This is a genomic window from Oceanivirga salmonicida, from assembly GCF_001517915.1.
Taxonomy (GTDB): Bacteria; Fusobacteriota; Fusobacteriia; order Fusobacteriales; family Leptotrichiaceae; genus Oceanivirga; species Oceanivirga salmonicida.
In genome coordinates this window covers 1-54497 of record NZ_LOQI01000001.1, presented here as the reverse complement: position 1 = coordinate 54497, position 54497 = coordinate 1, and the positions used below count along the sequence as shown (strand labels likewise).

Here is a 54497-nt window from a genome sequence, read left to right as displayed (position 1 = left end):
TAAGAAATTAGAACAAGCTAAAATAGATGCAACAACTGAAATATCAGAATTAGAAGGTTTAACTGAAGCAGAAGGATTAAAAGCACAAGAAGAAATAGAAAAAGCAACAACAGTTGAAGAAGTAACTAAAGCATTAGAAGCTGCAAGATTACTTAGCGAAAGTAATTTAGCAAAAGATGAAGCTAAGAAATTAGAACAAGCTAAAATAGATGCAACAACTGAAATATCAGAATTAGAAGGTTTAACTGAAGCAGAAGGATTAAAAGCACAAGAAGAAATAGAAAAAGCTACAACAGTTGAAGAAGTAACTAAAGCATTAGAAGCTGCAAGATTACTTAGTGAAAAGAATAAACAAGAACAAGAAAAAGAAGAAGCAGAAAATCTTGACGAATTAAAAAGAGATGCTATAAGCCAAATAACAGATTTAGATAGTTTAACTGAAAAACAAGGAATAGAAGTGCAAGAAAAAATATCTAAAGCTAAAACTGTTGAAGAAGTAGCTAAAGTATTAGAAGATGCAATAGCACTTAATGAAAAGAATAAACAAGAACAAGAAAAAGAAGAAGCAGAAAATCTAGAAGAGTTAAAAAGAGATGCAATAAGTCAAATAACAGATTTAGATAGTTTAACAGAAGAACAAGGAATAGAAGTACAAGAAAAAATCACTAAAGCTAAAACTGTTGAAGAAGTTGCAAAAGTATTAGAAGAAGCAATAACACTTAATGAAAAAAATAAACAAGAACAAGAAAAAGAAGAAGCAGAAAATCTAGAAGAGTTAAAAAGAGATGCTATAAGTCAAATAACAGATTTAGAAGGTTTAACTGAAGCAGAAGGAGAAAAAGCACTAGAAGAAATAGAAAAAGCAAAAACAGTTGATGAAGTGGTTAAAGCTTTAGAGGCAGCAAGATTACTTAGTGAAAATAATTTAGCAAAAGATAATGCTAAGAAATTACAAGATGCTAAATCAACTGCTAAAACTGAAATATCAAAATTATCAGGTTTAACAGAAAATGAAGTAACAAAAGCACAAGAAGAAATAGAAAAAGCTACAACAGTTGAAGAAGTAACTAAAGCATTAGAATCTGCAAAAGAACTTAGTGCAAATAATATAGCAAAAGATAATGCTAAGAAATTACAAGATACTAAAGCAAATGCTAAAACTGAAATATCAAAATTAGTAGGTTTAACAGAAGATGAAATAACAAAAGCACAAGCAGAAGTTGAAAAAGCTACAACAGTTGAAGAAGTTACAAAAGCATTAGAAGCTGCAAAAGAACTTAGTGAAAAGAATATAGAAAAAAATAACAAAATAAAATTTGAAGATTATAAAAAATATGCAGATGCATTCTATTATAAAGATTATGATGTTATAAATAGAACTAATGATAGATTCTTTATAAATGTAAATGGTTCTAAAGAATTAATAGGTAAAAATGGTGTTAATTTCATTACAGGAGTATCTTTAGGAGGAAATCATAAATTTAAAAATTCAGATTTAAGTATAGGTGCTTTTGCTGAATATCAAAATAGAATTTCACATAATGTTGGAATAGGTGCTTCACTTAAATATAAAGAATTTGATTCATTTATAAGATATAGATTAGCAGAGTATGATAAAAAATTAAATCATAATGTTGATATTTATGCTAGATATTCTAAAAACTTTAACTTTGGAAAATTAAATATTAAACCTATTATTGGAACTTATTTAACATATTCAAGTAAAGTAGAATTAGATGACAAAGTTTACTTAAAAGATAGAGTAGGATTCGATGTAAATTTAGGTACTAATATTTCATATGAAGTTTTACCTAAACTTAATATATATGCAGAACCTAATGTTTCAGGAGGATATAATAATCAAGTATTATCAACTTTTGATTCAAAAGAAACAAATAAGGTTGTTAGAAGTTACTTTGATTATAACTTGAAATTAGGTACAAAATATGAAGTTAATGGTTTTGTTTTAAATCCAGAATTTAAACTTAATGGAGATTTGAAAAAGAATATTCAAGTTGGAGCTAATTTAAATATAGGGTATAATTGGTAATACAATTTATTGATAAAATTAATTAAAACATAGTAAAAAAGATGACATTCTAAGAACATATACCTTAAATTAGATATAAAATAGAAAATATAAGGTATATGTTTTCTAATAATTCTAAATGTCATCTTTTTAAATTAAAAAATCAGTTTAAATAATATAGTAAAACTTTTTTGTTAATAACATTTTAATATAAATTATTAAAATTTTTAATTTTATGTGATATAATAACTGAGATAAATACAATAAAGTAGGGAGTAATATGCGATTTAATAATAAAGATAATAATATTTTAGCAATAATGTATGTAATATTTATGGGATTTAATTACCCTATGTTGAGATTTTTAAGTACAAGATTTAGTGTGTATAGTAACAATGGATTAAGATTTTTAGCAGGGGGATTATTTTTACTACTTATATCATATATGAAATATAGAGAGTATTTAAAAATAGTTTTCAAAGATAAAAAAATGTTTTTAAGCATTATGTCTATATCTATTTTAGCATCAATATATATGTACTTTTTAATGGAAGGTCTAAAATATACTTCTTCATTGTCAGCTAGTATATTTGGTATTTTAGGTATGCCTATATCACTTATAATGGCTTCATTTGTTTTTAAAGATGAAAGAAAAAAAGTGAAAAATATAAGATTTATAATAGGGTCTATAATAGCAATATTAGGTTCTTTTGTATTTATATTTTACTCAAAAAATGCAAATGCACAGAGCTCAAACTATATTTTAGGGTATGTATTTTTAATGATATCTATACTAGCAAATTCAATACAGAATATATTCTTTAAAATTATGAGTAAAAAATTACCTAGCATAATAATAGCAACTATGATAAGTCTTGTAATGGGAATTGTTTTCATATTATTATCATATTTTACAAACAATATATACGAATTACTAAATGCTAGTCATATTTTAATATTATTTATTATGTTATCAGGTATTTATGGAATAGTTACAGGCTTACTATTATCATTAAAGATATTGCATCAATATGGAATAGTAGTATTTAATATATTACAATTACTAGTGCCTATTTCAACAGCAGTAGTAGCCTATATTTTATTAAATGAAAGTATTAATGTTATGCAAATATTAAGTTCATTACTTATAGTTATATCTTGTACAGTAGCATTAAGAATAAAAAAATAGGAGGATATCATGGTTTATATTATAACTTATAATGAATTTACTTTATTTGAAACAATATTTTTATCATATTTTTTAAAAGATAAAGTTAAATATGTTAGTTTAGAAAATAAAGAAATTAAATCTTTTGAAAACATACAAATATTAGCAGATACTAATATATCTAATGTTAAAATATCAAAAGATGATTTACTTATAATACCAGGTGGAAATATATCAAATATATTAGATAATAAAGAATTAGAAAATTTAGTAAAAAATACTTTAATAGAAGGAATTAAGGTTGGGGCTATATGTGCAGGAGTAGATTATTTAAATAATATAAAATGTTTAGAAAATTATAAAAATGTAAAAATTAATGCACAAAAAGATTTAATTTTTGATAAAAATTTAATAACAGCAAATGCAAATGCATATCTTGAATTTGCAATAGAAATAAGTAAAATAATGGGTGTTTTTAAAGATGAAAATGATTATAACGAAACTTATGACTTTTTCAAAAATAAGAAATTGTATTCAGAATTTAAGTAGAAAAATAAAAGGAGAGTGTGTAAGGAAATGTTAAAAATAGAGAATTTAATTAACAGTAAGAAAAATTTAATATTGGGAGTAATAATCCCATTTTTAATAACTAGTAATTTATCAATTTCTGCTAATGAACCACAAGGAACGCAACTAGGAGACGTAGGAAGATTAAGTTTTATAGGTGATAATGGGAAAGAAGAAAGTATAATTTTAGAACAAGATAAGTTAAGAATTTTAGGAGATGGAAATATTGAAACTGAAACAGGTACAAATGGAAAAATTAATATAAATCTTAAAAATGTAATAACTCTTGGGAAAAAAATAAAAATTGATGGAGAAAAAGGTGAAATAACAGGATTAACAAACTTAAGATGGGATGGAAATGCGATTCGTGGAAGAGCAGCAACAGAAGACCAACTTAAAATAGTTTATGATAGAATAAAAATAAATGAAGAGAGAATAGATAAACTTAAACCAGGAGCAAAGGCTTCAATAAAAATTGAAAGTGCTAATAATGATGAGATAGTAGTAGAAGAAAATTCGAATACATATAAAATAGGATTATCAGATAAGATTAAAACAAAGTTATCTGAAATAGGTAAAGGTGAAATAAATGCACAAGATATGAAAACCATATCTGGAAAAACTTTACGTGAATATTTAAAAGGTAATTACTATAATAAAGAAGAATTAGATAAAAAAGTATCTGAAAAAATATTAAATAATGATGAATTAAAAAAAGATTTAGAAAAAAGTTTTGTTAAAATAGATGCAAGTAATATAAATATAAATGAGTGGACCAAAAAATTAAGTGAAAAATCGAATTTAGAAAAGCCTGAAAATTCATTAGTAACTGATACAAAAGTAAAAAAATACTTAGAGAATAATTATTATAATAAAAAATCTATAGATGAAAAAGTTGCTAATGTTAAACAATTATCAGATAAAGTAAATGAAACAGAAGGAAAATTAAGTGGGGGTATAGCAACTGCTATTGCCATAGGAAATATTCCACAAGTAAGTGGAAATCATTTAGTATCATTAGGATTTGGGGCATCATATTATAATAAAACAGGTGGATTTGCATTAGGACTAAGTGGGACTACACCTTCAAATATTATAGTATATAAATTAAGTGCAGGAGTAGATACTAAAAAAACTTTTGGAGTGTCAGCAGGTGTAAATATTAATTTCGTTAAAAATAAAGTAATTTCTAGAAATATAACTAGCGTAAAAAATGAAGAAATGTTAAATGCGAAAATATCAGATTTAGAAAATAAACATAGACAAGAAGTTGAAAAATATAGAAGAGAATTAGACAAAAATAAAAAAGAAATAGATGAATTAAAAGGAACTATAAAAGAGTTAATAGAAAAATTAAAATCAGATTCAAAAATATTAGAAAATAATGTAATTTAAGCCAAATAAGTAAGGAGAACATTAATGAATAGAAATAAAAAAATAAAATGGCTGAAAATATTATTTAATATAAGAACTGTATGGTTAATATTAATATTTTTGGCTAATGGATTAATATATGGTGAAGATTCTAGAATAGAATATGAAGGAGATACAGGAGGTTCTAAAAAAACTAGATTACTTAATTTTGCAGGAAGTGAAAATATTCGTACAAGATCAAGATCAGATGGTATAAGAATACAACTTGAACAAAATGTATTAATATCTAATTTAACATTAAATGGAGGAGAAGGTCAAATAACAGGACTTAAAAATCTAACATGGAATGGAGCTAGTAGTGGGAAAATAGCTACAGAAAAACAACTTGAAATTATAGATAAAAGAATAGATGATTTGAATGTAAAAATTGCCAATATATCTTCTTCAACTGTTATGGGTGATGAAAAAACAACTATAAAAATAGAAAATAAAGATGATAATATAGTAATAAAAGAAAGTGATAACCCTAAAAAATATTTAATAGGATTTAATAATGAAAATTTAAAAAATTTAGGAAATGGCGAAGTAAATAAAAATGATGAAAAAACTTTAATTGGTAAAACTATTTTTGACTACTTAGAAAAAAATTATGCAGTTAGTAAAAAAGAAAATAACCAATTTAAATTAAATTTTGATAAAAAACTATTAGAAGATAATTTATCAAATACTTTCTTACAAAATGATGGTAGTAATATAGAAATAGATAAATTTACTCAAAAAATAAGCAGTGATGCTGATATTGCAAATCCAAAAGGGAAAATAGTAACTGATAAATTAGTTAAAGAACATTTGGAAAAAGAATATTATACAAAATCTGAAGTTGAAAAAAGATTAGGTAACATAATAGGAATTGACACATTAGAAAAAAGATTTAGTGGTGGAGTAGCGACTTCAATAGCGATAAACAATTTACCGCAAGTAACAGGATACAATTTATTATCAATAGGAGCAAGTACTTCTTATTATAACAAAACAGGTGGATTTGCATTAGGAGTAAGTGGAACTATTCCTTCAAATAAAATAGTATATAAATTAAGTGCAGGTATAGATACACAAAAAACATTTGGAATAGGTACAGGTATAAATGTAAACTTTATAAAAAATAGAAAAATTGAAACTTTAGATGAAAAGGTAACTAATTTTGAAAAAGTATTAAATGATAATAGTTTAGATGAAGAAATATTAAAATCAAATAAAAATATAGATGAGTTAAAACAATTGTTGTTTGAGTTAAAAACGGTTATTAATGAAAAATAATAAAAAAATAGATTGTAATAGAAATTTAAATAAATAAAAAATATGTGTTAAGGTGGAACAAAAGTTCCGCTTTTTATATTTGAAAGTTTTTGAGTTTCAAGTTAAAAACTTGTTAAAAAGAAAAAGTTTCTGAGTTTGAATTCAAAAACTTTTGACTTTTGCTATTTTTAAGTATATAATACTAAAAAGGAGGTTACTATGCAAAAGTTAATAAAAAGACCTAATTATTTAGAACAATTAATAGAAAATAAAGATATAGATTTAGTAAAAATTATCACTGGAATAAGAAGATGCGGAAAATCAACATTATTAGATTTATTTCATAATTATTTGCTAGAAATGAGGATTAATGAAGAAAATATAATTCATATAAATTTTGAATCACTAAAATATAAAGATATAAAGACATATATAGACTTATATGATTATATTTCAAGTAAAATTAAAAATTCTAATAAAACCTACCTTATATTTGATGAATTACAAGTTGTAGAACACTGGGAAAAAGCAGTAGAATCATTTAGATTAGATTTTAACTGTGATATATATATTACAGGTTCTAATGCATATATGTTATCTTCGGAGTTTTCTACTTTGATTTCTGGTAGATATATAGAAATAAAAATGCTACCTTTATCATTTAAAGAATTTTTAGATTTTTATAATTTTGATAAGATGATAAGTATAGAAGAAAAATTTCAAAAATATATACAAATAGGGGGAATGCCAGTATTACATGAATTTCAAAATATTGAAAATAATATACCTAGAATAAATCAAGCATTGGAGGGTATTTATTCTACTATAATATTAAAAGATATTGTACAAAGAAATAGACAAATTGATCAAGTAATATTAAATAAAATTATAATGTTTGTATGTTCAAATATTGGGAATATTACTTCTACGAATAATATTGCTAATGTACTGTCAAATGAAAAAGAACTTGATGAGGCTAAAAATAATGTGGCCAATAGTACAATAAATAAATATATTAAAATGTTACAAGATACCTTTTTTGTATATTCAGTATCAAGGTATGATATAAAGGGGAAAGCATTATTAAAAACACTTGAAAAAAATTATATTATAGATATGGGATTTAGACATTTATTATTAGGATACAGAAATATTGATAGGGGTAATATTTTGGAAAACATAGTATTTTTAGAACTATTAAGAAGAGACTATAATGTATACATAGGTAAATGGAAACAAACAGAAATAGATTTTATAGCAGAAAAACCTAACGAAAAAATATATATACAGGTAACAGAAAGTTTAATGAATGAAAATACTAGAAATAGAGAATTACAATCATTAATTAAAATAGAAGATAATTATGAAAAAATAGTTTTATCTATGGATAGGGATTTTGAAAAATCATATGATGGAATAAAAGTGATTAATATAATAGATTGGCTTTTAGAATTTAAGTAATAAAAAAATATTGAGATATTTAATCAAAAGAGAGTGTGGTAAAAAGTCTGTAATTTCTCAAAAACGAAAAGTTTCTGAGTTTGAATTCGAAAACTTTTTACCTTTACTATATACTCTTATTATATTTTTAATATTTATTAAATCTATCATTTCTTTTAAATTTGTTTAAATTCATCCCCATTATTATTTTAAGATAATTCTAAACTGTTAGGATTTAATAAAAATTCTTTTAATCCCATAGTTATTATTCCATTATCATCTTTTTGGATTAATATATTATCTTTAACAATTATTATTTTTTTGAATGAATCGGCAATATTTAAAAATGGTCTTTTTTCTTGTTTTTCTTTTTCGCTTGTTGGTAAATTAAATGCAGACTGTATATAGTATTTTTGGATTCCTTGATTAGCAATAAAATCAATTTCAATTTGCTTTCTTTCATATTTTCCAAGAGAATTTTTTTCATCTATTTTAATCATGCCAATGTCTACTAAATAACCCCTATATCTTAATTCATTAAATATTATGTTTTCCATAATATGTGTTTTCTCAATTTGTCTAAAATTAAGTCTTGCATTTCTTAAACCAATATCTTCAAAATAGTATTTCATAGGTGTATTTATATATTTTTTTCCTTTAATATCATATCTTTTTATGCCACATACCATAAATGCTTCTTCTAAATAATCTATATATTTTTTTATGGTAGGCATTGAAATATCAATCTTTACTTCACTTTTAAAAGTATTAGATAATTTTTGCGGATTAGTTAATGACCCAATATTTGAAGCTATAATGTCAACTAGTATAGATAAATTCATATCATTTTTAATGTTATATCTATCAACAATATCTCTTAAATAAGTATGCTCAAATAAATTTTTTAAATAATATATTTTTTCTTTTTCATCATCTATGGTTAAGATATAAGGTAATCCCCCATAAGTATAGTATTTTTCCCATGCAGTTTCAAAATTCTCGTTTTGTGAATTATAAAATTCAGAAAAACTTAAAGGGAACATTCTTATTTCATCGCCACGACCCCTAAAAACTGTTGCAATATCTTTTGATAAAAATTTAGAGTTGCTTCCAGTAACATAAACGTCTATATTATCTAAATGTAAAAATCCGTTTAATACATCTTCAAAATCAGTCATTAATTGGACTTCATCTAATAATAGATAGTATTTTTCTTTATTATTTTCATCAATTAAATCAGTAACATATTTATAGCATTTTTCAGGATTTCTTAATTCTTTATATTTTATATCATCAAGTGATATTTCAATTATATTGCTTAATTTAACACCTTCATATAATAAATGTTTTTTAAATAGATTACTTAGTAAAAAAGATTTACCGCATCTACGGATACCAGTTATTATTTTTATTCTACCATTGTGTTTATGTGCTATTAATTTATTCAAATATAAGTCTCTTTTTATAATCATTTTATCACCTCATTTTAGATTTAGTCAAAAATTTGACTTTTTCTAAACTGATTTTATCATTTTTTTGGTGTTTTTTCAAGTTATATTTTAGATTTAGTCAAAAATTTGACAAATTCTAAAATAAAACCACATTATTTAATGTGGCTTATTTTTTCTATTTTAGTTTCAAAATTTTTATCTAGAATAATATCTTTTAAAGTTTGTCTATCTATATTTTTAAAATATTCTTTTAAAAATTTATTTATTTCTATACTTGCTTTTTGCTCACCTTTATCTTCACTTAGATAATTTAGGTGTTCTATTACTAGTTTTTTGGTTTGTTCTAGTGTAACTTCAATTTTTCTATTTTCTTTAATTTCTTTAATTAAATGTGGGTTTCCAACTACACCTCTTGCAAGCATGACACCATCTATATTAAGTTTAGAGATTTTTTGATAATCTTCTAAACTATGAATATTTCCATTTGCAATAAATTTAAAGTTTCTATCTAAGTTTGAAAGTTTTTCAGTTATTTCATGATTAGCATTTCCTTTAAAAAGTTGTTCTTTTGTTCTAGTATGTATGCATAGATAAGGTATTTCATACTTGTTAGCCATTTCAAAATATTTGGCTGTATATTCAGAAAGCCTTATTTTTAAAGAAATTTTAATATTTTTTTCTTTAAGACTAGATAATAAATGGTTTATTTCATCTATTCTATGTAACATATTAGCACCAGCACCATTTTTAAGTATTTTTGGCTGTGGACAACCTAAATTAAGAAGTAAATCTTTGTAACCAAGTTCATTTAATTTTATAAAATTATTGTATAAATCCTGTATATCACTACCAAATAATTGTACTCCAGTATTTTCATCATCACTTATACGCATAATACTATTTAAAGTATTATAGTTTTCTTGAATTAATAAATTTGAATTTATCATTTCGCAATACATAAGATCAGGATTAAATTTTTTCATTATTTGCCTATATGCAAAGTCAGTATAACCTGACATAGGCGAAATATACACTAACATTACATATTTTTAGCTATTTTACAAGCTAATTTAACATTATTAAATACTAATTGTATATTTGATTCTAATGAATTACCATCAGTTACTTTTTGGATTTCATCTAATAAAAATGGTGTAGTATCTTTACCTTTAATATCTAATTCGTTTGCTTTTATAACGGCTTTTGAAATTACACTTTCAATTAAGTCTGCATCCATTTCATATTCTGTTGGTATAGGATTAGCAATTACTACTCCACCATTTAAACCTAAATCCCATTTAGTATTAAGCAAATCTGCGATTTCTTTTGAACTATTCATTTTATAATCTAAGTTAAATCCTGATTTTGAAGTATAAAATGCAGGTAATTCTTTTGTCTTATAACCTAATACAGGAACTCCCTTAGTTTCAAGGTATTCAAGTGTTAATCTTAAATCAAGTATTGATTTAGCACCTGCACAAACAACAGCCACATTAGTCTGTCCTAATTCATCAAGGTCAGCAGATACGTCCATAGTAGTTTCTGCCCCTCTATGAACTCCACCTATGCCCCCTGTTGCAAATATTTTAATACCTGCTAAGTTTGCGCCTATCATAGTAGAAGCGACCGTTGTAGCCCCATTTAACTTGTTTGAAATTATGTATGGAATATCTCTTCTACTAACCTTAGGTACATTTATACCCTCTTTTGCTAATAATTTTATATCTTCGTGAGATAAACCTATTTTTATTTTACCATTTATTATACCTATAGTTGCAGGCACACACCCATTATCTTTAACTAACTTTTCAACTTCTAATGCAGTTTCCATATTTTTAGGATACGGCATACCGTGAGAAATTATTGTTGATTCTAGTGCTATTATTGGTGCTTTTTTCTCTATGGCATTTTTTACATGCTCTCCTAATTCTATGTGCTTATTAAAGTTCATTTAAAAATTCTCCTTTTATATCTAAATCTTTATAATATGTATTGATTGTTTCCTTAATTTTTTCTAATGAAAAACATTTAGGTGAAGGACCTAATTTTGATATCTTATATATAGCGGCACATTGTGCAAATTTAGTCATATGTTCCATGTTGAATTTTGATAATTCAGCATATATTAATGCAGCTGTGAATGTATCTCCTGCTCCATTTACATCAACAACTTTTATATTTTTAGGATTAGAAATTTTTACAATTTTCTTACTATTTGCATAAATAACTCCATTTTCACCTAAAGTTACAAATATTTTCTTTACATTTTTATCTATTAAAGTTTTACAAGCACTTTTAATGCTCTTTATATTTTTTAAAGGTGTTCCCATAATGGCTTCTAATTCTATTTTATTTGTTTTAAGAACATCAATTTTATCTAATATAGGTGTTATTTTTTTAGCTTTTTCTGCTGAAACAGTATCTAATATTATTTTTTGATCCTCTTTTTTATTATTTGCTGCATAAATTAAAGTTTCTTGTGGCAAATTAGTATCTAGTGCTATAATTTCAGCATCTTCAAAAAGACCATCTTTATTCATTAAAAACTCAGGAGTTAGTTCATTTACTAATTCCATATCTGAAATAGCTGATACCATTTCTCTTTTATTATCAAATATTGATAAGTACATAGACATTGGTTTATCTGAAAATAGTATATCAGAAACATCAACATTTTCTTTTTTTAAATCCTCTAATATGTCCATACCATCTTTACTATTACTTAAAACAGTTACTAATTTAGTGTTTTCTACTAATCTATTTGAATTTACTGCTATTGTTCTTCCAACACCGCCGTAAGTTCTATTTATTTCTCCTATATTAGAATTATGTAGTTCAAAATTATTTGTTGGAAAACCTTGTATATCTATGTTAGATCCCCCAATTACTAAAATTAGAGGTTTTTTACGTATAACATACTGTCTCCCTAAAATATACCCCTTTTCCATAATATGGGTAATATGTACAGCAACAGAAGTTCTTGTCATATTTAATCGTTTAGCAATTTCTTTTTGTGTTATCTCAGGATGTTTTTTTATCAGTGTGAAAATTTTTCTTTCTTTATTAGTCATAGTTTATTCCTTTCTATCTATTCTACAACATAGTATACAGTTTTAAAACTTAAATGTCAATTTTTGTAAACAAATATTAAAAAAATTTTAACAATTGATATATAATTGTAAAAATAGTATAATATTAATTAAAGAGGTGAAAAGATGAGAAAATATGATATAAAAAGATATATATTCCCTTTTTTACTTATATTAATAATGATAATTATAAACGTATATTTTTCTAGTGAAATTCCAAAAGGATTGGCTAAAAATATAGATATAGGTATAGTAAAAAATGATTTTGAATTTATTAAATATAACTCATTAAAAATGTTAGGTATGGCTTTTTTAGCGACTATATTTTCTATATTATATATATTTTTAATAGCAAAAGTAACAGCAACAATTGCTAAGGAATTAAGAGTTAAATTATTTAATAAGGTACAGTATTTTTCTACTAAAAATTTGTCCAAGTTTGGTATATCAAGTTTGCTTACAAGAACAACAAACGATATTACAAAATTTCAAGAATCATTAGGAATGATACTTAGAATTTCAATATTAGCCCCTATAACATTAGTTATAACAATTATTCAAGCATATAAGATAGCACCACATATGTTATCAGTATTGGCTGTATTAATAGGAATATTAACAATTGGTATAATAATAGCAGTATTTCTTTTACTTAAAAAATTTAGTGTATTACAAAAATTAACAGATAAAATGAATGCAATTTTAAGGGAAATATTGAGTGGTAAAAGAGTAATTAGAGCATTTAATAAGCAAGAATACGAAAGTCAAAAATTTAATGATGTAAATTTAGATATAAAAGTAGTTTATAACTTTATAAATATAATTATATCATTAATAAATCCATTCGCAGAATTTATGATAAATATTTCAGTTGCAGTTGTGGTATATTTTATTGCAAAATTTATCCCTATATATAATACACAAATTGGGGTAATATTTGCATTTATACAATATAGTGTAATGATAATGATATCATTTTTAATGTTAACTTCTATACTTTTTGTAATACCTAGAGCCTATGTTTCATTTAAAAGAATAGATGAAGTATTAAGTGAAAAAATTGAGATAGTTAATGATGAAAGCAAAGAAAAATTAGAAAGAATTGAAAGTATAGAATTTAAAAATGTAAGTTTTTCATATGATAAGGCAGAATCAACCGTTATAGAAAATTTAAGTTTTGAAATAAAAAGCAATGAAACATTAGGAATAATAGGTAGTATTGGTTCAGGTAAAAGTACCATAGCCAAATTATTATTAAGATTTTTAGATAATACTGGCGGTAAAATATTAATAAATGGCAAAGAAATTAAAGAATATACTCTTAATTCATTAAGAGATAGAATTTCATATGTACCACAAATAAGTAAATTATTTAATTTAAGTATATTAAAAAATGTAGCCTATGCAGATAGTAATCCTAATATAGATAGAGTAAATATGGCTATAAATTATGCCAAAGCAACTGATTTTGCTGATTTAGATATAGAATTAAATGAAGGAGCAGCTAATTTATCAGGTGGACAGAAACAAAGAATACAAATTGCAAGAGGGATTTACAAAGATGCTGATTTAATAATATTTGATGATAGTTTTTCTGCACTAGATAATAGAACAGATAGACAAATAAGAGAAAATTTAGATAAGTTAGATTTAATGAAAATAATAATATCACAAAAATTACTTACTATAAAAAATGCAAATAAAATAATAGTATTAGATGATGGTATAATGGTTGGATTTGGTACACATGATGAATTAATTAAAAACTGTGAGATTTATAAAGAAATATATAATATACAAGTAGGTGATATAGATGAAAGTATTTAATACAATAAAAAAAATATTATCTTTATCTGATAAAAAAGCATATTTATTAATTATAGCCACAGTTATAATCTCCATTACTACATTTTTTTCATTACAAGGTCCATATTTAATAGGTAAAATGACTAATTTAGTAGTAGAAGGTATAAATACAGGTATAGATTATACTAGTTTAAAATCTATGTTTTATTTGATAATAGCTATATATTTAATAGTTATGATATTAAATGCTATTCAAAATTTACTTGTTTTCCGTATTACGACTAATATTAATTATGAAATAAGAAAAAAAATAAATGATAAGGTAAATAAATTAGGTATATCACATTTAGATAAAACAAAAGATGGAGATATAATATCATTAATAGTAAATGATGTAGATAAATTAATAACTGCTCTTTGGGGTATCATATATTCTACATTACCAGTAATAATTAGTGTTGTAGGTATAATAGTATTTATGATGATAATCTCAATTAAATTAACATTAATTGTTCTTGTTTTCATACCAATGACGATACTAACTATATCTATGGTAGTAAAAAAATCACAAAAATACTTTAAAAGTTTGCAGTCTAAATTAGCAAGTTTGAATGCATATATTGAAGAAATGTATACTAATCAAGAGATAGTGTTAGCATTTAATTCTCAAAAAGAAAGCATAGAAAATTTTGAAAAAATAAATGATAAAATATATAAATCACTATTTTTATCACAAGCACTATCAAGTCTTGTAATGCCCCTTATATCAGCATTAAATACTATAAATTATGTGGTTATTTCTCTAGTAGGATCTATATTAGTGTTTAATAAAACTCTAAGTTTAGGAGGTTTTCAAGCATTTATACATTACCTAAATCTTTTTCATAGACCATTATCTATGTCATCGCAAGTTTCTGTATATTTTCAACAATTAAGTGCAACATCAGAAAGAATTTTTAAATTTTTGGAATTAGAAGAAATGGAAGATGAAAGTAAGTTTAAAAAGTTAAATATAGATAATATTGAAGGAAATATAGATTTTGAAAATGTAGTATTTTCATATAATGAAGATAAAACTATAATAAATTCTATTAATTTTTCTGTTAAAAAAGGAGAAAAAATAGGTATAATAGGTCATACAGGAAGTGGTAAAACAACTATAATAAATTTACTTATGAAATTTTATGATATAAATAGTGGAGATATTAAAATTGATGGTATAAGTATAAAAGATATAAGAAAAGATGATATAGCAAAAGCATTTACTATGGTATTGCAAGATACTTGGCTATTTAATGGAACTATATCAAAAAATATAGAATTTGGTGCAAGTAATGAAGTTAGTTTTAATGATATAGAAAGAGCTAGTAAAAATGCTAATTCACACCATTTTATTAAAACATTAAATGATGGTTATAAGACTATGATAAATGAAGAAGCAGATAATATTTCTGCAGGACAAAAGCAACAATTAACTATAGCAAGAGCATTTTTAAAAAATAGTAAAATTATAATATTAGATGAAGCAACAAGTTCAATAGATTCAAGAACAGAGTTGTTAATACAAGACGCTATTAAAAATCTTATGAAAGATAAAACAACCTTTATAATCGCTCATAGATTATCTACAATAAAAAATTGTGATAAAATAATATTATTAGATGATGGTAATATAGTAGAAATGGGTAGTCATAAAGAATTAATGAATAAAGATGGAGAATATAAGAAATTATATCAAGCACAATTTTAGAAAGTAGGTAAAAAGATGGAAATATTAGGAGCAATAATTCTATTTATTCTTTTTGTATTTATATATACAATAATTGCAGAAGTTTTTGTTACACTTTTTAGAATAACAGGTCTTACTGAGGAAAAGGCGAGATTTCAAGTAATATCAATGTTAACTAATAGTGGATATACAACAAGGGAGGCAGAAATTGTAGTAAATAGTAAAATTAGACGAAAATTGGCAAGATATGTTATGATGTTTGGTTATGCATTCACGGTTACTATTGTATCTACAGTAGTAAATATATTTTTACAATTTAGAAATACTATTACATGGAGTGTTATTGCTTTCATTCCTATGATAGTAGGTATAATAATTACAACTTGGTTTGTAAAAAAAAGTAGATGGCTTAATAATTTGGTAGATAAATTTATTTTAAAAATAACAAGTAAATATTTATATAATCAATATTCAAACCCTATAATTATTATAGATGATTATGGAGATATGGTAATGGCTAGAGTAATACTTAAAATAATGCCGAAAGAATTAAAAGATATAGAACTTAGTAAAAGTAATATTAAAAGTGAACATGGGTTAAATATTCTACTTAGAAAAACTAGTACTGGAGAATCATTACCAGATGCAAACACTGTGTTTAATGTAGGAGATAGTATAGTTGTTGTAGGAGATGAAAAGAAAATAAGGGAAATATTTAATATTAAGGAGTAAAAAATTTAAATGCATCATATTTTAAAAATCAATAAATAAAATTTTAGTCATATAGAACATATAGTAATTTTTGTGAATGTGTTCTATATGGCTATTTTTTTTATTTTATGATATTATAAAGTTGATTAAATATATAGAAAAGAGTGATTTTATGAGAGCTTATTTAGAAGTTGATTTAGATAAATTAGAAGAAAATATAAAAAAAATAAGTGAAAAAGTAGATAAAAATAAGATAATGGCAGTAATAAAAGCAAATGCTTATGGGCATGGTTTGGAAAAAGTATTTGAAAAATTAAAATCTATAGGTATAGACTATTTTGCAGTAGCAACTTTAAATGAGGCTATGAGACTATATAATATTGATAAATTTGCTAATATTTTGATACTTGGTATTGTAGAAAAAGAAAAATATAAAGATATTGAAAATACAAATATAAGAATAAGTGTATCTAATGAAAAAGAATTAGAGTATATTTTAAAAAATAAATTAAAAAATAAGATACATATTAAATTTAATACAGGAATGAATAGATTAGGATTTACTGAAAATACTTTAGAAATTATTGATAAATATTTAAAAACTTTAAATATAGAAGGTATATTTACACATTTATCATCTATTTACAGTAATACTGAATATACTGAAAATCAAATAAATATTTTTAAAGAATATACTAAAAAATATGATTTGAAAAAACATATATTAAGTAGTGCTGGATTACAAAAATATTATAAAGAAAAAGATATTGTATTAGATTATGTTAGAGTTGGAATAGACTTATATACTAATGTATTAGGTTTTTATGCTAGAGTTTGTAATGTATATAGATTAGAAAAAGATGAATATATAGGTTATGATATGACATATAAGGCTCAAAAAAACTCATATATAGCAACAATTAGTATAGGTTATGCAGATGGATACAAAAGAGATTTTAGCAACAAAGGTATAGTGTTTATAAAAGGAAAAGAATATAAAGTAGTGGGAAATGTCTGTATGGATTTAATTATGGTTGAAGTAGATGAAAATGTTAATGTTGGAGATATTGCAGAACTATACGGAAATAATATCTCTATTAAAAAAATGGCTGAATTAATAGGAACTATTGATTATGAATTAATGAGCACCATAGGAGACAGAGTTCCTAGAATATATAAGGGTAAATGATGAATACCCATATAGAAATTAATTTAGATATTTTAGAAAAAAATACACTAGAAATTATTAATAAAGTAGGTAAAGATAAAATAATAGCAGTTTTAAAGGCTAATGCTTATGGCTTAGGTTATAAGATAATTTTTGAAAGACTAAAAAAATTGGGCATAAATTATTTCGCAGTAGGAACTTTTAATGAAGCAATTAAACTATATGAATTAGATAAGAAAACTAATATTTTAATACTTTGTCCTATTGAAAAAAACGAATATGAGAAAATAAAAAAGACTAATATTGAAATTACAATAACTAATGAAAAAGATTTGGAATATATAGAAAGTATAGGGTTAAAAAATAAGATTCATATAAAGTTTGATACTGGCATGAATAGATTAGGTTTTAGAAATGATGAAATATATCTAATTGATAAATATTTAGATAATAAAAAATTAAATATTTATGCTATTTTTACTCATTTATCATCAGCAATTTCAAATGATGAATATACAAAAAAACAAATAGAAATGTTCAATAAGTATACTAAAAAATATGATTTGAAAAAACATATATTAAATAGTGATGGGTTTACAAAATACTATAATAAAAAAGAAATAGTATTAGATTATGTAAGATTAGGTATAGCACTTTTTGAAAATGTTATGAGTCTTTATTCAAAAATTTTGCAGATAGATAATAATGTAGGTATAATAGAAGTAGGCTATGTAGATGGTTATGCAAGAAAAAATGAAGTGGTATATATAAAAAACAAAAAATATATGATAAAAGAAGTACACATGAATTATACAACTATTTTAATAGATGAAAATGTAAAAGTAGGAGATAAGGTAGAGTTATATGGTCAAAACTTAAAAATAAGTGAGGAATATATGACTGGATTATCAAATAGAATTGAAAAAATTTATATTGAAAGAAAGTGAATAAAATGAAAAAAATTAAAGTTCTAATATTAATTATGATTGTTTCTATTTTAGGTTATAGTAAATTTGAAAAAAATAGACAACTACAATTTTTATACTTTTCTAATGGGGGTTTAATTGGCTATTTTGATGATGGAACAATAACAGGATGTCCAAAATGTGATTTAACAAATGAAAGCATTAATTCATTAAAAAATAGAAAGCCACATTCAAAATTTAAAATTGTTGAAAATGAGTTAATCAGTGAACAAGGTGGGTCTATTCCAATTAATTCAATGAAAAGTAATGAATGGGCAATAGTTAATTATAGAAAAATTAAAGAAATTAAATCAATTAAAGAACTTGATATAATAAAAGAAACACAAAAATTGTTTGACCAGTATGCACCTAAGATTAAGAAAATAAATGATGCAGAAATTGGTTCAACAGAAATATTTGTTGGAGATTTAAATAATGATGGACTTGATGATGCTATAGTTTTTTTCGTTCTTAATCCAGCTGGTGGGGGAAACCTGATTGTAAGTACAGAAATGGCAGTTTATCTTAATAAAGGTAATAAAATGAAAGTGGTTGCTGGTTATAGCCCTAAAACTATATTTTCTCCAACTGAAATTAAGAATAATAAGATACATATAATTGAATATGAATATGCTGAAGGGGACAATTATCACTTTCCTTCAATAGAAAAACATAAATACTTAATTTTAAAAGGAAATAAACTTATTGAAACTAATATAGATTAATAAGATTAGTGATTGTATTATTTTTATATTTAAAAATGGGGGTATATTATGAAAAAAATATTTTTTATGAATGCTATAGTATTTGCATTATTATCATTGTTTATTGTAAGTTGTTTTAAAAAAACATCCACTGAAACTCAAACTACATGCTCACAATGTTATTCTGTTGAAAAATTTATAAAACTTGATAAAAAAAATGTTGCTGGTGGTAAAGGAACACTTTATGGAGAATTTTCTTTTACTAGAGATATGGCATTAGAACAAGATGCAATAAAAGAAATAGGTTGGATGACTTTAAAATCTGGAGATTCTATTGGAACTCATCAACATAAAGATAATGAAGATGCTTATTTAATAATTTCTGGTAAAGGAATTTTTACTGATGGAAATGGTAATTCTTGGGAAGTTGGACCTGGTGATATGACTATAGCTAGACCTGGTCAATCACACGGCTTGGCCAACCCTTATAAAGAAGACCTTGTCTTTCTAGATATTATTGCTAAAAATAATAGTGCTAATCTTGAAACTATAATAAATAATCCAACAGAACAATATTTCCCATTAAATAAACTTTTTGATAAAAATGTAGAAAAAGCAGGTAAAACAGGTGTTGGAATACTTTATGGTAAATTTGCATTTCGTAGAGAAAGTGCAACCGAAGATCAAGCCATAAAAGAAATAGGGCTTATGACTTTGAAAAAAGGAGATAGCATTGGTATACACCCTCATACGAATAACGAAGATACTTATATTATTATTTCAGGTACAGGAATTTTCACAGATGGTAATGGAAATGAAACTGTAGTAGGACCTAAAACTATAACTATAGCTAGACCTGGTGAATCTCATGGACTTAGAAATGAAGGAGAAGAAGACCTTGTTTTTATAGATTTGATTGCACAAAATCATGCTTTGAAATAGAGTAGTTCTAGTTTTAATTTTGTAAGTTAGTAATATATACTTTTTATTGTTGTTTTAATAATGGTATTTTACAATTAGAAATAAAATGAGTTATAAACATGTTATTAAATAAAACGAAATCATGTTATATCAATGCATGGTTTACAATTGAAATAAAGTCCTTGACAAAAGGGCTTAAAAATTTGTATAATATCGTGTAATTACAAATGACATGAAAGGAGCTCAAACATGGCAGTACCAAAAAAGAGAACCTCTAAAGCTAAAAGAAATATGAGAAGGGCACATGATGGGATATCAGCACCAACATTCGTAAAGGAAGCTGATGGAACAATAAGAAGACCCCATAGAGTCAATTTAGAAACAGGGCTATATAGAGGAAAACAAATAATTTCAACAGAAACAAAAACTGAAGAAGAATAAAAATAGAAGTATAGAATACTTCTTTTTTTTATTTTTAAATTATGGTAAAATACTATTATCATAAAAGGAGGAACAAAAATGTTATTTTGGATAATTTTTTACATAATTACAGCAGGAATTATAATATTATTTTTTATAAATGAAAAATTTTTAACTTTGAAAATTAATAATGTAGCAGACAGTCTAACTAATAGGTTAGGATTTTTAGCATATAATAATAAAAATGTAATGTACGGTATAAACATATTAGGAGCAATCACAGTATTAGGAATGTATATATTTTTTATGGACAAGAGTGTAAGTAGAATAATACCGATTAAAATATATGCACTAAATATTACTATTATATTAAATTTATTTTTATTATTAACTAATAAATTTAGAAAATCATATTTATTTATAATAGATTTTATAATGTATTTTGCATCAACTGCTATATTTGGTATAGATGATAAATATTTTGATTATACTATGTTAATTATAATGGTATTAACTTTAATTCATATATTAATTGATAATGAAAAACTAAAAGAGAATATGCAAAGTATTTTTAATGGAATATTTGTAATTTTCTTAATATTTATAGTTCAAAATCATTATTTAGGAAATTATGTTATACCAACTCAATCAATGGAACCAACTATATTAGTAGGAGATAGAATTTTTTCAAATAATATAATATATAAATTTAAAGATATAGAATTAAATGATATGATTTCATTTAATGAACCATTAGAAGACAAAGTTTTATATACTAAGAGAATTACAGGTATAGCGGGAACTACTTTTGATATAAAAGATAATAGAGTATACAGTAATGATATGAAAATAAATGATAGATATTATTCTTTTGGTAAAAATTCAGTATATAGTTTAATGAAAAATAATAATATAATAGATGATACAAAATTATATATACCTAAAAAAGGTGATGAAGTTAAAATGGAAATTTTAATGGAATTAGATACTAAAACAAATTTAATACATATATATAAAACACCTAGTGAATTTATAGAAAAACTAAAAGGTAAAAACTATAAAGAAGCAGTAGGTTTATATAATTTATCGAATGACAGATATAAGTATTCATATATTCTAAAAGCAAAAGGGCATGATGAATTAGTATTGCCAATATTAGACTTTAAAAATGATAAAGCTCAATTTGAAAAACTTTTAAATGGAGAATATATTAAATTAGATGATGATTATTACATGGCAATGGGAGATAATACTGATAATAGTCAAGATTCAAGATATTTTGGTTATATTAAAAAGAGTAGAATCAAAGGTAGATTATCGTTTAGATGGTTCCCTATAAGTAGAATAGGTTTTTTAGATAAAAATGAATAATGAAATATTAAAGATACATAATATTTGTTTTAATGATAATAAAGATAGCAAATATTTTGAAGGATTAAATATACAAAAAGTATATGAATATGAAAATATAGCATATTGTATACTTTTAGATAGTATAGACGTATATGAAATTTTTGAAATAGCCGTATTACCAAAATATAGAAAACAAGGTATAGCGACTAAATTAATAGAAAAATTACCAAACAATAAAGATATATTTTTAGAAGTAAATGAAGAAAATATAGGTGCTGTAAATTTATATAAAAAAAATGGTTTTAAGGAGATAAGTAGGCGAAAGGCTTATTATAAAGACAAAACCGCAATAATCATGAAAAAAGATAAAATAAACGAAAATTTTTGAGGTATAATATAATAGATATTTTAAGTTTGAAAGGAAAAGTAATGGCAAAGAAAAAAGAAGAAGTTGGAAGTATAGAAGATAAGGAGAAATCGTTAAAATTTACCATAGAAAACATACATAAAGCATATGGTAAAGGTTCTATAATGAAACTTGGAGAAAACCAAAAAATGAATGTGAGTTCAATACCAACAGGAAGTATTAACTTAGACATAGCATTAGGAATAGGGGGAGTACCTAGGGGTCGTATAGTTGAAATATATGGTGCAGAATCTTCAGGAAAAACTACCATTGCTCTACATATAATAGCACAAGCACAAAAAAATGGTGGTATAGCAGCATTCATTGATGCAGAACATGCATTAGATCCAGTATATGCTAAGGCATTAGGGGTTAATATAGATGAGTTATTAATATCTCAACCAGATAGTGGAGAACAAGCATTAGAAATAGCAGATATGTTAGTTAGAAGTGCAGCATTAGATGTTGTTGTAGTGGACTCAGTGGCAGCACTAGTACCAAAAGCAGAAATAGATGGGGAAATGGCTGATCAACAAATGGGATTACAAGCTAGACTTATGTCTAAGGCTCTAAGAAAATTAACAGGTTCTATATCTAAATCAAATACAGTTATGATATTTATAAATCAAATAAGAGAAAAAATAGGATTTTCATTTACACCAGGTGTGCAAACAACAACTTCTGGCGGGCGTGCTCTTAAATTTTTTGCTACAACTAGAATAGAGATAAAAAGAGTTGGTTCTGTAAAACAAGGAGAAGAGGCAATAGGAAATGAAATACTTGCAAAAGTAACTAAAAATAAGGTTGCACCACCATTTAAAGAAGCAAGATTTAATATAATGTATGGAACTGGAATATCAAGAATAGGAGAAATTTTAGATGCAGCAATAGACTTTAAGATAGCAACTAAGAGTGGTTCATGGTTTAGTTATGGAGATATAAGATTAGGTCAAGGTAGAGTAAATGTTGAGAGCTTCTTAAAAGAAAATACTGAAATATTAGAAAAATTAGAAAAAGAAGTTATGAATAAAATAAAACCACAGGAAATAGTAAATGAAGAAGATAATACAGAAGATAGTAAGTAATAAACTATATTTACTAAATGATTTTGAAGAAGAGCAAATAGAAGAAGTGATAGATATTAGTCCTGATATAATATATGAATTTAAATTAAAAAAAAATATGGAAATATCAAATATATATAAGGACATACTTTTTGCTTCAATAAAACAAAAGGCTATGTATTATCTATATTTAAAATCAAGAACTAGATATGAATTATATTCAAAATTAAGGCTTAAATACAGTGATAAAGAATTAATAAATCAAGTTTTAGATTGGTTAGAAGATAATCTATACTTAGATGATATAGATTATGCTATATCATATATTTTAAGTCATAAAAATAGTAAGATAAAAAATACTATGAAACTTATGCAAAAAGGTATAAAAAAAGAAGATATAGATATTGCATATGAAGATATACCAAAAGAAATAGAAGAAAATCAATTAATAAAAGAAGTAGAAAAACTATTAGAAATGAATACAGATAAAAACAAGATAATATTGAAATTAACGAGAAAAGGTTACAATTATCAAAGTATTAAATCTACATTAAAGGAACTAATGAATAAATGAGAGAATATGATATAGTTATTATAGGAGCAGGGCCTGCTGGTTCTAATTTAGCAAGATTATTAGATAAAAAATTTAAAGTATTAATTATAGAGAAAAAAAGTATGATAGATAGTAATGCTAAATGTTGTGGTGGTTTACTAGCACCAGATGCACAGAAAAGTCTTGCTAGTCAGAACTTATCAATACCCAAAGAAATTCTAGTAAGTCCTCAAGTTTTTGCTGTTAAAGTTATAGATTTTGATAATAATTTAGAAAAATACTATCAAAGATTTTACTATAATATGAATAGGGGTAAATTTGATAATTGGTTATTTTCTTTAATACCTGATAATGTAGATAAAAAAACTAATAGTTCATTTAAAAATTTTGAAAAAATTGATAATGAATATTTAGTAGAATATATAGAAAATAAAGAAAAAATAAAAGTTAAAACTAAGTATATAGTAGCAGCAGATGGTGCTAATTCTAAACTTAGAAAGATTTTAGATATAAAAAATAATCCTAAAAAATATATATCTATACAAGAATACTATAATATAACAACAAAAGAAAATATTAATAATTTTGTTGCTGTTTTTGATAGTGAAATAACAGACTATTATTCTTGGATTATACCAAAAGAAAATATTTTAATATTAGGAACAGCCGTAGAAAATACAGGTAGTGCTAGGAAAAAATTTGAAAAATTAAAAAAGAAATTAGAAAATAAAGCATATAAATTTTCTGAAAAAATAAAAGTGGAAATGACATATATTAATAGACCATTAAAAATAAATGAACTATTTTTTGAAAAAGATAATATATATTTCATAGGAGAATCAGGTGGATTAATAAGTCCTAGTTCAGCAGAAGGAATTAGTTATGCACTTAATTCATCAAAAAATTTAGCAAAACAGTTTAATGATAGTGAAAATATGAATAAATATATACTAAAAGTTAAAATAAACTTATTCTTAAAAAAATTAAAATCTAAATTTATGTATAATAAAATTATTAGAAAATTAATAATTAAAAGTGGTATTTTTAGCATGAGTATAAAAGGATAATAATCATGATTTTTAAAAGTAAAATAATAAAAAGTATTTATATATTTTTTGTGTTTTTTAATATCATTTTGTTTGCAAATAGTGAAAATGAATACCTATATAATAATGCTAAAATTTTAAAAAAAGCAAAATTAAATAGTAAAATTACAGGAACTTATGAAAAAGATAAATATAATGTTCTAAAAATTATAGAACTTAATGATAATAAGATATGGTTTGATATTACTTTATATAATAGTAGAAATGGTAATTTAGGAGATTTGCAAGGTATAGTTGATATAAAAGATAGAATAATTTATCAGAAAACTATAACTGAATATGGTATATGTAAGTTTGAAATGAAAATAAAAAAAGATAAAATTGAGATTGAAACATTAAGTTATGGAAATGAAAATAAATATGGATTTGAATGTGGATATGGACACAATGTATCTAATGATGGTGTTTATTGGTTAAAGTCAAATAAGATGCCAAATATTGAATAATAATAATAATAATAATAATAATACATGAAATTTTAGTCACTATGATAGTATTGTTTTATTTTAAACGATAAAAAAATATCACTCTATGTTAAATATAGAGTGATTTTTATATTTCTAATTTTTGCAATTTTTCTTATGTGCCTTTATTTTTTTTATAGCCCAATCATAATGACTTGAAGTAGCAGAAACGCAGTAACTTCCTACACTAGTTGTACCTGTCCATGAAAAATATTTATTTGTAAATAATTCATCATTAGTAAATGTATCAATTAGTTTTATAATTTGATTATGACTATTTTTTATCATTTCTACTGCTTTTTCATAAGAAGTATTTTTATGTTTTTCATAAAATTTAATATTCATTTCTCCATAAGTTTTCCAAGTATAAGGTTCGGGTAAAAATTTTGTTTCTTTACCTTGTTTATTTTTAATAATCCAATTTAATAATAACTGATGCCATTCATGTAAATGTACTAATATATCTTTTATATTTTTATCTCTTTTCCAATGAGCTTCTTTCTTTTTTTAATCTTTTGAAAAATTCATTTCAGTATTAAATTCTTTTTCTGTTAAAGAATCAATTAATTGCCAAAGTTTATTAAAATTAGCATTTGCTGCTTCAAGTAAATCTTTTTTAGTTGTTGGTCTCCCCATAATTATCATCTCCTTTTTTTATTACCCCCCCCCCCATAAAAAGTCGAGGGTAATTTTCATTTTGAGAAACAAAAAAGTTCGCACATTAATACGAACTTTTCAATTTATATATTTTACTATGCTAAAAATTGTAAGAAATTAGCAAGAGCAATACCAAAGAATGTTCCCGTTATAACTCCAATTAAAGCCATAAGTACTGCTATAGGTACTAATGCTTGTGAATATGCTGCTGCAAGTACTGGTGATGATGCAACACCGCCTATATTTGCAAGTGAAGCTATACCACAGGTAAATAAATCTAATTTAAATATCTTACTAATTATAACCATTAATATTCCATGAATAGCAAGTATTACAAATCCTGCTAATATATAGATAGGTGCTTCTGTAAGTTCAGAAAATTTAGCACCTGCTGCTATAAGTCCAATAAGTAAGTATAATAATACATTAGATACTTCTGGTGAACCTGGTACTCTTGCAAGTGGTGTCATAGCGGCAATAATACCTAAAATTGTAGTTAAAATTATAGTCCAAGCAGTTGCTCCCATAAATGAAAGAACTGGAAGTTCTGCTATTTTTTCGGCAACTATTCCTGTAACAGCAGTAACTGCAAAACCTATACCTAATAAAAATGATATATCATGGAATGTTATTACTTTACTTATTTTATCAAATTTGGCTGTTAAACGTTCATTTATTTTATCAATCTTAGTTGTATCTGCTTTAGTCCATTTATTGAACTTAGGCGCAAATGGAACTAAGAATAATAAAAACATTATCCAAAGTGAATAATCAATAGAGTCAATAAGTAATGTATAACCCATACCAGACCCTTTAAGACCTATTGCTTGTTGAACAGCAACCATGTTTTGTGTTCCACCTACCCAACTACCAGCCAAAGCACCAAATGTCATAGGTGCATTAGGATCTAATCCATTTTTAAATATGATAAATGAAACTATGAAACCAGTTATTATTGTTGTTGTTGATGCAAAAAATGAAAGTATCATTCTAGGTCCAAGTTTTGCTATATCTCTTAAATCTGCTCTTAATAACATTAAAAATATCATGGCAGGTAATATAGAACTTCTTAAAATTCCTCTTGCACTTGAAACACTTTCTACACTCATGTCCCAAACATTTAGAGAAGATAAAACCATAGCCCCAAAATAAATTACAACTAAAGATGGTATATATTTAAAAAACCAAGAATCTTTAAATTTTTTTTCCGCAAATATAACTCCTCCAGATAAAAATAAAAGTAATGCAACAAAATGAAAACCATTTGTAATCATAAAATAATCCCCCTTCTAGATTTTTTGATTTTGTAATGTTGTTGTGCTTTTGGGATTTTACTCCCTTATATATTATATAAATTATTACCCTTATACTAGATTGTAACCCTTTTTAAAAAAAAGTCAATTTTTTAATTAATCAAAAAATCTTGTATTTACTGGACTTAAATATGCTTTCTAGTTTTTGTTTTATATTTAATATAATAAAACTGTATTATTAAATGTTTAAATTATGTATTAAAAAAAGGAATATATTTCAATTCCTTTTTTCAATCTTAGGCTTAAAGCCTCATAATCTACAATTTTAGATGTTTGATTTCTCAGTAATAGTTTAATACATTTGTCAACTTTTAATCGACTTGATTACTTTATTACCGCTTACACTCAGTACATTATTTTTTTATATATTTAAGGAGAAGTTAAACTTCTCCTCTTTACTTAGTCGCTTAGGACCTTAATCTTTTACTTAGCTGCTAAGAGCCTTAATTAATTTTAATTTTTCTATTAATGTATTTATAAAATTTTGCATTTTATTTCCTCCGATTTATAAATTTATTATATGATTTTTTAAATATTTTTTCAATATAATTTTATAAGTTTAGCAGTAGATAAAACTCGCTATTAAAGTGCCATTAAATCAAAATCTTTAGTCTTTTATATATATTTCTTTAAAACAAAAAAGCCCAGTATTTACTGGACTTAAATATGTTTTCTCTGTTTTATTTTCTAATTTCTTTAATACGGGCTGCCTTACCTGATAGTTCTCTTAAGTAGTAAAGTCTTGCTCTTCTTACCTTACCATACTTCTTAACTTCTATCTTATCCACTAATGGTGAATTTATAGGTATAATTCTTTCAACCCCTATACCAGAAGAAACTTTTCTTACAGTGAAATTTTTTGATATACCGTCATTAGCTATTCTAATAACAATTCCTTCAAATATTTGAATTCTTTCTTTGTTACCTTCTTTAACTTTGTAGTGAACTGCAATAGTATCACCTGCTTTGAATTTAGGTAAATCTTGTGTTAAGTATTCTTTTTCTACTAACTCGATTAATTTTTCTTTCAAAAAACATACACTCCCTTCATTATAAAGTGTTCGTATAAATATTTTATAGAGGACCACTTTGGTATTACAAACATTATAATAACATAATATTGAAAAAATATCAACTTTTTTAATATTTATTTCATAAAAAATTATGAAAAAGTTTAAAAAACTTTAATAAATATGTTATAATATGATATCAAAAGTTGAAAGGAAAATATTATGAAAATATCACTTATACTAACCCCCAATGGTAAAGACGTGGGGAAATTTTTAAAAACTTTAAAAAATCAAACTATAAAAACTTTTGAATTAATAGTAGTTGATAATGCAAATAACTCAGAAAATCAAGATATAATTAATATATATAAACAGTATTTTAATATAAAATATATAAATGTAGAAAATAATTCTATATCACATATGAGAAATAAAGCATTATTTGAAATTTCAGGAGAAGTAATAAGTTTTCCTGATATAGAAACTATATATATGCCTAATACAATAGAAAGAGTAACTAATTACTTATACGATAAAGAAAATATAATATATATATGTAATGATATGAGTGAAGATTTAGTATTAGATGATACTTTAATTAATTCATCTAATATATTAGAATTAGTAAGGCAAGATAATTTTTTTGTTAATATAAAAGGAAAAGATATATATTTATTTAATAATAAATATAAGTCCAATGTTTTGAATATAGACTATATTTCAAACTTATTAAAGCAAGGCTATAAATTGGATTTTTTATATAATCATAAAATTCAAACTTTTTCAGGGTTTGAACTTGATAAACAAGAATTAAAAGAATTTTTAAAAGAAGAAATTTTTAAAAGAAGAAATTTTCGTATAATTATAAAGGCTATTAAAAAATTATTGAAAAGAGGTAAGTAAATGTATTTAAAAGGTCTTGAATTAAATGGATTTAAGTCTTTTTCGTCTAAGGTAAGTATAGATTTTAATAAAGGGATTATAGGTATAGTAGGACCTAATGGTTCGGGAAAGAGTAATATTTTAGATGCTGTACTTTGGGTATTAGGAGAACAAAGTTATAAATCAATAAGGGCAAAAGATAGTAGTGATGTAATATTTTCTGGTGGTAAGAATAGAAAAGCAAGAAGCAGTGCTTCTGTTAGTTTAATAATAGATAATGCAGATAGATATTTTGATATTGAAAATGATGAAGTAATTATTAATAGAACTATAAGCCGTAGTGGAGATAGTTCATATAGTATTAATAATAGAAAATCTAGATTAAAAGATATAACTAACCTATTTATGGACACAGGTATTGGTAAACAAGCATATTCTGTTATAGGACAAGGTAAAGTAGAGCGTATAATATCATCATCATCATTGGAATTAAGAAATATTATAGATGAAGCAGCAGGTATAAAAAAAGCCAAGTCTGAAAAAGAAATATCATTTAAAAAATTAAAAAATGTAGAAGATGAAATAGAAAAAATAGAATTTGTAGAAGAAAATTTAAGGCAAAGAGTAGATAGTTTAGAAAAACAATCAAAAAAAGCCAGAATATATAGCGCATATACTAATGATATTAACACTTTAAAATATATGGTTAGTAAGTACAAGATAGATAATTTAAGTATAGCAAATGAAAACATTATTAAAGATCAAAAAATATATGCTGATAAATTAGATAATCTTAAAAATAGACATGAAGAATTAATAACTTTAATTAGTAAGAATAATAATAGAAAATCAGAAATAGAAAATTTATTAGATGAAATTTTTAGTAAAAATAAAGAATATGATGAAAAATTAAGTGAATTAAAAGATAGGCAGATAGAATTTATATCTAAAAAAGCCAATTTTGATGCTGAAGTTAATAATAAAGAAATAAAAAAAGAAGAATTAATTAAAGATATTGATAAATTAAAAGTAGATTTAGAAGAAGTTAAAAGTCAAAAAGACCTTATAGAAAAAGATTATAGTGATTTAAGTGTACATATAAAAGAAATAGAAGAATTACAAAATAAAAAGATTGATAAAAAAAATAAATTGACAGAAACTTTAAAAAATTTAGATGAAGAATACAAGAAATTTGAAGTAGATAAGATAAAAATATCGGCTGATAACGAAGACTTAGAAAAAAGAATAATAAAAGCTAAAAAAAGAAATGAGCAAACTTTAGAAGAAAAAGAAACTGCTATTAAAAAATTAGAGAGTATTAATAAAGGACATGATACTAATAATAACTATGAAAATATGCTTGTTAAAAATACAGAAATAAAGGACAAACTAAATAAGTTAAACGATATTATTCATAAAGATAAGATTGCTTATCAAGATATAAAATCAGAATATATTTCTATAAAATCTAGTTTAGATAATTTATCACAAATGAATAGAGCAATACAATTTGTGCATAATAATTCTAAAAATGATAATAAAGTATATGGACCATTAATATCAATGATAGATATAGATCCTAAGTATCAATTAGCAATATCAGTCTTAGCATCATACTCATTTAATGATATAGTTGTAGAAGATGATAAAGTAGCCACTAAATATATAAATTTATTAAAAAAAGATAGAGTAGGAACTTGTTCTTTCTTACCTATAAATAGATTAAATAGTAGAAAATTAATAAACGATAAGTTTGGCGACTTAATATATGCTAGAAATGTAGTTAAGAATATTAGTAATAATTCTAATATAAATAAAGTTATAGAGCATGTATTTGCTAATAGCCTTATTGTTGATAAAATTGAAAATGCATTAAGTGTATCTAAAAACTTTAGAGATAAAATAGTTAGTTTAGATGGTGATATAATAAACAGTTCTGGTAGAATAACTGGGGGTTATATTAATAAAAAATTAGATGACACTTTATTTAAAAGACAAAGGTTAAAAGAATTAGAAGAGAAAAAAAATGTTTTAGAAGAAAAAATTAAATCAAATGCTAAAACTATAAATGATTTAACTAATGAATTAACTGAATCTAATATTAAAATATCTAACTTAAAAGAAGAATACGATGATTACAAAAGGAAAAAAAATAGTTTAGCAAGAGAAATAGATACATATATATTTGAAATAGAAGAAAATAATAATTTTGTAATTGAAAAGTCTAAGGAAATTGAGATAAATAAGAAAGCATTAAAAAATATAGATATTAGTATTGTTAAAAATGCTAACACTAAAAATCAATTAAAAGAAGAATTAGAAGAGTTAGAAAAAACTGAAAGTTATGATGAAGATTTAAATAATTTTAGAATAAAAAAAGCAATTTTAGAAGAGAAAAAATCAAATATTGAATTTAAATTTACTGAAAAAGATGAAGTTTACACTAAATTATCTACAGAATTAAAGTCTATAATGCAATTTATTAACAATAAAGATAAACTTTATAATGATTTAGATAAAGAACTAGAAGAGACTAAACATGAAATTGAAAATATTGGCTCAAAAAATACTAAATCTCAAAAAGATATTGAAAATTTAACGAGAGAAAACTCTAATTTATCTAATGAACATACTAAATTACTAGATGAAAGAAATGAAGTAGATTTAAAAATAGCAGATAACAATAATAGAAATGATAGATTAGCAGAAAATTTAGAAAGAAATAATGAAATAATTGAACAAAATAAGGAAATGTTGTCAGAATTAATTGATTTTGAGACAGATATATTAAAAAATTTAAATTATAAAATTATTGAAGATGAAGGTAATTTAAAATTATGTGAGAAAAAAATTACATTAAATGAAAGAAGTAGAGCAAATTTAGGAGAAGTAAATTTAGCATCTATTGAAGAGTATAAAGTAGAAAATTCTAAATATGAAAAATTAGTAAATGATAAGTTTGACCTTAATAGAAGTCGTGAAAGTATATTAGATTTAATTAAAGATATAGATGAAGATATAATAAGAAGATTTAGTGTTGCAATAGATGAAATTTCAAATAATTTTAAATATATGTGTAATGAATTATTAAATGGTGCAAAGGGTAATATAAAAATACAAGATACAGACAATCCAATAGAAACAGGAATAGAATTAAGTGTTAAATACAAAAACAAACCAGAACAATCATTAAGCCTATTATCTGGTGGAGAAAAATCTATGTTAGCGGTATCGTTTATAATGTCTATATTTATGTATAAACCATCTCCTTTTACTTTCTTTGATGAAGTAGAAGCAGCCCTAGATGAAAATAACACTAAAAAATTAATAGGATTATTAAAAAGGTTTGATTCATCACAATTTATACTAATAACACATAATAAGGAAACAATGAAAGGAGCAGACAGACTATATGGAGTAACAATGAAAAAAGACGTCGGAGAATCTATAATAGTATCTGTTGATATATAATATGAAAAAAATAATAATAATATTTACAACATTCATTTTTAGTTTTTTAACATATACAGAAAAAATTTCTAATGAAAATAATATTAACAAAGCAGTTAATACTAAGGAATTAAAAGAGGAAAATAAACTAAAAAAAGATGAAGTAAAAGAAAAGGTTCAAAAAACAACCGATTCAGTAAAAACTGAAACAAAAGACGAAGTTGAAAAAACAGTTAATTCAGTTGATACTAAAGAATTAAAAGGGGAAAATTTGCCTAAAAAGGATGAAACTAAAGATAAGACTAAAAAATCAGATGATTCAGTTGATAAAAAAGAGCCAAAAGAAACAGATAAGTCTAAAAATGATGAAACTAAAGATAAGGCTAAAAAATCAGATGATTCAGTTGATAAAAAAGAGCCAAAAGAAACAGATAAGCCTAAAAAAGATAAAACAAAAAATAAGGTTAAAAAAACAAATTCTGTTGAAAAGAAAAAAGGTTTTAAACATATAAAAGATTATGAAAATGTAGAATTAGATAATTTGGAATTTGATATAACATTGGAAGAATTTGAAAGAAATTATGATAATTATGTTTTTATAAAGCGTAACTCTAATTTAAGAGAATTACCTACAGTAAAGTCAAAGAGAGTTTCAAGAGCTAATAAGTATGATAAATTAGAATTATTAGCACTAGAAAAAAATGAAATTAATGAAAAATGGTATAAAGTGAAAACTAACGAAGGAACAGAAGCATATATTCGTTCTGATTTAGTAATTAAAAGAGAGTATAATTACGAAGATGCTATAAAGGAAATAGAAAAACTAAATACTTTTGTAGAAAAATATAAAGGTAAAATTAGAGTTTTATCTAAATTTGTACCACTTGATACAAGTAGTGATGGAAAAGTTGATGCCAAAGGTAATTATGCAAATCAAAGTGTAACAGTATATACTGATGAAACTGAAAAAGAACTGTATAATTTACCAGATAGAGCTATATTTACAATAATAGATGAATCGAAAAAGCATTATGTAATAGTATCACCTTTTTATGAAATGCCCTTATATTTCCCTAAAAAATTTAGTAAATATATAGGAAGAACAAAAATTGATGAAAAGATAAATAAATTTATATACATTAGTAAGGGAAATCAAAATCAAATAACATTTGAGTTAGATGAGAATGGAAACTATAAGGTAAAATTGATTTCTGATGTTACAACAGGTAAAAAAAGTAAATATGGTTTTGAAACTCCTAATGGTTATTTCTTAGTAGCCTTAACAAAACCAGTTATGAAATATGTAAATGATAGTGAAACAGAAGAAATAAAAATTGTAGGAGAAGCCAAGTATGCAATAAGATTTTCAGGTGGAGCATATATGCATGGTGTACCATATAAGTATGAGCCAGAAGAAACATTAGAATCAAGAAAAATAAATACGAAAGCTTTATTAGGAACTTATGCTATATCACATAAATGCGTAAGAAATTATGATGAAGTTGTAGAATATTTATATCATTGGATAAAATATAGTCATGTTAATAAAGCGGGTCATAGAATACTGAAAGAACCAGTAATGGTAATAGTAAAATAGGAGGCCAAATGAAGAAGTTTTTTAAAATTATACTTTTTTTATCAGTTATATCATGTACTGGTATAGAAACTAAAGTTAATAGTAGAGAAAACAATAACATAGGCAAAGAAACACAGCATTACTATAAGCATATTGAAAAATATGATAATTTAAAAAATAGAAAATTAAAATTTGAAATAGATTTGAAAAAATTTGAAAGAACTTATGATAATTATATTTTTGTTAAAAGAACTTCAAATATAAGGGAATTACCTACAGTTAAATCAAAAAAAATTTTACAGGCTAGAAAGTATGAAAAATTAGGATTAATATCATTGGTAAAAAATAATATTGATGAAGAATGGTATAAAATAATTACTAGAAATGGTAAAGTAGGATATATTCGTTCTGATTTGGCAATTAAAAGAAAGTATAATTACGAAGATGCTATACAAGAAATAGAAAAATTAAATTCTTTTATAGAAAAATATAAAGGTAAAATTAAAGTTTTATCTAAATTTGTACCACTTGATACTAGTTCTGATGGAAAAGCAGATAGCAAAGGAAATTATGCTAATCAAAGTGTAAAGGTATATACAAGTGAGAGTAGAAAAGTAGCATATAATTTACCTGATAGAGCAATATTTAGAATTGTAAAAGAGACTAAGAAGTTTTTAATAATTGAATCACCTTTTTATAACACTCTTTTATATTACCCTAAAAGCTTAAGAAATTATATAGAATCTGCTAAAATAAACCAAAAGGTAAATAAATTTATATACATAAGCATAAAAAATCAAAATCAAATAACTTTTGAATTCGATAAAAATGGAACTTATAAAATAAAATTAATTTCTGACATTACAACAGGGAAAAGAAGTAAATATGGCTTTCCAACACCCAAAGGACATTTTTTAATAGCTTTATCAAAACCTGTTATGAGTTATGTAAATTATGACAATAAAGAAGAAGTAGAAATAATAGGAGAAGCAAGGTATGCTATTAGATTTTCTGGTGGGGGATATTTACATGGATTACCATATAGATATGAACCTAAGGAGACATTAGTATCAAGAAAAAGGGGAGTAAAAAAATTATTAGGTACATACCCTTTATCAAATAAGTGTGTAAGAAATCATGATGAAATTATAGAATATTTATATAATTGGATAGAACATAGTCGTATTAATAAAGCAGGTCATAGAATACCTACAAAACCAGTAATGGTAATAGTAAAATAGGAGGAATAAAATGGAAAGTATGAAAAAATTTGAAAAATGGTTAGAGTACAAAAATTTAGACAAAGAATTAAAAAGGCAATTAGAAGAAATTAAAGGAAATACAGAAGAAATTAATGATAGATTTTATCAAGATTTAGTGTTTGGAACAGCAGGTCTTAGAGGGAAATTAGGAGCAGGGACTAATAGAATGAATTATTATGTAATAGCAAGAGCAACTCGTGCTTTAGCAGAAGTAATAATTGATGAAGGTCAAAAAGCAATGGACAAAGGGATTGCGTTTGCTTATGATTGTAGAATAATGTCTCCTGAATTTGCACAAGAAGCAGCTTTAATTATGGCAAGTGCAGGAATAAAAACTTATTTATTTGAAAGTTTAAGACCAACACCAGAATTATCTTTTGCAGTTAGATATTTATCTTGTATTGCAGGGGTAAATATTACAGCTTCACATAATCCAAAAGAATATAATGGTTATAAAGTGTATTGGAAAGAAGGGTCTCAAATAAAAGATGATATAGCATCAAAAGTTTTAGCTAAAATGGAAAAATTAGAGTATCTTGCAGATTATAAAACACTTACATTAGAAGAAGCAGTTAAATCTGGAAAAATAATCATGATAGGTGAAGAAATTGATAGAGCATATTATGAAAATGTTAAAGGGGAATCTTTAAATAGTGATGATGAATTAGATAAGAGTGTCAGAATAGTTTATACACCATTACATGGTGCAGGTAATATAGCAGTTAGAACTATGTTAGCTGAAACAGGTTTTGAAAATGTATTTGTAGTTGAAGAAGAAGAAAAACCTAATGGTCATTTCCCTACTACACCATACCCAAATCCAGAATTTGTTGAAGTATTTGAATATTCTAATAAATTAGCTAAAAAGGTTAATGCGGATATAATAATAGCAACAGATCCTGATGCAGATAGATTGGCAATAGAAGTTGTACATAAAGGAGAAATTAAATCAATAAATGGAAACCAAGCAGGTGTTTTATTAATTAATTACCTATTATCAACATTAGCTAAGAAAAATAAAATGCCTAAAAATCCAGTAATTGTAAAATCAATAGTTACAGGAGATATGGGAACAGCAATATGTAAAAAATATGGTGTTGAAATGATAAATGTTTTAACAGGATTTAAAAATATTTGTGCCCTATCTAATCTATATGAAGAAACAAAAGAAAAAACTTATGTTATGGGTTATGAAGAAAGTGTTGGGTATAATGTTGGAACATTTGTAAGAGATAAAGATGGTGTTACATCAGCAGTATTATTCGCTGAAATGGCGGCATATTACAAGAAACAAGGTAAGACTTTATGGGATGTTTTAGAAGAATTGTTTAAAGAAGTTGGGTATTATAAAGAAAAAGGAATTTCTATTGTATTAGAAGGTATAGAAGGTAAAAATAGAATAGACAGAATGATGAAAGAATTTAGAAACATATACCCTAAGAATATTAACGGAGTTAAAGCATTAGAAACTACTGATTATTTAGTTGGTAAGACAACAAATTCAGAAACAGGAATTGAAAAACCTATTGATATAGAAAAGACTAATGCATTTAAAGTTACTTATGAAGATGGAAGTTGGTATACATTAAGACCATCAGGAACTGAGCCAAAAATAAAATTATATACATATGTAAAAGATGAAAAAGAGTCAGTATCAGATAAGAAATTGGGAAATTTTATCGATACTGTGTTAGAAGTAATAAATGGAATAAAATAATGGGGGAGAAAGATGCAAAAATTAGTTAAAATAATGCTTTTTTTATCAGTTGTATCTTGTTCTAATATGAAAAATAATGATAGTTTAAAACTAGATAAGGAAATGATATTAGAAACAATAGAGTATAATAATGAAAAATTAGATGTTCTTGATAAGAATGTTACTATCATTTTTGATAATGAAAAAGTAGCAGGTAAAAGTTTTGTGAACAATTATTTTGGAGATTATACTTTAACAGATGGGAAAATAAAATTTGGAGAAATTGCGACAACTTTAATGGCAGGGCCTGAAAAAGAAATGCAATTAGAGCAATTATATTTAAAATTATTAGAAGAAAGTAATAGTTATTCTTATAAAGGAGAAAAATTATTTATAACTAATGATAATAATAAATTAATTTTTATATCAAACATTGAATTAGATGGTAAAAAATTCAAATTAGATGAAAATGTATATATTGAGTTTAAAGATGGTAATGTTTCCGGTAAAAGTGGAGTTAATACATTCTTTGGTAAATATACATTAAGTGGAAATAAGTTTATGGCAGAAAATCTTGCTACTACTTTAATAGCTGGAGAAGAAAAACTTATGGAATCTGAAAAAGAATTTATTGCAATGCTTTCTAGTGAGAATAAAATAAAATTAGAAAATGGTAAATTAATTTTAGAAAATAATGGGAAAAAATTAGAATTTACAGAAGTTAAATAAAAAATAACATTAGTGCTATAGAAAAACTCTATGGCACTTTTTATATATTTTAAAATAAATAAAGAAAATAAAGTATTTAAATTAAATTATAAATAAATTAAATGATATGAAAAATAGCTATATATATCATAATAGAATATAAATAAAGATTTTAAATAAAAAAATCTAAAATTCAAGCATTAATAATACTAATACTTATATTAATATAATATATTATACAAAATGCTTACTAAAATGATATACTTAATATAGATATATATATAAAAGGAGAAATAAAAATGAAAAAAACTTTAACAATGTTAGTTTTACTATCATCATTAATATTTAGTTGTGGTGAAAGTAAAAATATGGAAAAAGATGATTCAGTAGTAAAGGTTGGAGTACCATTACCGTTAACGGGTGATTTTGCACAGTATGGTGAAAGTATTAAAGAGGGAATAAAATTAAAAATAGATAAAATAAATGTAAATGGTGGTATAGCAGGGAAAACCTTTGAAATGGATTATGTAGATTCTAAGGGAGATATACAAGAAAATGTTAATATATTTAAACAAATGGTTTCTAATAATGTAGATATTATAATAGGAGAAGCAACGTCTTCTAATACATTAGCAATAGCAGAATTAGCACAAAGAGCTAAAATTCCTATGATAACACCAGCGGCAACATCAATGGCAGCAACTGAAAATAAAGATCAAGTATTTAGAATTACATTTACAGATCCTTATCAAGGAGAAATTATTGCTAAATATATGAAAAAATCAAATGTTTCGAAAGTTGCAATATTAACTAATAGTTCTAGTGATTATTCAACTGGTGTAGTAAAAGCATTTATTGAAGAATCAAAAAAACAAGGTTTAGAAGTTACTGAAGCTAAATATACAAAAGAAGATAAAGATTTTAAGAGTATTTTAACAGATATAAAAAATAAAGGAATAGATACAGTATTTATACCAGATTATTACAATACAGTTGGATTAATATTATCTCAAGCTAGAGAAGTTGGTTTAGATGCTAACTTTTATGGAGCAGATGGTTGGGATGGAATACAGACTAATTTTGCAAAAGTAGCAGAAGGTTCAATATTTGCATCACAATTTGTTCATACAGATAATTCGGAAGCTAATATTAATTTTATAAAAGAGTATAAAGAAAAATATGATAAATTACCTAATATATTTGCAGCACTTGGTTATGATGCAGCAACAGTTTTAGTTGATGCAGTTTCAAAGGGTGGAGATTTAAAAGAAGCAATTAAATCTACAGATTTAGAATTAATTACAGGTCATATAGTATTTGATGAAAATAGAAATCCTAAAAAAGATGTGTTGTTTGTAGAAGTAAAAGACGGAAAAGTTTTGTTAAAAGAAAAATTTGGAGAATAGGAATAGAATGTTAAAAAATTTAATAGATCAATCAATAATAGGATTGCAGATAGGAAGTATATATGCATTAATCGCTTTAGGTTATACTATGGTATATGGAATAGTAAAACTTATAAATTTTGCACATGGAGATTTACTTATGGTAGGAGCATATGTAACTTATTATGGGACACAAAAAGGCTTATCAGTAACAGTTTCTATGGTAATAGCTATAGTTTTTTGTGCAATATTAGGAATAGTAATAGATTTACTAGCATATAAGCCACTTAGGAATGCACCTAGAATGTCGGTTTTAATAACTGCAATAGGAGTGAGTTTTTTACTTGAAAGTTTAGCGCTTATACTATTTGGAGCAGCACCTAAAATAATAAAATTAGATTTAGTACCTAAATTTTTAAAAACAACAGAGAGTATAAATATAATGGGTTATCGTATGAGTTATTTATCAGTTTTTGTTATAAGTGTAACATTAATTTGTATGATAATATTAAATTTATTTATCAAATACACTAAATTAGGAAAAGCAACAAGAGCAGTATCACAAGATAGTGGTGCAGCAACTTTAATGGGAATAAATACTAATTTAACAATTTCAATAACTTTTGCAATAGGTGCAGCATTAGGTGGATTAGGTGGAGTAATGTATGCTTTAATGTATCCTAGAATAGAGCCATATATGGGAGTTTTACCAGGTTTAAAGGCATTCATAGCAGCCGTATTTGGTGGTATGGGAAGTATTCCTGGTGCTATGGCAGCAGGTTATATATTAGGGTTTATAGAAACTTATATAAAGGCATATATATCGACTAGTTGGGCAAATCCTATAGTGTTTTTATTACTTATAATCATATTGTTATTCAAACCTAGTGGATTATTTGGTAAAAATATTAAGGAGAAGGTATAATGAAGTTTAATTTTAGAGAATTTTTTAAAAACTCATTTTTTGCTTTACTAATTTACTCAGGTCTTTTTCTTACAATAATGAATGAAGGCATATTTAGTTATAAGGCAGGAATATATATAAATATATTGATATATGTGATATTTGCTGTAAGTTTAAGTGTTACAGTTGGATTATTAGGACAACTAAATTTAGGACATGCGGGATTTATTGCAGTAGGAGCATATACTTCGGCAGTGCTTTCAAGAGAATTAATTAAATTAAATATAAATGAAAATATAAAATTCACATTTATTATAATAATAGCAGGAATAGTTTCTGGCTTAGTGGGTATATTATTATCTAAAATAGCACAAAGATTTAGGGGAGATTATCTTGCTATAATAACACTTGCATTTGGAGAAATAATAAAATATGTGATACAAAATATAGCGTTTTTAGGTGGAGCATCAGGGTTTAAAAGCATACCTAATTATACTAATTTTACTATAACATATGTATTTGCAGTAATAACAATAGTAGTAGTAATTTTAATAGGTATTTCTAAATTTGGAAGAGATATGGTATCTATAAGAGAAAATGAGATAGCAGCAGAAAATGTGGGTATTAATATTAATAAAATGAAAACTTATGGATTTTTTGTTTCAGCATTTTTTGCAGGAGTAGGTGGAGCATTATTTGCACATAACTTGGGTATAATATCGCCAGAAAAATTTTCTTTCATATTCTCAATTGAAATATTGGTAATGGTAGTATTTGGTGGTATAGGAAGTATAACGGGAGCAGTATTTTCTGCTAGTTTTATAACAGTAATAAATGAAGTTTTAAGACAAGTTTCAGAATATAGAATGCTTATTTATGCAGTAATTTTAATAATGATAATGCTATTTAGACCAAAAGGCTTATTAGGAACAAAAGAAATTGGAATAGGTACTATTATGAATAAAGTAAAGGAAATAATAAAAAATGGAATTATTAAAAACGAAGAATTTGGGGATTAGTTTTGGTGGATTACAAGCAGTACAAAACCTAAATATAGAGATACATGAGAATGAATTAGTAGGACTTATAGGACCAAATGGTGCAGGAAAAACTACTGTATTTAATCTTTTAACTGGTGTATATAAACCAACTGATGGTGAAATATATGTTACAGGAAATGAAATATCAAAATTAGATACTCACAAAATAGTTGCATTAGGTGTATCAAGAACTTTTCAAAATATTAGATTATTTAAAAGTATGAGTGTAATTGAAAATGTTAAAGTGGCTTATACAAATGAAATAGAATATACTAGCTTTGATGCAATATTACGAACTAAAAAATTTAGAGAAATGGAACAAAAAATAACAAAAAAGGCTATGAAGTTACTTGAAATATTTGATTTACAAGACTTGGCAGATTATAATGCGGATAATTTGTCATATGGTCAGCAAAGAAAATTAGAAATTGCAAGAGCATTAGCAACCAATCCAAGTTTACTATTATTAGATGAACCAGCAGCTGGTATGAATCCACAGGAAACAAATGAGCTTATGGAGATTATATCTATAATTAGAGAAAAATTTGATTTGGCAATATTACTTATAGAACATGACATGGAATTAGTTATGGGAATATGTGAAAAGTTATATGTTCTTAATTTTGGAAAATTAATTGCAGGTGGTAATCCTAAGCAAATTCAAGATAATGAAGAAGTAATAGCGGCATATTTAGGAGAATAAAATGAAATTATTAGACGTAGAAGCATTAAATGTATATTATGGCTCTATACATGCCATAAAAAATGTGTTTTTTGAAATAAAAAAAGGAGAAATAGTAGCATTAATAGGAGCGAATGGAGCAGGAAAAACTACTATATTACATACTGTATCAGGATTAATTCAAGCAAAATCAGGTGAAATTTCTTTTAAAGGATTAGATATTTTAAAAGAAAAACCATATAATTTAGTAAAAATGGGTATGGCACATACACCTGAAGGTAGAAGAATTTTTACAGATTTAACAGTATTAGAAAATCTAGAAATGGGTGGATATATATTAGATAGAGAAAAAATGAAAAAAAACATTTCTAAAATGTTTAAATTATTTCCTAAATTAAAAGAGAGAAAAAATCAATTAGCAGGAACTATGAGTGGTGGAGAACAACAAATGTTGGCAATCGCAAGATCGCTTATGTCAGAACCTGAAATATTACTTTTAGATGAGCCATCTATGGGATTAGCACCTTTATTAGTTCAAGAAATATTTAATATAATAAAAAAAATAAATGAAGATGGAGTTACTGTTTTATTAGTTGAACAAAATGCAAATCAAGCATTATCAATAGCAGATAGAGCATATGTTTTAGAAACTGGAGAAATAGTACTTGATGGAACAGGTAAAGAATTATTAAATAATAAGAGTATAAAAAAAGCATATTTAGGTTCTTAAAAATATAAAATAATATCATAAAAGCTATTAAAAAAATTTTATTTTTACACTTCAAATAAAAGTTTCATTAGAGAATAAATTAATTATATTAAATAATGGTTGAATAAAATTGTTGGAATATTGTATAATTAATAAGCGATATCACAATCTTTATTATATTAAAGGTGATATGGACTTAATAAAATAATATGTAAAAAAAGTACTGTATATCTTACAGTATTATTTTTAGAAAGGAATAAAAATGGAAAAAAATCAAGTTTTGACAATAACATCAATTTTATTGGTAGTGTTAGGAGTAGTTATGATTTATTTGGGTGGATTTAATTCGCCAAAAGTAATATTACCTCCAATAGTTACTGGAATTGGTTTCTTTGTTATCGCATGGTGTTTAAATGCACTAAAAGGTTAAGAACATTACTATATAAACTTAGTACATAGATAGGAAAAAAATAAATGAAAAGTAAAGCATCAAATTATAATTTATTATTATTAATAGTTGTAATAGTATGGGGCGGTGGATTCGTAGCAGTTGAATATTTACAAAAGGCAAATTGGAATACCAATCTTATTATAACAACAAGATTTTTTATAGCAACAATTACTTTGTTTTTAATATTTTTTAAAAAGATATTAACTATAAATAAGGAAGAAATTTTATTTGGATTTTCATCAGGGATATTGATATATATAGCATTTTTTATGCAGACAATAGGTCAAAGTCATACTAACTTATCAAATGTTGCGTTTTTTACAGCAACTAATGTAATTATGATACCCTTTATAACATGGATAATGAATAAAAAAAGACCAAGTATTAAAATTTTTATGTTATGCTTTATGTGCCTTATAGGAGTAGGTATTTTAAATTTTAAAAATGGAGGTTTTGTTTTAAAAATAGGAGATTTATTAGCGTTGTTATCTGCTTTTTTCTTTGCGTTACAAATATCTTTTTTAGATAGAATTACTAAGATAACAGACCCTATAAAAATAAATTTTTTGCAAATATTTTTTACTTTTTTAATATCAGGATTAGTATTGATAGTAAGTAATGAAAGTTATACTAGTGTAGATATAAGATCTGGAATAAAACCAATATTATTTTTAGGACTATTTAGTACAAGTTTATGTTATTTTTTACAAACATATGCACAAAAATATACAGATGCTATGAGTGCTGGAATAATAATGTCATTAGAGGCATTTTTTGCAAGTATCTTTTCTGTTATTTTAGGCATAGAATTATTAAGTAAAAATTTAATAGTAGGAGGATTTTTTATAATTTTATCAACAATATTAGTTAATTTTAAAAATGAAGTAAAAAATTAAAATAAAAAACTTTGTAAAAACTATTTACAAAGACCACTAAAATGTGGTATTATATATCGATAATATGATAAGGAAAGGAGTCGGCAAATGAAAAAAGGATTACACCCTGAATACAGATTAGTTGTATTTGAAGACACAAGTAATGGAGAAAAATTTTTAGGTAAGTCTACTAAAAATACTAGAGAGACTGAAACATTTGAAGGCGTTGAGTATCCAGTAATAAAAGTGGCTATAAGCTCAACTTCACATCCGTTCTATACAGGAAAATCAAAATTTGTTGATGAAACTGGAAGAGTTGATAAATTTAAGAAAAAATACAATTTATAATTTGCAGAGTTTTTTGCTCTGCTTTTTTTTGAAAAATTAAGGAGGAAATATGGAAATATTTGAATTTAATCATCCGTTGATTCAACATAAACTAACAATTTTAAGAAACAAAGAGACAGACACTAAAAGTTTTAGAGAAAGTCTAAATGAAATTGCTTCACTTATGATATACGAGGCAACAAAAGATTTGAAAACAAAAGAAGTTGAAGTTGAAACGCCTATAATGAAGACAACAACAAAAGTATTAGATGAACCTGTAACTATAGTTCCAATTTTAAGAGCAGGATTAGGTATGGTAGATGCTATGTTAGCAGTAATTCCAACAGCAAAAGTTGGACATTTAGGAGTTTATAGAAATGAACAAACTTTTAAACCTGTTTACTATTATGCAAAAATGCCTACTAATGTTGTAGAAAGTAAAGTTATAGTAACAGATCCTATGTTAGCAACTGGTGGTTCTGTAATATATACCATAGACTACTTAAAAAAATTAGGGGTAACTAATATTACTGTTATGTCAATAATAGCAGCTCCAGAAGGTATAGAAGAATTAAGTAAAAAACATCCAGATATTTCATTATACATTGCTGCAATAGATAAAGGGTTAAATGAAAATAAATACATATACCCTGGACTAGGAGATGCAGGAGATAGAATATTTGGGACAAAATAAAGGAAAAGTGATATAATGTTATTAAAGAATACAAAATTAACTTTTCACGCAATAAATGAAATAATAGATGAATTAGCAATAAATATATCAAAAAATAAAGAAAAAAGTATATGTATAGGTTTAATTGGAGATTTAGGAACAGGAAAAACAGCCTTTGCAAAAAGGCTATTTTCTAGTCTAGGAGTAACAGAAACTGTGAAAAGTCCAACATTTACATATTTAATAGAGTATAATGCTGATATAGATATATATCATTTTGATGTATATAGAGTAAATAGTGAAGAAGAGTTATATAATATAGGTTACTACGATTATATAGATACTAATAGTTTAGTATTAGTTGAATGGGCTAATTTGATATTAGAGCAAATGCCTGAGAACACTTTATTTTTTGAAATAAAACATAATGATGCTGAAACTAGATATATATCTTCATATATATTAAAAGGTGGTGAAAAAGTATATGTTGACATTCACAATTACAACTTCGACTAAACTAGCAAGTATAAGTTTATTTGAAAATGATAGTATGTTAGGGAATATAAATATAAATGTTAGAAAAACTCATTCAACTAGTATAATGGATCAAGTATCTAAATTATTTGAATGGACTAATACTAATATAGACAATGTAGAAAATGTAATAATTTCTACTGGACCAGGTTCTTTTACAGGAGTAAGAATAGCAATGTCTTTAATAAAAGGAATATTTGCACTTAGTCCCAATGTTAAGATATATGAAGTATCTGAATTAGATGCATTGCAGTATATGGCAAAAAATTATGCTAATGTAATAGTGGCAGGAATAGATTCTAGAAAAGGTAAAATCTATTGTAATATTGTAGAAAATGGACAAAAAAAACTAGAAGATGGTGTATATAATATACAAGATATAGTAGAAAAAGTTTCAAAAATTGATAAAACTATTGCATTTGTAGGAGACATATTTTTAAATTATAAAGATATAATTAAACATGATAAATTAGTAAATTTAAGTTATAATATAACAAACATAAATTCTAATGTATATTATGATATGTTTTGTGAAAATTTATTAAAAGTTAGAAAAATTGAAGAAATAGTACCTGAATATTTAGAAAAATCACAAGCGGAAAAGGATTATAATAATGGCAATACTTAAAGCAAAGGAAGGCTTTTTTAAAAAGCTAAAAACTATGTTTGTAGGTAAACCTATAACAGATGAATTATATGAAGAGTTAGAAGAACTTTTAATACAATCTGATATGGGTATACAAACAAGTATAAATATAATAGAAGAATTAGAAAAACAAAAATTTAAGGATTCTAATAGTGTATATGAAGAATTAGAAAATATATTAATAGAAAAATTAAATAAGTTTGACAATATAGATTTAGCAATAGAAAAAGGGAAACTTAATATAATATTTGTTATAGGTGTAAATGGAGTAGGAAAGACAACTTCTATTGGTAAGATAACTAATATGTTGAAAAATAATAAATATAGCATAGTTTTAGGAGCAGCAGATACATTTAGAGCAGCAGCAATAGAACAATTACAAGAGTGGGCTAATAGAACAAATGTTAAATTAATAAAACAAAATAAAGGTTCAGATCCTGCTGCAGTTGTTTTTGACACACTAAATTATGCAATAAAGGAAAAATGTGATGTAGCAATAATAGATACTGCAGGTAGATTACATAATAAAAAGAATTTAATGGAAGAATTATCTAAGATAAATAAGATAATTGAGGATAAAGCAAAAGGTTCACATATTGAAACTTTGTTGGTTATAGATGCTACAACAGGGCAAAATGGACTAGAACAAGCAAAAATTTTTAATCAAATTGCCAAAATTAGTGGTATAATATTAACGAAGTATGATGGAACTGCAAAAGGTGGTATCATTTTTCCAATAATAGAAGAATTAAAAAAACCTATTAAATTTATAGGCGTAGGAGAAGGTATAAATGATTTAAAACCATTTGTGGCGAAAGACTTTGTAAAAGAAATATTTGATAGATAAAGGAGAAAGTTTATGTCTAATTTAATTGAAAGTTTTAAAGCAGAATTAAAAACTAATAAGAAAAAAGTTGTATTACCCGAATCAGAAGATGAAAGGGTATTAAGAGCAGCTGCTAGAATACAAGAAGAAGATTTTGCAGAAATAATATTAGTAGGCGATGAGGAAACTATACTATCTGATGCTAAAAAATATGGTTTAGATATATCAAAAGTTGAGATAATAAATCCTAAAAAATTTACTAAAATTGATGAATTTGCTAGTGAATTAGAAAAATTAAGAGCCAAAAAAGGTATGACTTTTGAAAAAGCAAAAGAAATAATGTTAACTGAACCAAGATATTTTGGAGCAATGTTAGTAAGATTTGGTTATGCTATAGGTATGGTAGCGGGTTCAAATTCACCAACTGCATCAGTATTAAGAGCAGCCATACAAGTAATAGGTGTAAAACCAGGGTTAAAAACAGTATCTAGTGCATTTGTAATGTTATTAAAAGATAACACTTATGGAGAAAATGGAACTTTAATATTCTCTGATTGTGCAGTTATACCTACACCAAATGCAGAACAAGTTGCTGATATAGCTATATCTGCTGTACAAACAGCAAAAAATATCGGTAAAATAAAAGAACCAAAGCTTGCCTTATTATCATATTCAACTAAAGGAAGTGCTGGTGGAGAAGTTGTAGAAAAAATGCAAGAAGCAAAAAGAATACTAGAACAAAGAAATGTAGAATTTGAATTTGATGGAGAATTACAATTAGATGCTGCAATAGTTCCAGAAGTTGCTCAGTTAAAAGCCAAAAATTCAAAAGTTGCAGGGAATGCTAATGTATTAATATTCCCTAATTTAAGTGCTGGTAATATTGGTTATAAGTTGGTGCAAAGATTAGCAAAAGCTGAAGCATTAGGACCATTTATACAAGGTTTAGATAAACCAGTTCATGATTTATCAAGAGGATGTAGTTTTGAAGATATAGTAGGAGTAGTAGCAGTTACTGCTATGGAAGGGGTAAAAAATGAAAGTATTAGTAATAAATAGTGGGAGTTCATCTCTTAAATTTGAGTTAATAGAAACAAATGGAAGTAAGACAATAGCGAAAGGAATATGTGAAAGAATAGGATTAGATAATCAAATATTTACATATAAAAATATTGTTACAGGATATAGCGAAATAGAAAAACCTATGGACATGCAAAATCATTCAAAAGCAATAAATGTAGTTTTAAAAACATTACAAGATAAAGAAAATGGTGTTTTAACTGATATTTCTGAATTAGATGCTATAGGGCATAGAGTAGTTCATGGCGGAGAATATTTCAGTGAATCTGCAATAATAACAGATGAAATTATAGAAAAAATAGAAGAAGTATCTGATTTAGCTCCATTACATAATCCAGCTAATTTAATGGGAGTTAAACTTATGAGAGAGTTATTACCAAATACTCCAAATATAGCAGTATTTGATACAGCTTTCCATCAAACTATGCCAGATTATGCATATAGATACCCAGTAGCAGATGAAGATTATAAAGAGTTTAAAGTTAGAAAATATGGTTTCCATGGGACTTCTCATAAATTTGTTAGTATGAAAGTTAATGAATTATTAGGTAAAAAAGATAATAAAATAATAGTTTGTCATCTAGGTAACGGTGCCTCAATAGCAGCAGTTAAAAATGGAAAAGTAATAGATACATCTATGGGACTTACACCATTAGGTGGAATAATGATGGGAACTAGATGCGGAGATTTAGATCCAGCAATACCACTTTACATAATGAATAAAAGAAATTTAGATGCTAGTGAAATGGACACTAGATTAAATAAAAAATCAGGATTTTTAGGAATATTTGGTAAGAGTTCTGATTTTAGAGATATACAAACAAACATGCAAGCAGGAGATGCAAGAGCAAAACTTGCATATGAAATGTTCTGTTATAGAGTAAGAAATTTCATTGGTTCATACATAGTAGCAATGGGTGGAGTTGATGCTATAGCATTTACAGGTGGTATAGGAGAAAATGCAGCACTTGCTCGTGAAGGAATATGTAAAGGATTAGAATTCCTAGGTATAGAATTGGATTATGAAAAGAATAATCAAAGAATATCAGGAGATGTACTTTACTCTAAGGAAAATTCAAAAGTTAAGATATATAAAGTTGAAACAGCAGAAGAATTAATGATAGCTATGGATACGGAAAGGTTAGTAAATGCTAAATAGTTATAAAATGGGCTTATTTAATAAACCCCATTTAATGGGATTAGGTTTAGCCTTAATAATTACAATTATGCTTTTCGTGTTAGCAAAGCCATTTGATAAGAAAAAATACGGTAAATTTCTAGGTGTATTTATAATACTTGCCAAAATGTTTGATATATATTTAAGAGTATTTGTAGAAAAATACCCACCATTTGAATCTTTACCATTTCATTTTTGTAATATATCAATATTATTAAGTGGGATATATTTAATAACAAGAAACAAATATATGTTTAGTATGATATATTGTTGGGGATATGGAGCATTTTTAACTTTATTAATACCTACATCATTTGTATTTACGACATATTCATATGTAATATTTTTCTTTTTAACACATAGTCTTATATTAGCAACAATAATATATGGATATAAGTATTACAATCATAGAGTAAGTTTTAAAGGATATATATTAAGTCTAATCTTACTTGTTATAGCAATTATTAATGCACATTTCTGGAATGTAAGATTGGGAACTAACTTTATGTATTTAAGTGATTACATATTACCTATAGTAAAATTCATACCATTTAATATATACTTAGTATTATTATTTGTTTTACACGTTTTTGCAATAACTAGTTCATATTTAATTGGTAAAAAATTAAAATAGTAGAAAATTAATGATAAAAATAAATGTTACATGTTCTTATAATATGTAGCATTTTTTTATGTCAGTTCAATTTTGAACATTATAAATTTTAGTTTTAGGACTACCTAAATTCAAAAAATTGTGGTATACTATATCGTAAAATTAAAAAGTATTGGAGGAATCATGAAAAAATTATTAACAAGTATTTTTTTAATTGGTTTAGCATTTTCATGTGGTGGAAATACTGAAGCTAATGTAAAAAGTGAAGAAAAATTAGTATTTTACGCAGGTTTACAAGAAGATCATGCAGCTATGGTAGCACAAGAATTTACTAAGGAAACAGGAATTCCTGCTGAATTTGTAAGATTGAGTAGTGGAGAAACACTAGCTAGATTAAAAGCAGAAAAAAATAATATGGTTGCATCAGTTTGGTACGGTGGACCAGTTGATGGAATTATAGCAGCAGATGCAGAAGGATTGATAGAACCTTATGTTTCTAAAACTCATGGAGAAATTAAACCTCAATTTAAATCAGGTGACGATGGTAGATGGACAGGAATTTATGTTGGTTACCTAGGATTTGTTGGAAACAAAAAAGTATTAGAAGAAAAAGGTATAAAAATGCCTCAATCTTGGCAAGATTTACTAGATCCTAAATTAAAAGGAGAAATAGTAGTAGCGCATCCAGGTTCATCAGGAACAGCATATACTATGCTTGCAACATTAGTTCAACTTATGGGTGAAGACGAAGCTATGGAATACTTCAAAAAATTAAATGGTCAAATAAGACAATATACTAAATCAGGAACAGCACCAGGAAGAATGGTAGGTTCGGGAGAAGCAGCTATTGGAATTACTTTCTTACACGATGCTATTAAATATCAAAAAGAAGGTTATAGTGATATTATTATAGCAGCACCTAGCGAAGGAACTGGTTATGAAATAGGTGCAGTTGCATTACTTAAGAATGCACCAAACCCAGAAGCAGCTAAGAAATTTATTGACTGGGTATTAACTAAGGAAGTTCAAGAAAAAGGACAAACAGTAGGTTCATTCCAATTTTTAACTAACGAAAATGCTGTGAACCCTAAGGAAGCAGATCCAATTAAAGATACTAAATTAATTAAATATGATTTTGAATGGGCAGGAATGAATAGAAAACAATTAGTTGAAAGATTTACAAGAGAAACAAGTTCAGCAATACCAACAAAATAATTATAAGGTGTTTTATTGGGAAATATAAATATGCTACACCCTATAAATGGGTGTAGTTTTAATTTGGGAAGGAGTATCATGTTTAAAAGAGCAGTTGTATCAGTAAGAAGAAGTTTTAGCGATCCTATTTTACTGATTACGATATTATTTTCAATATTTACAGTATGTTTTTTTATATTAATACCGCTTTGGAATATTTTATTAGAAAGTTTAACAAATAACGGAATTAATTTTGGAAATTATATAGACTCATTTACAATGTCAGGAAATGTAAGAATTATAATAAATACTATAAAATTGGGAGTTACAACAGGAATAATATCTTTAATTATAGGTTTTATATTTGCTTATATTAATGTATATATAAAAATTAGATTTAAAAAAATGTTTGATTTTATAGCACTATTACCTATAATTTCACCACCATTTGTAGTAGCATTATCTGCTATATTACTTTTTGGAAGAAATGGAATAATAACTAAGGGATTTTTAGGTATAGACTATGATATATATGGTTTTCACGGACTAGTTATAGTTCAAGTATTAAGTTTTTTCCCTATTGCATATTTGATGCTAGTAGGATTATTATCTAATATTGATCCATCAGTTGAAGAAGCATCAAGAAGTTTAGGAGCAAATAGATTTAAAGTATTTACAACAGTAACATTACCTTTAATGGCACCAGGGCTTGCTAATGCATTTTTATTAGTGTTTATACAATCAATAGCTGATTATGCAAATCCTTTTGTTATAGGTGGTAAATTTACAACAATAGCAGTTAAAATTTTCCAAGAAGGTGTAGGAAATTATCAATTAGGATTAGCATCTGCTTTATCAATGGTATTATTAAGTATTTCTATTTCTATGTTTGCTTTACAAAGATATTATATTAATTCAAAATCATATATAACAGTAACTGGTAAAGCATCAAGAGAAAGAGATGTTATAAAAGATAAAAGAATTGTAGGAGTAGCAACTACTGTAATTAGTATATTATCATTATGTGTAATAGGTATGTACATATTAATACCTATTAGTTCATTTACTAAATTATTTGGAATTGATAATAGTATAAGTTTATATAATTATAAAGAAATATGGAAATTTACAAATAGACTAGCACCTATTATTACAACAACAACATTGGCATTAATTGCAACATTTTTTGCATCAATATTTTCTATGATAATAGCTTTTTTAATAGTAAGAAAGAAATTTATAGGAAAAAGTTTAATAGAATTTACTGTAATGATGGGATTAGCAATACCTGGAACTATAATAGGTATAGGATTTGCATTAAGTTATAATAAAATATATAATATACCATTTACTAGTATTAAATTAATACCAACATTAACTGGTACAGCATTTATAATAATAATGGCATTTATTATTAGATCATTACCTGTTGGAGTTAGATCTGGTGTAGCCGCACTTAATCAAATAGACCCTAGTATAGAAGAGGCATCAACTATTTTAGGTGCTAATTCAGCAACAACATTTATTAGAGTTACTTTACCTATGATAAGAGAAGCATTTTTAACAGGGTTAATTTATTCTTTTGCAAGATCTATGACATTGGTTTCAACAGTAGTATTTTTAATATCTGCAAAATGGAAACTATTAACACCAATAATTATGGATAATGTTGATCAAGGTAGAATAGGTATAGCATCGGCATATTGTACTATTCTGATATTAATAGTTTCAGTATTTATGATGTTTGTTAAAGTTATGATATTTTTAATGAAACCAAGAGAAAAATAGGAGAACAAGATGAACGAAAAACAAGTTAAATTAGATATACAAAATCTTACAAAGATTTTTAAAACAAAGGAAAGAACTGTAACAGCAGTAAATAATATTAATCTTAAAATATATGAAGGAGAATTTATCTGTCTTTTAGGACCTTCTGGTTGTGGGAAAACAACAACTTTAAGAATGATAGCAGGTTTTGAAAATGCATCTTCTGGTCATATAACTATGAATGATAGAGATATAGCATATTTAAGCCCAGATAAAAGAGGGATTTCAATGGTTTTCCAAAACTATGCATTATTCCCACATATGAATGTTTATGATAATATAGCCTATGGATTAAAATTACAAAAAAGAAGTCGTGAAGAAATAAATCAAAGAGTAGACAATATTTTGAAATTAATGAAAATGGAAGACTTTGCTAAGCGTGTACCATCTCAAATGTCAGGTGGACAACAACAAAGAGTATCGCTTGCAAGAGCTTTAATAATGAATTCAGAAGTAGTATTATTTGATGAACCTTTATCGAATTTAGATGCTAAATTAAGATTACACATGAGAGATGAAATAAGAAAACTTCAACAAGAATTAGGTATAACTTCTATATATGTAACTCATGACCAAGCAGAAGCAATGGCTTTATCAGATAAAATAGTAATAATGAAAGACGGTAACATTGCACAAGTAGGTAGTCCTAGTGAGATATATCAAAAACCTAATAGTGAATTTGTTGCTAAATTTATAGGAAGAGCTAATATATTAGATGCAACTATAACTAATAAAACAGATGATAGTACTACACTTAATATATTAGGGTCAACTTATACTGTAAAAGAAGTAGTAGATTATGAAGTTAATGATAGTGTTAGAGTAGTTATAAGACCTGAATCTATTAAATATAACGAAAAAAATCATTCTTTAAAAGTTGTTAAGAGTGTATTCATGGGAGAAAATCATGAGTATGAAGTTCAAAATGGAGATGAAGTAATAGAAATAGTTCTTAATAATCCACATGGAAAAGAAAAATATAAAAGGAGATAATAAATAATGGTAGATAAAAAATACATAAGAAATTTTTCTATTATTGCTCATATAGATCATGGTAAATCTACAATAGCAGATAGACTTATACAGTCTACTGGAACTGTAACAGAGCGTGAAATGAAAGAGCAACTTTTAGATACTATGGATCTTGAAAGAGAAAAGGGAATTACAATAAAGGCTCAGGCTGTAACTCTTAATTATAAAGCGAAAGATGGTAATA

At 25.1% G+C, this 54497-nt stretch carries 50 protein-coding genes and 3 pseudogenes; 46 read left to right on the top strand and 7 right to left on the bottom strand.

Going from position 1 to position 54497, the window contains the following annotated elements:
• From AWT72_RS00255 to AWT72_RS00230, 6 genes are all read left to right on the top strand, one after another.
• Positions 1–2050, top strand: a 2050-nt coding sequence (locus tag AWT72_RS00255; RefSeq protein ID WP_156413060.1) for a GA module-containing protein, incomplete at its 5' end; no start/stop codon positions are given.
• Positions 2051–2309: 259 nt separating this feature from the next.
• Positions 2310–3218, top strand: a complete 909-nt coding sequence (locus AWT72_RS00250) for a DMT family transporter (protein ID WP_067139046.1) — start codon at positions 2310–2312, stop codon at positions 3216–3218.
• 9 nt (positions 3219–3227) lie between these two features.
• On the top strand, positions 3228–3746 hold the full coding sequence (locus AWT72_RS00245) for a DJ-1/PfpI family protein (protein WP_067139043.1): 519 nt from the start codon (positions 3228–3230) through the stop codon (positions 3744–3746).
• A gap of 27 nt (positions 3747–3773) precedes the next feature.
• Complete coding sequence (locus tag AWT72_RS00240) at positions 3774–5159, top strand: YadA-like family protein (protein WP_067139041.1); 1386 nt, start codon at positions 3774–3776, stop codon at positions 5157–5159.
• A gap of 24 nt (positions 5160–5183) precedes the next feature.
• Complete coding sequence (locus tag AWT72_RS00235) at positions 5184–6455, top strand: YadA-like family protein (protein WP_067139039.1); 1272 nt, start codon at positions 5184–5186, stop codon at positions 6453–6455.
• A gap of 198 nt (positions 6456–6653) precedes the next feature.
• Entirely contained in the window at positions 6654–7895 is a 1242-nt protein-coding gene (locus AWT72_RS00230; protein ID WP_067139035.1) for an ATP-binding protein, read from the top strand.
• Positions 7896–8083: 188 nt separating this feature from the next.
• On the opposite strand, the gene AWT72_RS00225 is transcribed toward AWT72_RS00230, so the two are convergent.
• From AWT72_RS00225 to AWT72_RS00210, 4 genes are all read right to left on the bottom strand, one after another.
• On the bottom strand, positions 8084–9346 hold the full coding sequence (locus tag AWT72_RS00225; RefSeq protein WP_067139032.1) for an ATP-binding protein: 1263 nt from the start codon (positions 9344–9346) through the stop codon (positions 8084–8086).
• A 131-nt stretch (positions 9347–9477) separates the two neighbouring features.
• On the bottom strand, positions 9478–10365 hold the full coding sequence (locus tag AWT72_RS00220) for a tRNA dihydrouridine synthase (RefSeq protein WP_067139027.1): 888 nt from the start codon (positions 10363–10365) through the stop codon (positions 9478–9480).
• Positions 10365–11276, bottom strand: a complete 912-nt coding sequence (locus AWT72_RS00215; RefSeq protein ID WP_067139024.1) for a pseudouridine-5'-phosphate glycosidase — start codon at positions 11274–11276, stop codon at positions 10365–10367. Before AWT72_RS00215 ends, AWT72_RS00220 begins: the two co-directional genes overlap by 1 nt.
• Entirely contained in the window at positions 11266–12396 is a 1131-nt protein-coding gene (locus AWT72_RS00210; RefSeq protein WP_067139020.1) for a carbohydrate kinase, read from the bottom strand. Before AWT72_RS00210 ends, AWT72_RS00215 begins: the two co-directional genes overlap by 11 nt.
• A gap of 144 nt (positions 12397–12540) precedes the next feature.
• Between AWT72_RS00210 and AWT72_RS00205 the strand changes: the two genes are divergently transcribed.
• From AWT72_RS00205 to AWT72_RS00140, 15 genes and pseudogenes are all read left to right on the top strand, one after another.
• Entirely contained in the window at positions 12541–14241 is a 1701-nt protein-coding gene (locus AWT72_RS00205) for an ABC transporter ATP-binding protein (protein WP_067139017.1), read from the top strand.
• Positions 14228–15970: an ABC transporter ATP-binding protein gene (locus tag AWT72_RS00200; RefSeq protein WP_067139014.1), complete on the top strand. Its 1743-nt coding sequence runs from the start codon at positions 14228–14230 to the stop codon at positions 15968–15970. Before AWT72_RS00205 ends, AWT72_RS00200 begins: the two co-directional genes overlap by 14 nt.
• 15 nt (positions 15971–15985) lie before the next feature.
• Positions 15986–16681 carry a hypothetical protein gene (locus AWT72_RS00195; protein WP_067139011.1) on the top strand — a complete coding sequence of 232 codons (696 nt, stop codon included), beginning with the start codon at positions 15986–15988 and terminating at the stop codon, positions 16679–16681.
• Between the two features lie 151 nt (positions 16682–16832).
• Complete coding sequence (gene alr / locus AWT72_RS00190) at positions 16833–17849, top strand: alanine racemase (protein WP_067139008.1); 1017 nt, start codon at positions 16833–16835, stop codon at positions 17847–17849.
• Positions 17849–18775, top strand: a complete 927-nt coding sequence (locus tag AWT72_RS00185) for an alanine racemase (protein WP_197035170.1) — start codon at positions 17849–17851, stop codon at positions 18773–18775. The genes alr and AWT72_RS00185 overlap by 1 nt, the downstream gene beginning before the upstream one ends.
• Before the next feature lie 5 nt (positions 18776–18780).
• Positions 18781–19518, top strand: coding sequence for a hypothetical protein (locus AWT72_RS00180; protein WP_067139002.1), 738 nt, complete (start codon positions 18781–18783; stop codon positions 19516–19518).
• Between the two features lie 48 nt (positions 19519–19566).
• Positions 19567–20001, top strand: a pseudogene (locus AWT72_RS10040) (cupin domain-containing protein); the annotation flags it as partial.
• Between the two features lie 123 nt (positions 20002–20124).
• Positions 20125–20439 (top strand): annotated as a pseudogene (locus AWT72_RS10035) (cupin domain-containing protein); the annotation flags it as partial.
• Between the two features lie 228 nt (positions 20440–20667).
• Positions 20668–20859 (top strand): 50S ribosomal protein L32, encoded by a 192-nt coding sequence (gene rpmF, locus AWT72_RS00170; protein ID WP_067138999.1) that lies wholly within the window; start codon positions 20668–20670, stop codon positions 20857–20859.
• Positions 20860–20937: 78 nt separating this feature from the next.
• Positions 20938–22209, top strand: coding sequence for a signal peptidase I (gene lepB / locus AWT72_RS00165; RefSeq protein WP_067138996.1), 1272 nt, complete (start codon positions 20938–20940; stop codon positions 22207–22209).
• The gene (locus AWT72_RS00160; protein ID WP_067138993.1) at positions 22202–22579 is read left to right on the top strand and encodes a GNAT family N-acetyltransferase; all 378 of its coding nucleotides are present in this window, start codon (positions 22202–22204) and stop codon (positions 22577–22579) included. Before lepB ends, AWT72_RS00160 begins: the two co-directional genes overlap by 8 nt.
• 41 nt (positions 22580–22620) lie before the next feature.
• Positions 22621–23682 (top strand): recombinase RecA, encoded by a 1062-nt coding sequence (recA, locus tag AWT72_RS00155; protein WP_067138991.1) that lies wholly within the window; start codon positions 22621–22623, stop codon positions 23680–23682.
• On the top strand, positions 23651–24235 hold the full coding sequence (locus AWT72_RS00150) for a regulatory protein RecX (protein WP_067138988.1): 585 nt from the start codon (positions 23651–23653) through the stop codon (positions 24233–24235). Before recA ends, AWT72_RS00150 begins: the two co-directional genes overlap by 32 nt.
• Positions 24232–25281 carry an FAD-binding protein gene (locus AWT72_RS00145; protein ID WP_067138985.1) on the top strand — a complete coding sequence of 350 codons (1050 nt, stop codon included), beginning with the start codon at positions 24232–24234 and terminating at the stop codon, positions 25279–25281. The genes AWT72_RS00150 and AWT72_RS00145 overlap by 4 nt, the downstream gene beginning before the upstream one ends.
• Positions 25282–25349: 68 nt before the next feature.
• Positions 25350–25766, top strand: a complete 417-nt coding sequence (locus AWT72_RS00140) for a hypothetical protein (protein ID WP_197407577.1) — start codon at positions 25350–25352, stop codon at positions 25764–25766.
• A gap of 114 nt (positions 25767–25880) precedes the next feature.
• Here AWT72_RS00140 and AWT72_RS00135 read toward each other — a convergent pair.
• The 3 genes and pseudogenes from AWT72_RS00135 to rplS form a co-directional block, all read right to left on the bottom strand.
• Positions 25881–26420: pseudogene (locus tag AWT72_RS00135) on the bottom strand (ClbS/DfsB family four-helix bundle protein).
• Positions 26421–26536: 116 nt separating this feature from the next.
• Positions 26537–27715 carry a DUF819 family protein gene (locus AWT72_RS00130; protein WP_067138979.1) on the bottom strand — a complete coding sequence of 393 codons (1179 nt, stop codon included), beginning with the start codon at positions 27713–27715 and terminating at the stop codon, positions 26537–26539.
• Positions 27716–28434: 719 nt separating this feature from the next.
• Positions 28435–28785: a 50S ribosomal protein L19 gene (gene rplS / locus AWT72_RS00125; RefSeq protein WP_067138976.1), complete on the bottom strand. Its 351-nt coding sequence runs from the start codon at positions 28783–28785 to the stop codon at positions 28435–28437.
• Between the two features lie 201 nt (positions 28786–28986).
• Between rplS and AWT72_RS00120 the strand changes: the two genes are divergently transcribed.
• The 25 genes from AWT72_RS00120 to AWT72_RS00005 form a co-directional block, all read left to right on the top strand.
• Positions 28987–29667 (top strand): glycosyltransferase family A protein, encoded by a 681-nt coding sequence (locus AWT72_RS00120; RefSeq protein WP_067138973.1) that lies wholly within the window; start codon positions 28987–28989, stop codon positions 29665–29667.
• A complete protein-coding gene (smc, locus tag AWT72_RS00115) occupies positions 29668–33117 on the top strand; it encodes a chromosome segregation protein SMC (RefSeq protein ID WP_067138970.1) in 3450 nt (1149 codons plus the stop codon). It begins immediately after the preceding gene.
• 1 nt (position 33118) lies between these two features.
• Entirely contained in the window at positions 33119–34693 is a 1575-nt protein-coding gene (locus AWT72_RS00110; RefSeq protein WP_156286074.1) for a L,D-transpeptidase family protein, read from the top strand.
• Positions 34694–34701: 8 nt separating this feature from the next.
• Positions 34702–35913, top strand: a complete 1212-nt coding sequence (locus tag AWT72_RS00105; RefSeq protein WP_067138964.1) for a L,D-transpeptidase family protein — start codon at positions 34702–34704, stop codon at positions 35911–35913.
• A 10-nt stretch (positions 35914–35923) separates the two neighbouring features.
• Complete coding sequence (locus AWT72_RS00100; RefSeq protein ID WP_067138960.1) at positions 35924–37651, top strand: phospho-sugar mutase; 1728 nt, start codon at positions 35924–35926, stop codon at positions 37649–37651.
• A gap of 12 nt (positions 37652–37663) precedes the next feature.
• Entirely contained in the window at positions 37664–38359 is a 696-nt protein-coding gene (locus AWT72_RS00095) for an META domain-containing protein (protein WP_067138958.1), read from the top strand.
• 278 nt (positions 38360–38637) lie between these two features.
• Positions 38638–39744, top strand: coding sequence for an ABC transporter substrate-binding protein (locus tag AWT72_RS00090; protein ID WP_067138955.1), 1107 nt, complete (start codon positions 38638–38640; stop codon positions 39742–39744).
• A 7-nt stretch (positions 39745–39751) separates the two neighbouring features.
• On the top strand, positions 39752–40648 hold the full coding sequence (locus AWT72_RS00085; protein ID WP_067138952.1) for a branched-chain amino acid ABC transporter permease: 897 nt from the start codon (positions 39752–39754) through the stop codon (positions 40646–40648).
• A complete protein-coding gene (locus AWT72_RS00080; protein WP_067138948.1) occupies positions 40648–41646 on the top strand; it encodes a branched-chain amino acid ABC transporter permease in 999 nt (332 codons plus the stop codon). Before AWT72_RS00085 ends, AWT72_RS00080 begins: the two co-directional genes overlap by 1 nt.
• Positions 41612–42370, top strand: a complete 759-nt coding sequence (locus AWT72_RS00075) for an ABC transporter ATP-binding protein (RefSeq protein ID WP_067138945.1) — start codon at positions 41612–41614, stop codon at positions 42368–42370. The genes AWT72_RS00080 and AWT72_RS00075 overlap by 35 nt, the downstream gene beginning before the upstream one ends.
• A 1-nt stretch (position 42371) precedes the next feature.
• Positions 42372–43079 carry an ABC transporter ATP-binding protein gene (locus AWT72_RS00070; protein ID WP_067138942.1) on the top strand — a complete coding sequence of 236 codons (708 nt, stop codon included), beginning with the start codon at positions 42372–42374 and terminating at the stop codon, positions 43077–43079.
• A gap of 241 nt (positions 43080–43320) precedes the next feature.
• Positions 43321–43488 (top strand): hypothetical protein, encoded by a 168-nt coding sequence (locus AWT72_RS10240; RefSeq protein ID WP_503465674.1) that lies wholly within the window; start codon positions 43321–43323, stop codon positions 43486–43488.
• A gap of 44 nt (positions 43489–43532) precedes the next feature.
• Positions 43533–44405 carry a DMT family transporter gene (locus AWT72_RS00065; RefSeq protein WP_067138939.1) on the top strand — a complete coding sequence of 291 codons (873 nt, stop codon included), beginning with the start codon at positions 43533–43535 and terminating at the stop codon, positions 44403–44405.
• Positions 44406–44492: 87 nt separating this feature from the next.
• Positions 44493–44732 carry a type B 50S ribosomal protein L31 gene (locus AWT72_RS00060; RefSeq protein ID WP_067138936.1) on the top strand — a complete coding sequence of 80 codons (240 nt, stop codon included), beginning with the start codon at positions 44493–44495 and terminating at the stop codon, positions 44730–44732.
• Between the two features lie 49 nt (positions 44733–44781).
• Positions 44782–45405 carry a uracil phosphoribosyltransferase gene (gene upp / locus AWT72_RS00055; protein ID WP_067138933.1) on the top strand — a complete coding sequence of 208 codons (624 nt, stop codon included), beginning with the start codon at positions 44782–44784 and terminating at the stop codon, positions 45403–45405.
• Positions 45406–45420: 15 nt separating this feature from the next.
• On the top strand, positions 45421–45900 hold the full coding sequence (tsaE, locus tag AWT72_RS00050; RefSeq protein ID WP_067138930.1) for a tRNA (adenosine(37)-N6)-threonylcarbamoyltransferase complex ATPase subunit type 1 TsaE: 480 nt from the start codon (positions 45421–45423) through the stop codon (positions 45898–45900).
• On the top strand, positions 45869–46546 hold the full coding sequence (gene tsaB, locus AWT72_RS00045; protein WP_067138927.1) for a tRNA (adenosine(37)-N6)-threonylcarbamoyltransferase complex dimerization subunit type 1 TsaB: 678 nt from the start codon (positions 45869–45871) through the stop codon (positions 46544–46546). Before tsaE ends, tsaB begins: the two co-directional genes overlap by 32 nt.
• Positions 46533–47411 (top strand): signal recognition particle-docking protein FtsY, encoded by an 879-nt coding sequence (ftsY, locus tag AWT72_RS00040; RefSeq protein WP_082680474.1) that lies wholly within the window; start codon positions 46533–46535, stop codon positions 47409–47411. Before tsaB ends, ftsY begins: the two co-directional genes overlap by 14 nt.
• 12 nt (positions 47412–47423) lie before the next feature.
• Positions 47424–48449 (top strand): phosphate acetyltransferase, encoded by a 1026-nt coding sequence (gene pta / locus AWT72_RS00035; RefSeq protein ID WP_067138924.1) that lies wholly within the window; start codon positions 47424–47426, stop codon positions 48447–48449.
• Positions 48427–49629, top strand: coding sequence for an acetate/propionate family kinase (locus tag AWT72_RS00030; RefSeq protein WP_067138921.1), 1203 nt, complete (start codon positions 48427–48429; stop codon positions 49627–49629). The genes pta and AWT72_RS00030 overlap by 23 nt, the downstream gene beginning before the upstream one ends.
• Positions 49619–50281, top strand: a complete 663-nt coding sequence (locus AWT72_RS00025; protein WP_067138918.1) for a TMEM164-related integral membrane acyltransferase — start codon at positions 49619–49621, stop codon at positions 50279–50281. The genes AWT72_RS00030 and AWT72_RS00025 overlap by 11 nt, the downstream gene beginning before the upstream one ends.
• A 162-nt stretch (positions 50282–50443) precedes the next feature.
• Positions 50444–51475 carry an ABC transporter substrate-binding protein gene (locus AWT72_RS00020; protein ID WP_067138915.1) on the top strand — a complete coding sequence of 344 codons (1032 nt, stop codon included), beginning with the start codon at positions 50444–50446 and terminating at the stop codon, positions 51473–51475.
• A 78-nt stretch (positions 51476–51553) separates the two neighbouring features.
• Positions 51554–53242, top strand: coding sequence for an ABC transporter permease (locus AWT72_RS00015; protein WP_067138912.1), 1689 nt, complete (start codon positions 51554–51556; stop codon positions 53240–53242).
• A 9-nt stretch (positions 53243–53251) separates the two neighbouring features.
• Positions 53252–54274 (top strand): ABC transporter ATP-binding protein, encoded by a 1023-nt coding sequence (locus tag AWT72_RS00010; RefSeq protein ID WP_067138909.1) that lies wholly within the window; start codon positions 53252–53254, stop codon positions 54272–54274.
• 6 nt (positions 54275–54280) lie between these two features.
• On the top strand, positions 54281–54497 hold a 217-nt coding region (locus AWT72_RS00005; RefSeq protein ID WP_231724019.1), incomplete at its 3' end, for a GTP-binding protein.

Coding starts and splice junctions, on each gene's coding strand:
- AWT72_RS00070 (WP_067138942.1), top strand. CDS start 42,372: ATGAAATTATTAGACGTAGAAGCATTAAATGTATATTATGGCTCTATA.
- AWT72_RS00120 (WP_067138973.1), top strand. CDS start 28,987: ATGAAAATATCACTTATACTAACCCCCAATGGTAAAGACGTGGGGAAA.
- AWT72_RS00230 (WP_067139035.1), top strand. CDS start 6,654: ATGCAAAAGTTAATAAAAAGACCTAATTATTTAGAACAATTAATAGAA.
- AWT72_RS00195 (WP_067139011.1), top strand. CDS start 15,986: ATGGAAATATTAGGAGCAATAATTCTATTTATTCTTTTTGTATTTATA.
- AWT72_RS00075 (WP_067138945.1), top strand. CDS start 41,612: ATGGAATTATTAAAAACGAAGAATTTGGGGATTAGTTTTGGTGGATTA.
- AWT72_RS00080 (WP_067138948.1), top strand. CDS start 40,648: ATGAAGTTTAATTTTAGAGAATTTTTTAAAAACTCATTTTTTGCTTTA.
- AWT72_RS00095 (WP_067138958.1), top strand. CDS start 37,664: ATGCAAAAATTAGTTAAAATAATGCTTTTTTTATCAGTTGTATCTTGT.
- AWT72_RS00110 (WP_156286074.1), top strand. CDS start 33,119: ATGAAAAAAATAATAATAATATTTACAACATTCATTTTTAGTTTTTTA.
- AWT72_RS00020 (WP_067138915.1), top strand. CDS start 50,444: ATGAAAAAATTATTAACAAGTATTTTTTTAATTGGTTTAGCATTTTCA.
- AWT72_RS00235 (WP_067139039.1), top strand. CDS start 5,184: ATGAATAGAAATAAAAAAATAAAATGGCTGAAAATATTATTTAATATA.
- AWT72_RS00250 (WP_067139046.1), top strand. CDS start 2,310: ATGCGATTTAATAATAAAGATAATAATATTTTAGCAATAATGTATGTA.
- AWT72_RS00100 (WP_067138960.1), top strand. CDS start 35,924: ATGGAAAGTATGAAAAAATTTGAAAAATGGTTAGAGTACAAAAATTTA.
- AWT72_RS00200 (WP_067139014.1), top strand. CDS start 14,228: ATGAAAGTATTTAATACAATAAAAAAAATATTATCTTTATCTGATAAA.
- AWT72_RS00180 (WP_067139002.1), top strand. CDS start 18,781: ATGAAAAAAATTAAAGTTCTAATATTAATTATGATTGTTTCTATTTTA.
- AWT72_RS00245 (WP_067139043.1), top strand. CDS start 3,228: ATGGTTTATATTATAACTTATAATGAATTTACTTTATTTGAAACAATA.
- AWT72_RS00225 (WP_067139032.1), bottom strand. CDS start 9,346: ATGATTATAAAAAGAGACTTATATTTGAATAAATTAATAGCACATAAA.
- tsaB (WP_067138927.1), top strand. CDS start 45,869: ATGTTGACATTCACAATTACAACTTCGACTAAACTAGCAAGTATAAGT.
- AWT72_RS00010 (WP_067138909.1), top strand. CDS start 53,252: ATGAACGAAAAACAAGTTAAATTAGATATACAAAATCTTACAAAGATT.
- lepB (WP_067138996.1), top strand. CDS start 20,938: ATGTTATTTTGGATAATTTTTTACATAATTACAGCAGGAATTATAATA.
- recA (WP_067138991.1), top strand. CDS start 22,621: ATGGCAAAGAAAAAAGAAGAAGTTGGAAGTATAGAAGATAAGGAGAAA.
- AWT72_RS00090 (WP_067138955.1), top strand. CDS start 38,638: ATGAAAAAAACTTTAACAATGTTAGTTTTACTATCATCATTAATATTT.
- rpmF (WP_067138999.1), top strand. CDS start 20,668: ATGGCAGTACCAAAAAAGAGAACCTCTAAAGCTAAAAGAAATATGAGA.
- AWT72_RS00240 (WP_067139041.1), top strand. CDS start 3,774: ATGTTAAAAATAGAGAATTTAATTAACAGTAAGAAAAATTTAATATTG.
- smc (WP_067138970.1), top strand. CDS start 29,668: ATGTATTTAAAAGGTCTTGAATTAAATGGATTTAAGTCTTTTTCGTCT.
- AWT72_RS00085 (WP_067138952.1), top strand. CDS start 39,752: ATGTTAAAAAATTTAATAGATCAATCAATAATAGGATTGCAGATAGGA.
- ftsY (WP_082680474.1), top strand. CDS start 46,533: ATGGCAATACTTAAAGCAAAGGAAGGCTTTTTTAAAAAGCTAAAAACT.
- AWT72_RS00205 (WP_067139017.1), top strand. CDS start 12,541: ATGAGAAAATATGATATAAAAAGATATATATTCCCTTTTTTACTTATA.
- AWT72_RS00060 (WP_067138936.1), top strand. CDS start 44,493: ATGAAAAAAGGATTACACCCTGAATACAGATTAGTTGTATTTGAAGAC.
- AWT72_RS00210 (WP_067139020.1), bottom strand. CDS start 12,396: ATGACTAATAAAGAAAGAAAAATTTTCACACTGATAAAAAAACATCCT.
- AWT72_RS00185 (WP_197035170.1), top strand. CDS start 17,849: ATGAATACCCATATAGAAATTAATTTAGATATTTTAGAAAAAAATACA.
- alr (WP_067139008.1), top strand. CDS start 16,833: ATGAGAGCTTATTTAGAAGTTGATTTAGATAAATTAGAAGAAAATATA.
- AWT72_RS00220 (WP_067139027.1), bottom strand. CDS start 10,365: ATGTTAGTGTATATTTCGCCTATGTCAGGTTATACTGACTTTGCATAT.
- pta (WP_067138924.1), top strand. CDS start 47,424: ATGTCTAATTTAATTGAAAGTTTTAAAGCAGAATTAAAAACTAATAAG.
- AWT72_RS00015 (WP_067138912.1), top strand. CDS start 51,554: ATGTTTAAAAGAGCAGTTGTATCAGTAAGAAGAAGTTTTAGCGATCCT.
- AWT72_RS00160 (WP_067138993.1), top strand. CDS start 22,202: ATGAATAATGAAATATTAAAGATACATAATATTTGTTTTAATGATAAT.
- tsaE (WP_067138930.1), top strand. CDS start 45,421: ATGTTATTAAAGAATACAAAATTAACTTTTCACGCAATAAATGAAATA.
- upp (WP_067138933.1), top strand. CDS start 44,782: ATGGAAATATTTGAATTTAATCATCCGTTGATTCAACATAAACTAACA.
- AWT72_RS10240 (WP_503465674.1), top strand. CDS start 43,321: ATGGAAAAAAATCAAGTTTTGACAATAACATCAATTTTATTGGTAGTG.
- AWT72_RS00215 (WP_067139024.1), bottom strand. CDS start 11,276: ATGAACTTTAATAAGCACATAGAATTAGGAGAGCATGTAAAAAATGCC.
- AWT72_RS00025 (WP_067138918.1), top strand. CDS start 49,619: ATGCTAAATAGTTATAAAATGGGCTTATTTAATAAACCCCATTTAATG.
- AWT72_RS00150 (WP_067138988.1), top strand. CDS start 23,651: ATGAAGAAGATAATACAGAAGATAGTAAGTAATAAACTATATTTACTA.
- AWT72_RS00105 (WP_067138964.1), top strand. CDS start 34,702: ATGAAGAAGTTTTTTAAAATTATACTTTTTTTATCAGTTATATCATGT.
- AWT72_RS00130 (WP_067138979.1), bottom strand. CDS start 27,715: ATGATTACAAATGGTTTTCATTTTGTTGCATTACTTTTATTTTTATCT.
- AWT72_RS00145 (WP_067138985.1), top strand. CDS start 24,232: ATGAGAGAATATGATATAGTTATTATAGGAGCAGGGCCTGCTGGTTCT.
- AWT72_RS00030 (WP_067138921.1), top strand. CDS start 48,427: ATGAAAGTATTAGTAATAAATAGTGGGAGTTCATCTCTTAAATTTGAG.
- AWT72_RS00065 (WP_067138939.1), top strand. CDS start 43,533: ATGAAAAGTAAAGCATCAAATTATAATTTATTATTATTAATAGTTGTA.